The sequence below is a fragment of the Blastococcus aurantiacus genome (genome assembly GCF_900102425.1).
GTDB classification, from domain to species: Bacteria; Actinomycetota; Actinomycetes; order Mycobacteriales; family Geodermatophilaceae; genus Blastococcus; species Blastococcus aurantiacus.
This window is the reverse complement of the sequence record NZ_FNBT01000005.1, coordinates 1-55,794: the sequence shown is the minus strand read 5'-3', so window position 1 is coordinate 55,794 and position 55,794 is coordinate 1. Positions and strand designations below refer to the sequence as shown.

The 55,794-nt window shown below is 73.5% G+C and carries 60 protein-coding genes (1 of these 60 only partly in view); 40 read left to right on the top strand and 20 right to left on the bottom strand.

Annotated features, from left to right (window positions below):
• The 12 genes from dacB to BLS70_RS11140 form a co-directional block, all read left to right on the top strand.
• Positions 1-91 carry the 3' portion of a D-alanyl-D-alanine carboxypeptidase/D-alanyl-D-alanine endopeptidase gene (gene dacB / locus BLS70_RS11195; protein ID WP_255362402.1) on the top strand. It extends 1,235 nt beyond the left edge of the window, so only the last 91 of its 1,326 coding nucleotides appear in the window; the start codon falls outside the window, past its left edge; its stop codon occupies positions 89-91.
• A 92-nt stretch (positions 92-183) separates the two neighbouring features.
• A complete protein-coding gene (locus BLS70_RS11190) occupies positions 184-1,266 on the top strand; it encodes a zinc-dependent metalloprotease (RefSeq protein WP_091767502.1) in 1,083 nt (360 codons plus the stop codon).
• A gap of 2 nt (positions 1,267-1,268) precedes the next feature.
• Positions 1,269-2,327 carry a tRNA lysidine(34) synthetase TilS gene (gene tilS / locus BLS70_RS11185; protein ID WP_091767500.1) on the top strand — a complete coding sequence of 353 codons (1,059 nt, stop codon included), beginning with the start codon at positions 1,269-1,271 and terminating at the stop codon, positions 2,325-2,327.
• The gene (gene hpt / locus BLS70_RS11180) at positions 2,287-2,871 is read left to right on the top strand and encodes a hypoxanthine phosphoribosyltransferase (RefSeq protein WP_176946369.1); all 585 of its coding nucleotides are present in this window, start codon (positions 2,287-2,289) and stop codon (positions 2,869-2,871) included. Before tilS ends, hpt begins: the two co-directional genes overlap by 41 nt.
• A gap of 186 nt (positions 2,872-3,057) precedes the next feature.
• Positions 3,058-5,031, top strand: a complete 1,974-nt coding sequence (gene ftsH / locus BLS70_RS11175; protein WP_091767498.1) for an ATP-dependent zinc metalloprotease FtsH — start codon at positions 3,058-3,060, stop codon at positions 5,029-5,031.
• 25 nt (positions 5,032-5,056) lie between these two features.
• Positions 5,057-5,674, top strand: a complete 618-nt coding sequence (folE, locus tag BLS70_RS11170; protein WP_091768400.1) for a GTP cyclohydrolase I FolE — start codon at positions 5,057-5,059, stop codon at positions 5,672-5,674.
• 7 nt (positions 5,675-5,681) lie between these two features.
• Complete coding sequence (gene folP / locus BLS70_RS11165; protein ID WP_255362401.1) at positions 5,682-6,533, top strand: dihydropteroate synthase; 852 nt, start codon at positions 5,682-5,684, stop codon at positions 6,531-6,533.
• Positions 6,526-6,906, top strand: a complete 381-nt coding sequence (gene folB, locus BLS70_RS11160) for a dihydroneopterin aldolase (protein ID WP_091767496.1) — start codon at positions 6,526-6,528, stop codon at positions 6,904-6,906. Before folP ends, folB begins: the two co-directional genes overlap by 8 nt.
• The gene (folK, locus tag BLS70_RS11155; RefSeq protein ID WP_091767494.1) at positions 6,903-7,406 is read left to right on the top strand and encodes a 2-amino-4-hydroxy-6-hydroxymethyldihydropteridine diphosphokinase; all 504 of its coding nucleotides are present in this window, start codon (positions 6,903-6,905) and stop codon (positions 7,404-7,406) included. The genes folB and folK overlap by 4 nt, the downstream gene beginning before the upstream one ends.
• A gap of 4 nt (positions 7,407-7,410) precedes the next feature.
• Positions 7,411-7,926: a DUF3180 domain-containing protein gene (locus tag BLS70_RS11150; RefSeq protein WP_091767492.1), complete on the top strand. Its 516-nt coding sequence runs from the start codon at positions 7,411-7,413 to the stop codon at positions 7,924-7,926.
• Between the two features lie 67 nt (positions 7,927-7,993).
• Positions 7,994-8,920 carry a helix-turn-helix domain-containing protein gene (locus BLS70_RS11145; protein WP_091767490.1) on the top strand — a complete coding sequence of 309 codons (927 nt, stop codon included), beginning with the start codon at positions 7,994-7,996 and terminating at the stop codon, positions 8,918-8,920.
• Complete coding sequence (locus tag BLS70_RS11140; RefSeq protein ID WP_091767487.1) at positions 8,914-9,471, top strand: dihydrofolate reductase family protein; 558 nt, start codon at positions 8,914-8,916, stop codon at positions 9,469-9,471. Before BLS70_RS11145 ends, BLS70_RS11140 begins: the two co-directional genes overlap by 7 nt.
• On the opposite strand, the gene BLS70_RS11135 is transcribed toward BLS70_RS11140, so the two are convergent.
• Positions 9,468-10,655: an ABC transporter ATP-binding protein gene (locus BLS70_RS11135; protein WP_091767484.1), complete on the bottom strand. Its 1,188-nt coding sequence runs from the start codon at positions 10,653-10,655 to the stop codon at positions 9,468-9,470. The genes BLS70_RS11140 and BLS70_RS11135 overlap by 4 nt on opposite strands.
• 26 nt (positions 10,656-10,681) lie before the next feature.
• On the opposite strand from BLS70_RS11135, the gene BLS70_RS11130 reads away from it, so the two are divergent.
• The 3 genes from BLS70_RS11130 (at position 10,682) to BLS70_RS11120 (ending at position 13,255) form a co-directional block, all read left to right on the top strand.
• Complete coding sequence (locus BLS70_RS11130; RefSeq protein ID WP_091767481.1) at positions 10,682-11,380, top strand: ABC transporter permease; 699 nt, start codon at positions 10,682-10,684, stop codon at positions 11,378-11,380.
• A complete protein-coding gene (locus BLS70_RS11125) occupies positions 11,377-12,105 on the top strand; it encodes an ABC transporter permease (protein ID WP_176946368.1) in 729 nt (242 codons plus the stop codon). Before BLS70_RS11130 ends, BLS70_RS11125 begins: the two co-directional genes overlap by 4 nt.
• Positions 12,106-12,247: 142 nt before the next feature.
• Positions 12,248-13,255, top strand: coding sequence for a glycine betaine ABC transporter substrate-binding protein (locus BLS70_RS11120; RefSeq protein WP_091767475.1), 1,008 nt, complete (start codon positions 12,248-12,250; stop codon positions 13,253-13,255).
• A gap of 69 nt (positions 13,256-13,324) precedes the next feature.
• On the opposite strand, the gene BLS70_RS11115 is transcribed toward BLS70_RS11120, so the two are convergent.
• Entirely contained in the window at positions 13,325-13,933 is a 609-nt protein-coding gene (locus BLS70_RS11115; protein WP_091767472.1) for a DUF1684 domain-containing protein, read from the bottom strand.
• Positions 13,934-14,023: 90 nt separating this feature from the next.
• On the opposite strand from BLS70_RS11115, the gene BLS70_RS11110 reads away from it, so the two are divergent.
• Positions 14,024-15,544, top strand: coding sequence for a DUF6779 domain-containing protein (locus BLS70_RS11110; protein ID WP_091767469.1), 1,521 nt, complete (start codon positions 14,024-14,026; stop codon positions 15,542-15,544).
• A gap of 25 nt (positions 15,545-15,569) precedes the next feature.
• On the opposite strand, the gene BLS70_RS11105 is transcribed toward BLS70_RS11110, so the two are convergent.
• Complete coding sequence (locus tag BLS70_RS11105; RefSeq protein WP_091767466.1) at positions 15,570-16,319, bottom strand: SDR family oxidoreductase; 750 nt, start codon at positions 16,317-16,319, stop codon at positions 15,570-15,572.
• 276 nt (positions 16,320-16,595) lie between these two features.
• Here BLS70_RS11105 and BLS70_RS11100 point away from each other — a divergent pair, with 276 nt between their 5' ends.
• The 7 genes from BLS70_RS11100 (at position 16,596) to BLS70_RS11070 (ending at position 24,588) form a co-directional block, all read left to right on the top strand.
• A complete protein-coding gene (locus BLS70_RS11100; RefSeq protein ID WP_091767463.1) occupies positions 16,596-17,540 on the top strand; it encodes a Rossmann-like and DUF2520 domain-containing protein in 945 nt (314 codons plus the stop codon).
• Entirely contained in the window at positions 17,537-18,385 is an 849-nt protein-coding gene (gene panC, locus BLS70_RS11095; protein WP_091767460.1) for a pantoate--beta-alanine ligase, read from the top strand. The genes BLS70_RS11100 and panC overlap by 4 nt, the downstream gene beginning before the upstream one ends.
• Positions 18,382-18,807: an aspartate 1-decarboxylase gene (gene panD, locus BLS70_RS11090; protein WP_091767457.1), complete on the top strand. Its 426-nt coding sequence runs from the start codon at positions 18,382-18,384 to the stop codon at positions 18,805-18,807. The genes panC and panD overlap by 4 nt, the downstream gene beginning before the upstream one ends.
• The gene (locus BLS70_RS11085; protein ID WP_255362400.1) at positions 18,804-19,592 is read left to right on the top strand and encodes a type III pantothenate kinase; all 789 of its coding nucleotides are present in this window, start codon (positions 18,804-18,806) and stop codon (positions 19,590-19,592) included. Before panD ends, BLS70_RS11085 begins: the two co-directional genes overlap by 4 nt.
• 66 nt (positions 19,593-19,658) lie before the next feature.
• Entirely contained in the window at positions 19,659-21,197 is a 1,539-nt protein-coding gene (gene lysX / locus BLS70_RS11080; protein WP_091767454.1) for a bifunctional lysylphosphatidylglycerol synthetase/lysine--tRNA ligase LysX, read from the top strand.
• 152 nt (positions 21,198-21,349) lie between these two features.
• The gene (locus BLS70_RS11075) at positions 21,350-21,697 is read left to right on the top strand and encodes a histone-like nucleoid-structuring protein Lsr2 (RefSeq protein WP_091767451.1); all 348 of its coding nucleotides are present in this window, start codon (positions 21,350-21,352) and stop codon (positions 21,695-21,697) included.
• Between the two features lie 353 nt (positions 21,698-22,050).
• Positions 22,051-24,588, top strand: a complete 2,538-nt coding sequence (locus tag BLS70_RS11070) for an ATP-dependent Clp protease ATP-binding subunit (protein ID WP_091767448.1) — start codon at positions 22,051-22,053, stop codon at positions 24,586-24,588.
• A 58-nt stretch (positions 24,589-24,646) separates the two neighbouring features.
• On the opposite strand, the gene BLS70_RS11065 is transcribed toward BLS70_RS11070, so the two are convergent.
• Positions 24,647-25,549 (bottom strand): HhH-GPD family protein, encoded by a 903-nt coding sequence (locus tag BLS70_RS11065; RefSeq protein WP_091768391.1) that lies wholly within the window; start codon positions 25,547-25,549, stop codon positions 24,647-24,649.
• A 76-nt stretch (positions 25,550-25,625) separates the two neighbouring features.
• Here BLS70_RS11065 and BLS70_RS11060 point away from each other — a divergent pair, with 76 nt between their 5' ends.
• Positions 25,626-26,336 (top strand): MucR family transcriptional regulator, encoded by a 711-nt coding sequence (locus BLS70_RS11060; RefSeq protein WP_091768388.1) that lies wholly within the window; start codon positions 25,626-25,628, stop codon positions 26,334-26,336.
• Between the two features lie 262 nt (positions 26,337-26,598).
• A complete protein-coding gene (locus BLS70_RS21325) occupies positions 26,599-26,724 on the top strand; it encodes a hypothetical protein (RefSeq protein WP_255362399.1) in 126 nt (41 codons plus the stop codon).
• Here the strand turns inward: BLS70_RS21325 and disA are convergent.
• The 3 genes from disA to BLS70_RS11040 form a co-directional block, all read right to left on the bottom strand.
• Positions 26,715-27,800: a DNA integrity scanning diadenylate cyclase DisA gene (gene disA / locus BLS70_RS11050; protein ID WP_091767442.1), complete on the bottom strand. Its 1,086-nt coding sequence runs from the start codon at positions 27,798-27,800 to the stop codon at positions 26,715-26,717. The genes BLS70_RS21325 and disA overlap by 10 nt on opposite strands.
• 108 nt (positions 27,801-27,908) lie before the next feature.
• Positions 27,909-29,273: a DNA repair protein RadA gene (gene radA / locus BLS70_RS11045; RefSeq protein WP_091767439.1), complete on the bottom strand. Its 1,365-nt coding sequence runs from the start codon at positions 29,271-29,273 to the stop codon at positions 27,909-27,911.
• A 109-nt stretch (positions 29,274-29,382) separates the two neighbouring features.
• Complete coding sequence (locus tag BLS70_RS11040) at positions 29,383-30,027, bottom strand: copper chaperone PCu(A)C (RefSeq protein ID WP_091767436.1); 645 nt, start codon at positions 30,025-30,027, stop codon at positions 29,383-29,385.
• Positions 30,028-30,133: 106 nt separating this feature from the next.
• Between BLS70_RS11040 and BLS70_RS11035 the strand changes: the two genes are divergently transcribed.
• Positions 30,134-31,696, top strand: coding sequence for a cryptochrome/photolyase family protein (locus BLS70_RS11035; RefSeq protein WP_176946367.1), 1,563 nt, complete (start codon positions 30,134-30,136; stop codon positions 31,694-31,696).
• A gap of 17 nt (positions 31,697-31,713) precedes the next feature.
• Here BLS70_RS11035 and BLS70_RS11030 read toward each other — a convergent pair whose 3' ends face one another.
• Complete coding sequence (locus BLS70_RS11030; protein ID WP_091767431.1) at positions 31,714-32,568, bottom strand: UbiA family prenyltransferase; 855 nt, start codon at positions 32,566-32,568, stop codon at positions 31,714-31,716.
• A gap of 124 nt (positions 32,569-32,692) precedes the next feature.
• Between BLS70_RS11030 and BLS70_RS11025 the strand changes: the two genes are divergently transcribed.
• From BLS70_RS11025 to BLS70_RS11000, 6 genes are all read left to right on the top strand, one after another.
• The gene (locus tag BLS70_RS11025) at positions 32,693-33,175 is read left to right on the top strand and encodes a CarD family transcriptional regulator (protein WP_091767428.1); all 483 of its coding nucleotides are present in this window, start codon (positions 32,693-32,695) and stop codon (positions 33,173-33,175) included.
• 41 nt (positions 33,176-33,216) lie between these two features.
• Entirely contained in the window at positions 33,217-33,903 is a 687-nt protein-coding gene (ispD, locus tag BLS70_RS11020) for a 2-C-methyl-D-erythritol 4-phosphate cytidylyltransferase (protein ID WP_091767425.1), read from the top strand.
• Positions 33,900-34,421: a 2-C-methyl-D-erythritol 2,4-cyclodiphosphate synthase gene (gene ispF / locus BLS70_RS11015; RefSeq protein WP_091768385.1), complete on the top strand. Its 522-nt coding sequence runs from the start codon at positions 33,900-33,902 to the stop codon at positions 34,419-34,421. The genes ispD and ispF overlap by 4 nt, the downstream gene beginning before the upstream one ends.
• 10 nt (positions 34,422-34,431) lie before the next feature.
• The gene (cysS, locus tag BLS70_RS11010; RefSeq protein ID WP_091767423.1) at positions 34,432-35,832 is read left to right on the top strand and encodes a cysteine--tRNA ligase; all 1,401 of its coding nucleotides are present in this window, start codon (positions 34,432-34,434) and stop codon (positions 35,830-35,832) included.
• Positions 35,814-36,791: a 23S rRNA (guanosine(2251)-2'-O)-methyltransferase RlmB gene (gene rlmB, locus BLS70_RS11005; protein WP_255362398.1), complete on the top strand. Its 978-nt coding sequence runs from the start codon at positions 35,814-35,816 to the stop codon at positions 36,789-36,791. Before cysS ends, rlmB begins: the two co-directional genes overlap by 19 nt.
• Before the next feature lie 65 nt (positions 36,792-36,856).
• On the top strand, positions 36,857-37,288 hold the full coding sequence (locus BLS70_RS11000) for a CBS domain-containing protein (RefSeq protein ID WP_091767420.1): 432 nt from the start codon (positions 36,857-36,859) through the stop codon (positions 37,286-37,288).
• 12 nt (positions 37,289-37,300) lie between these two features.
• Here BLS70_RS11000 and BLS70_RS10995 read toward each other — a convergent pair whose 3' ends face one another.
• From BLS70_RS10995 to BLS70_RS21065, 3 genes are all read right to left on the bottom strand, one after another.
• A complete protein-coding gene (locus tag BLS70_RS10995; RefSeq protein WP_255362397.1) occupies positions 37,301-38,581 on the bottom strand; it encodes a DUF445 domain-containing protein in 1,281 nt (426 codons plus the stop codon).
• Between the two features lie 44 nt (positions 38,582-38,625).
• Positions 38,626-40,077 (bottom strand): S1C family serine protease, encoded by a 1,452-nt coding sequence (locus BLS70_RS10990; RefSeq protein ID WP_255362396.1) that lies wholly within the window; start codon positions 40,075-40,077, stop codon positions 38,626-38,628.
• 106 nt (positions 40,078-40,183) lie between these two features.
• A complete protein-coding gene (locus BLS70_RS21065) occupies positions 40,184-40,960 on the bottom strand; it encodes an ABC transporter permease (RefSeq protein ID WP_218122379.1) in 777 nt (258 codons plus the stop codon).
• 79 nt (positions 40,961-41,039) lie between these two features.
• Here BLS70_RS21065 and BLS70_RS21060 point away from each other — a divergent pair, with 79 nt between their 5' ends.
• From BLS70_RS21060 to BLS70_RS10975, 3 genes are all read left to right on the top strand, one after another.
• Positions 41,040-41,744: a hypothetical protein gene (locus tag BLS70_RS21060; RefSeq protein WP_218122378.1), complete on the top strand. Its 705-nt coding sequence runs from the start codon at positions 41,040-41,042 to the stop codon at positions 41,742-41,744.
• A 145-nt stretch (positions 41,745-41,889) separates the two neighbouring features.
• Complete coding sequence (locus tag BLS70_RS10980; protein ID WP_091767414.1) at positions 41,890-42,567, top strand: hypothetical protein; 678 nt, start codon at positions 41,890-41,892, stop codon at positions 42,565-42,567.
• 57 nt (positions 42,568-42,624) lie between these two features.
• Entirely contained in the window at positions 42,625-43,074 is a 450-nt protein-coding gene (locus BLS70_RS10975; RefSeq protein ID WP_091768371.1) for a GNAT family N-acetyltransferase, read from the top strand.
• A 3-nt stretch (positions 43,075-43,077) separates the two neighbouring features.
• Here the strand turns inward: BLS70_RS10975 and BLS70_RS10970 are convergent, their stop codons facing one another.
• Positions 43,078-43,710 (bottom strand): LysE/ArgO family amino acid transporter, encoded by a 633-nt coding sequence (locus BLS70_RS10970; protein ID WP_091767411.1) that lies wholly within the window; start codon positions 43,708-43,710, stop codon positions 43,078-43,080.
• 70 nt (positions 43,711-43,780) lie between these two features.
• Between BLS70_RS10970 and BLS70_RS10965 the strand changes: the two genes are divergently transcribed.
• The gene (locus BLS70_RS10965) at positions 43,781-44,662 is read left to right on the top strand and encodes a LysR family transcriptional regulator ArgP (protein WP_091767408.1); all 882 of its coding nucleotides are present in this window, start codon (positions 43,781-43,783) and stop codon (positions 44,660-44,662) included.
• Positions 44,663-44,956: 294 nt separating this feature from the next.
• Positions 44,957-45,394 (top strand): hypothetical protein, encoded by a 438-nt coding sequence (locus BLS70_RS10960; protein ID WP_091767405.1) that lies wholly within the window; start codon positions 44,957-44,959, stop codon positions 45,392-45,394.
• A 25-nt stretch (positions 45,395-45,419) separates the two neighbouring features.
• Here the strand turns inward: BLS70_RS10960 and BLS70_RS10955 are convergent, their stop codons facing one another.
• From BLS70_RS10955 to BLS70_RS10920, 8 genes are all read right to left on the bottom strand, one after another.
• Positions 45,420-45,863 (bottom strand): hypothetical protein, encoded by a 444-nt coding sequence (locus tag BLS70_RS10955; RefSeq protein WP_091767402.1) that lies wholly within the window; start codon positions 45,861-45,863, stop codon positions 45,420-45,422.
• 54 nt (positions 45,864-45,917) lie between these two features.
• Entirely contained in the window at positions 45,918-46,985 is a 1,068-nt protein-coding gene (locus BLS70_RS10950) for a hypothetical protein (RefSeq protein WP_091767399.1), read from the bottom strand.
• A gap of 81 nt (positions 46,986-47,066) precedes the next feature.
• A complete protein-coding gene (locus BLS70_RS10945; protein WP_091767396.1) occupies positions 47,067-48,812 on the bottom strand; it encodes a hypothetical protein in 1,746 nt (581 codons plus the stop codon).
• 137 nt (positions 48,813-48,949) lie between these two features.
• Complete coding sequence (locus BLS70_RS10940) at positions 48,950-49,276, bottom strand: hypothetical protein (RefSeq protein ID WP_091767393.1); 327 nt, start codon at positions 49,274-49,276, stop codon at positions 48,950-48,952.
• 170 nt (positions 49,277-49,446) lie between these two features.
• The gene (locus tag BLS70_RS10935; protein ID WP_091767390.1) at positions 49,447-50,274 is read right to left on the bottom strand and encodes a DUF5677 domain-containing protein; all 828 of its coding nucleotides are present in this window, start codon (positions 50,272-50,274) and stop codon (positions 49,447-49,449) included.
• A gap of 91 nt (positions 50,275-50,365) precedes the next feature.
• Positions 50,366-50,722, bottom strand: coding sequence for a hypothetical protein (locus tag BLS70_RS10930; protein ID WP_091767388.1), 357 nt, complete (start codon positions 50,720-50,722; stop codon positions 50,366-50,368).
• 28 nt (positions 50,723-50,750) lie between these two features.
• On the bottom strand, positions 50,751-52,211 hold the full coding sequence (locus tag BLS70_RS10925) for a hypothetical protein (RefSeq protein ID WP_091767385.1): 1,461 nt from the start codon (positions 52,209-52,211) through the stop codon (positions 50,751-50,753).
• Entirely contained in the window at positions 52,208-53,155 is a 948-nt protein-coding gene (locus tag BLS70_RS10920) for a site-specific integrase (protein ID WP_176946366.1), read from the bottom strand. Before BLS70_RS10920 ends, BLS70_RS10925 begins: the two co-directional genes overlap by 4 nt.
• A 312-nt stretch (positions 53,156-53,467) precedes the next feature.
• Between BLS70_RS10920 and BLS70_RS10915 the strand changes: the two genes are divergently transcribed.
• From BLS70_RS10915 to BLS70_RS10905, 3 genes are all read left to right on the top strand, one after another.
• Positions 53,468-54,268: a hypothetical protein gene (locus BLS70_RS10915; RefSeq protein ID WP_143030393.1), complete on the top strand. Its 801-nt coding sequence runs from the start codon at positions 53,468-53,470 to the stop codon at positions 54,266-54,268.
• Between the two features lie 180 nt (positions 54,269-54,448).
• Entirely contained in the window at positions 54,449-54,874 is a 426-nt protein-coding gene (locus tag BLS70_RS10910) for a type 1 periplasmic-binding domain-containing protein (protein ID WP_091767374.1), read from the top strand.
• Between the two features lie 267 nt (positions 54,875-55,141).
• Positions 55,142-55,699, top strand: coding sequence for a RusA family crossover junction endodeoxyribonuclease (locus BLS70_RS10905; protein ID WP_091767371.1), 558 nt, complete (start codon positions 55,142-55,144; stop codon positions 55,697-55,699).
• Positions 55,700-55,794 lie beyond the last annotated feature (95 nt).

The window sequence follows — 55,794 nt, the reverse complement described above, 5'->3', positions numbered from 1 at the left end:
CGTCATCGCCGACGAGTCCGGCAGCGAGGCCAGCGCCGAGGCCGCGCTCGACGGCGTCGCCGCCGCCCTCGCCGCCTGCGGCTGCTCCTGACAGAAGGACCCCGTCCCTCTCACCACTCGCAGCCTCGCGGCGAGCCTTCGGACGGGGCCGGCGGCCCCGGCTGCCGCGGGTACGGTGAGGCGATGAGCAGCGCCTCCTCGATGGTCGACTGGGACCTCGCCGGCCGCACCGCCCGCCGGCTCGCCGGCCCCGGCCCGCAGACCACCCGGGAGGACGCCGCCGCCGTGGTGCGCGAGCTGCACGAGGCCGCGGCCATCGCCGTCGCGCACGTCGAGGAGCTCACCGGGATGACCGCCGTCCCCGGTGGGCCGGTCCCGGAGGTCGCCGTCGTCGACCGCCCGGGCTGGGTCGACGCCAACGCACGCGGGATGGCCGCGCTGCTCGACCCCCTCGTCGACGCACTCGCCGAGCGGACCGGCAGCCGGCCGGGCGCGCTGGCCACGGCCATCGGCTCCCGCGCGACCGGCGTCCAGGCCGGCGGCGTCCTGGCGTTCCTCAGCTCCCGCGTCCTCGGCCAGTACGAGGTCTTCGGCACCGGCGGGCGCCTGCTGCTGGTCGCCCCGAACATCGTCGCCACCGAGCAGAAGCTGGGCGTCGACCCGTCGGACTTCCGGCTCTGGGTGTGCCTGCACGAGGTCACCCACCAGCTCCAGTTCACCGCCGTGCCCTGGCTGCGGCCCTACCTCGAGGCCCAGATTGCCGAATTCGTCGAGGCCACCGACCTGACCGCCGACGTCCTGCGCGAGCGGCTGCAGGACGTGCTCCGCAGCGTCGCCGGTGCCGTGCGCGGGGACGACGACGGGTCCGAGGGCCTCATGGCGCTGATCAAGGACCCCCGCCAGCGGGAGGTGCTGGACCGGGTGACCGCGGTGATGAGCCTGGTCGAGGGGCACGCCGAGTACGTGATGGACGGCGTCGGGCCGGACGTCGTGCCGTCGGTGCGCACCCTGCGCAAGCGGTTCGCCCAGCGCCGCAAGGGCCGCGGGCCGATCGACCGCGTCATGCGCCGCCTCCTCGGGCTGGAGCAGAAGATGAAGCAGTACGCCGACGGCCGGGTGTTCGTCGGCGGGGTGATCGACCGCGCCGGCATGGACGGCTTCAACCAGGTGTGGGCGAAGCCGGAGAACCTGCCGCTCATCGAGGAGCTCACCGCCCCGGAGCGCTGGGTCGAGCGGGTGCTCGGCCGGCCGGCCGTCCCCGCCTGAGCGTGGCCGGTCCCGATCCGGCGGTCGCGCAGGTCCGCAGCGCCGTGCGGCCGGGCCTGACCGGGGACGACCGGCCGGTGCTGGTGGCCTGCAGCGGGGGAGCGGACTCCCTCGCGCTCGCCGCAGCGGTCGCCTTCGAGGCACCGCGGGCGGGGGTCCGGGCCGGAGCCGTCACGGTGGACCACGGGCTGCAGCCGGGGTCGCCGGAGCAGGCCGAGCGGACGGCGGCGCTGCTGCGCGACCTCGGGCTCGCGCCGGTGCTCGTCGTCCAGGCGGTCGTCGGTGCCGACGGCGGACCCGAGGGCGCGGCCCGCGCAGCGCGGTACGCCGCCCTCTCCGGCGCCGCCGCCGGGCGCGGGGCGCGGATGGTCCTCGGGCACACCCTCGACGACCAGGCCGAGACGGTGCTGCTCGGCCTCGGCCGCGGGTCGGGACCGCGATCGGTGGCCGGCATGGTCGAGCACCGGCGGACCGGGAGCACCGACTGGTGGCGGCCCCTGCTGGGCGTCCGGCGGGCGACCACGCGCGCCGCCTGCGCCGCTCAGGGACTCCCCGTCTGGGACGACCCCTGGAACGACGACCCCGCCTACACGCGGGTGCGGCTGCGCACCGAGGTGCTGCCGCTGCTCGAGCAGGTGCTCGGCGGGGGAGTGGCGCCCGCGCTGGCCCGCACGGCCGCCCTGCTGCGCGCCGACCTCGACGCCCTCGACGACCTCGCCACCGGCCGGCTCGCCGCGCTGAGCTGCGACGACGGCCTGCCGGTGGCCCCGGTCGCCGAGCTCCCCGCCGCGCTGAGGACGAGGGTCCTGCGCGGATGGCTGCGCGACGCCGGGATCCCCGACCTGCAGGCGGTGCACCTGGACGCCGTCGACGCGCTGCTGGTGCGCTGGCGCGGGCAGGGCCGCGTGGACCTACCCGGCGGCGCGGGCGTCGTCCGGGCGTCTGGCACCCTGAAGCTGGTGCCCGTGCGCGACGGCGGCGGCCCTCCCCTGCACCACACGACCGCGAGGAGCCCGACGCGTGAGCGAGTCTGCGACCAGTTCCGGGGCACTGGGCCCTGACCACGGCTACGGACCCGACATCGACCACGTGCTCCTGAGCGAGGAGCAGATCCAGGCCAAGATCGGTGAGCTGGCCGCCCAGATCGCCAGCGACTACGCGGGCAAGGAAGTACTGCTGGTCGGCGTCCTCAAGGGCGCGGTGCTGTTCATGAGCGACTTCGCCCGGGCGCTGCAGCTCCCGACGCAGATGGAGTTCATGGCCGTCTCGTCCTACGGCTCGGCGACCAGCTCCTCCGGTGTCGTCCGCATCCTCAAGGACCTCGACCGCGACATCACCGACAAGCACGTGCTGGTGCTCGAGGACATCATCGACTCCGGCCTGACCCTGTCCTGGCTGCTGAAGAACCTCGGCGGCCGCCAGCCGGCCTCGCTCGAGGTGTGCGCCCTGCTGCGCAAGCCCGACGCGGTCAAGGTCGAGGTGCCCGTGAAGTACATCGGCTTCGACATCCCGAACGAGTTCGTCGTCGGCTACGGCCTCGACTACGCCGAGCGCTACCGCGACCTCCCCTACATCGCCACGCTCAAGCCCGAGGTGTACCAGTAGCGGTCGCCCTCCGGGCGCCACTCGTCAGGGCGGAAGCCCAGGGGATCCACAGGTGCCCCGGTGTACCGTCGGGTCCGACGACGCTGCGTAGAGCGCCGGGGGCCCTGCCCGGGTCGCAGGCAGTGTCACCGGACGATCAGGAGGGTCGACGGGCAGACCGGCTCCGCCGGTGCCCGGCATCGGTGTATGGAACGTAAGAAGTTCTACCGCTCCGTGTGGTTCTGGGTCGTCATCGTCGTCCTCCTGGCCCTCACGCTCTCCTCCCTGTTCCGCGGCGGCGGCAACCTCCAGGAGGTCTCCACCGCCACGGCGCTGACGCAGATCGAGGGCGGCAACGTCGAGTCGGCGACGCTCAACACCAAGGAGCAGACGCTCGATCTCGTCCTGCGCGACGAGGTCGACGACAGCTCCGAGGTGCAGGCCTCCTACCCGCTCGCGGTCGAGGACGACATCGTCGACCTGCTGCGCGAGAACGACACCGAGGACTTCGACACCAACGTCACCCAGGACAGCCTGCTGGTCAGCCTCCTGGTGAGCTTCCTCCCGTTCCTCATCCTGCTGCTGCTGCTGTTCTGGCTGTTCAACTCCATGCAGGGCGGCGGCCGCGGAGTCATGGCCTTCGGCAAGTCCAAGGCCAAGCAGGTCACCAAGGACACCCCGAAGACGACGTTCGCCGACGTCGCCGGCGCGGACGAGGCGATCGAGGAACTGCACGAGATCAAGGACTTCCTGCAGAACCCGGTCAAGTTCCAGGCCGTCGGCGCCAAGATCCCCAAGGGCGTGCTGCTGTTCGGCCCGCCCGGGACCGGCAAGACGCTGCTGGCCCGCGCCGTGGCCGGCGAGGCCGGCGTCCCGTTCTTCTCGATCTCCGGCTCGGACTTCGTCGAGATGTTCGTCGGTGTGGGTGCCAGCCGGGTCCGCGACCTGTTCAACCAGGCCAAGGAGAACGCCCCGGCGATCATCTTCGTCGACGAGATCGACGCCGTCGGCCGGCACCGCGGCGCCGGCATGGGCGGCGGCCACGACGAGCGCGAGCAGACCCTCAACCAGATGCTGGTCGAGATGGACGGCTTCGACGTCAAGGGCGGCGTCATCATGATCGCCGCGACGAACCGGCCCGACATCCTCGACCCGGCGCTGCTGCGCCCCGGCCGCTTCGACCGGCAGATCGCCGTCGACCGGCCCGACCTCCTCGGCCGCAAGGCGATCCTCTCGGTGCACGCCAAGGGCAAGCCGCTCGCACCCGACGTCGACCTGGAGACCGTCGCCCGCCGCACCCCCGGCTTCACCGGCGCGGATCTGGCGAACGTGCTCAACGAGGGCGCCCTGCTCACCGCGCGCAACAACGGCTCGCTGATCACCGACGCCGTGCTCGAGGAGGCGATCGACCGGGTCATCGCCGGCCCCGAGCGCAAGACGCGGGCGATGAGCGAGAAGGAGAAGAAGGTGACCGCCTACCACGAGGGCGGGCACGCTCTCGTGGCGCACGCGCTGCCGAACCTCGACCCGGTGCACAAGGTGACGATCCTGCCGCGTGGCCGGTCGCTCGGGCACACGCTCGTGCTGCCGACCGAGGACAAGTACACCCAGACCCGCTCCGAGATGATCGACACCCTCGCCTACGCCCTCGGTGGGCGCGCGGCCGAGGAGCTGGTCTTCCACGAGCCGACCACGGGTGCGGGCAACGACATCGAGAAGGCCACCTCCATGGCCCGGGCGATGGTCACCCAGTACGGGATGAGCGCCAAGCTCGGTGCGGTGAAGTACGGCAGCACCGACGCCGAGCCGTTCCTGGGCCGCGACATGGGCTCCCGGCCCGACTACTCCGAGGCCGTGGCCGCCGACATCGACGCGGAGATCCGCGCCCTGATCGAGGCCGCCCACGACGAGGCCTGGGAGATCCTGGTCGAGTACCGGCACGTCCTGGACCAGCTGGTCCTCGAGTTGATGGAGAAGGAGACGCTGTCCAAGGAGGACATGGCGCGGATCTGCGCGCCGGTCACCAAGCGTCCCTCCCTGGCGCCGTACAACGGCTTCGGCAAGCGCACGCCGTCGGACCAGCCGCCGGTCCTCACGCCCTCGGAGCGGGCCGGCCAGAACGGATCGGCCGGTGCCGACCCGACGCCGGTCGGGGACGTCGGCGCACCGGTCCAGCGGTGAGCCCGGTGGCGGTCGGGAGGCCCGCATGAGCGAGATCCCGATCGAGTCGGAGGACCGCGTCGAGCCCGCGTTCGACCGGATAGACCCCGCCCGCGCGGAGGCGGCCGTCCGGGAGCTGCTGCTCGCCGTGGGGGAGGACCCCGACCGCCCGGGTCTGCAGGAGACCCCGGCGCGGGTGGCCCGCGCCTACGCAGAGACCTTCGCCGGGCTCTGGCAGGACCCGTACGAGATCCTGGCGACGACGTTCGACGAGAACCACGACGAGCTCGTGCTGGTCAAGGACATCGCGATGTACTCGACCTGCGAGCACCACCTGGTGCCCTTCCACGGGGTCGCGCACGTGGGGTACATCCCGGGCGCCGACGGCCGGGTGACCGGGCTGTCGAAGGTGGCCCGCCTGGTCGAGGTCTACGCCCGCCGTCCGCAGGTGCAGGAGCGGCTGACCCGCCAGATCGCCGATGCGCTCAACGACGTCCTGAAGCCGCAGGGCGTGATCGTGGTGATCCAGGCCGAGCACCTGTGCATGGCCATGCGCGGGATCCGCAAGCCCGGCACGACCACGGTCACCTCCGCGGTGCGGGGGATCTTCCGGGAGAACCCCGCCACCCGCAGCGAGGCGATGAGCCTCGTCCTCGGCAGGTGACGGAGCGGTGAGCACCGCCCTCCCGCGGCCGGCCCACTGCGTGGTGATGGGCGTCCTCAACGTCACGCCCGACTCGTTCTCCGACGGCGGCTGCTTCTCCGACCCGGCGACGGCGATCGCGCACGGCCTGGCGATGCACGCGGCCGGCGCGGACTACGTCGACGTCGGCGGCGAATCCACCCGGCCCGGTGCAGACCGCGTCGACGCCGGCGAGGAGTGCACCCGGGTGGTCCCGGTCATCCGCGAGCTGGCAGCCGCCGGGGTGCGCACCAGCGTGGACACCACGCGAGCCGAGGTCGCCGAGGCGGCGCTGGAGGCCGGCGCCGAGCTGGTCAACGACGTCAGCGGCGGGCTGGCGGACAAGAACATGGCCGACCTCGTCGCCGAGGCCGGCGTGCCCTGGGTGCTCATGCACTGGCGGGGCCACAGCCGCGAGATGTACGCCGCCGCCCAGTACGGCGACGTGGTCACCGAGGTCTGCGCCGAGCTCACCGCCCGCGTGGAGGACGTCGTCGCCGCCGGGGTGGCCCCCGAGCAGCTCGTCCTGGACCCCGGTCTGGGGTTCGCCAAGCGCGCCGAGCACAACTGGGCGCTGCTGGCCGGGCTCGAGCGGCTGACCGCGCTGGGCCTGCCGGTGCTGGTGGGCGCCTCCCGCAAGACCTTCCTGGGGCGACTGCTCGCCGGCGCCGACGGCGTCCCGCGGCCGGCCGAGGAGCGCGACGCCGCCACGCTCGCGACGACGGTGCTGGCCGCCCAGGCCGGTGCCTGGGGGGTGCGGGTGCACGACGCCGCCGCGTCGGTCGACGCGCTGCGCACGCTGGACGCCGTCCGCGCGGTGCGGGGGGCGCGTCGTGGCTGAGCCCCGCCGGGTACCCGACCGCATCGCGTTGCGCGGGGTGCGGGCCCACGCACACCACGGCGTCTACGCCTTCGAGCGCGAGCGCGGCCAGCTCTTCACCGTCGACGCCGTCCTCGAGCTGGACACCGCGCCGGCCGCGGCCGGTGACGACCTCGCGCTGACGGTGAACTACGCCGAGCTGGCCCACCGGCTGCACGACGTCCTGGGCGGCGAGCCGGTCGACCTGCTGGAGACCCTCTGCCAGCGGCTGGCCGACGTCTGCCTGGCCGATCCGCTGGTCGAGGCCGTCGAGATCACCGTGCACAAGCCGCAGGCCGAGCTCGGGGTGCCCTTCGACGACGTCACCGTGAGCATCCGGCGCGAACGCGCATGACCCGCGTCGTCCTCTCGCTGGGCGCCAACCTCGGCGACCGGGCCGCCACCCTGCGCGCCGCCCTCGACGCGCTGGCCGCCGACGGCGCGCTCGCGCACTCCGGCCTGTACGAGACCCCGCCCTGGGGACCGGTGGAGCAGCCGCCGTACCTGAACGCCGTCGCCGTGCTGGACGGCGACCACGACGCCCGCGGCTGGCTGGCCAGGGCGCACGAGCTGGAACAGGACGCCGGGCGCACCCGCGAGGTCCGCTGGGGAGCGCGGACCCTCGACGTCGACGTCGTGACCGTCACCGCTGCCGACGGCCAGCCCGTGGTCTCCGCCGATCCGGAGCTGACGCTGCCCCATCCGCGGGCGCACGAGCGGGCCTTCGTGCTGGTGCCGTGGCTGGCCGTCGACGCCGCCGCGGAGCTCCCCGGGCACGGGCCGGTCGGGGCCCTCGTCGCGGCCCTGGACCTTGCCGAGGTCGCCGCCGTCGTGCCGTGGATCCCGGTGGCGTGACCCGATGACCCCGGTGCGCCGTCGCGACCTCGTCGTCCTCGCCGCGGGGCTGGCCGTGGCCGCCTGGCTGCTCGTGCGGTCCTGGTACGGCGAGCTTCCCTCGCTGGACTGGTGGCTGCCGGCGCCGCTCGCGCTGCTGGCCGTCGCCGAGGCGCTCGCCGCGCGCACCCTGCGGGGCCGGCTGGCCGACCAGCGTGCGGCCCGCGCGGGACGTGCGCCCCGGGCGGGGGAGGCCGCGGCCCGGCCGGTGCGCCTGGTCGAGCCGCTGCTCGTCGCGCGGCTGGCGGTGCTCGCCCAGGCCAGCGCCTACGTCGGCGCGGTGTTCGCCGGCACCTGGACCGGGGTCCTGGTGCACGTCGGGCCGGCCGCCGACCGGGTGCAGGCCGCCGGCAGCGACACGGTCACGGCGGTGATCGGCGTCGTCTGCTCGCTCGGCCTCGTGGCCGCCGCGCTCTGGCTCGAGTCGGTCTGCCGCGTCCCCCCGGACGAGGACCAGCCGTCCGGGGGCGTCGCGGCCTAGGCGACCGCCCGGGAGACGAGCAAGAACGGTCAAGCTCCGTCGGGTCCCGGCGCATCAGACTGGCCGCATGACCGGACGGGATCGGCTGCGCGAGCTCCTGGACGCGGTCCTCGACGAGGACAACCGCACCCTGGAGGAGATGGCCGGCGACGCGTACGCCTCGCCCCACCACTTCAGCCGGCTGCTCTCCCGCCACGCCGGCGAGGCACCCGTCGCCATGCGACGACGGGTGATGCTCGAGCGCGCTGCGTGGCAGCTGCGGCAGGGCAGCAGCGTCACCGACGTCGCCTGGGCGGCGGGCTACGAGTCCCTCGAGGGCTTCAGCCGCGCCTTCACCCGCGCCTACGGGCGGGCCCCGAGCACGGTCGACGCCACGACCGGGCACTGGCTGCCGGCCCCCAACGGGATCCACTTCCACCCGCCGATGTCGCTCTGGGTGCACAGCACGGAGCACGTCATGGATCCGCTGACCGAGCAGCTGGTCGCCCACCACCTGGACGACACCCGGTACCTGCTCGAGGCGGCGAAGGGGCTGACCGCCGAGCAGTTCCGGGCGTCGCTCCTGCCCGGGCTCGTGGTCCTGCCTTGGGACGGACCCGAGGAGTCGCTCCAGGCCGTGCTGGACCACCTGGTCCACACGCTGGAGATCTGGCTGGCCTCGATCGAGGGACGGGACGTGCCGACGCGGGACGACGACCCCGGCCCGGCCCGGTTGCTGGAGCGCCACGACGAGGTGGCCCCGCGCTGGCTGGCCGCCGTCCGGGACATCGACCGCCGGGGCGGCTGGGACGACCGGTTGATCGACGCGCTGTGCGAGCCGCCGGAGAGCTTCGTGCTCAGCAGCGTGGTCGCCCACGTGCTGACCTACTCCGCCCACCGCCGGCACCTGGCCCGCCACCTGCTCCGGGCGACCGGCCGCGAGGTGGACACCGGCGACCCCATCGACTGGCTCCGCGCGCGGCGCGGCGAGACCCGAGGAGGACCCCCGTGCTGACCTACTACACGGCCACCACGCTCGACGGCTTCATCGCCGATCCCGACGACTCGCTGGACTGGCTGCTCCGCCAGAAGGGCGGCGAGGGCGGCTCCTTCGGCTTCGACGCGTTCCTGTCCGGTGTCGGGGCGACCGTCATGGGGTCGACGACGTACGAGTGGGTGCGCGCGCACCTGGCCCGGTCCGGGGAGTCGTGGCCCTACGCGATGCCGTCCTGGGTGATGACCAGTCGCGCGCTGACCCCCGTCGACGGCGCGGACATCCGCTTCGCATCGGGGAACGTGCGCGCCGTGCACGAGGCGATGACCGCGGCCGCCGGGGGCAAGGACCTCTGGGTGGTCGGCGGCGGGGACCTGGCCGGGCAGTTCGCGCAAGCCGACCTGCTCGACGAGGTCGTCGTCTCGGTGGCCCCGGTGACGCTCGGCGCCGGCCGCCCGCTGCTGCCACGGCGGCTGGACCTCGAGCTGGTGGAGACCGGGCGCAGCGGCGCCTTCGTGAACGCGCGCTACCGGGTGGCCGGTCCGCTCCTGGAGGACCGCGTGGCGGGCTAGACCAGCGAGGCGCCCGCCGTCTCCGGCACGGTGCCCTCCACCGACCGGCGGAGGGCGGCGTGCAGCGACTCCGGGGTCAGCACCCCGAGGAACCGGTCGCCGTCGAGCACCGCGACCCAGCCGGCCTCGTGCTGCAGCATCGTGGCGAACGCGCTCTTGAGGCTCGCGTCCGATGGCACCCAGGCCTCCATGCGCCTGGCCGCGGACCCGACCGTCCCGGCGCCGGCGGCCCGCTCCACCGACAGCCAGCCGTGCAGGGCCTCGTCGTCGTCGAGCACCACGGCCCAGCGCGCGCCGGAGAGCTGCATCGCGCTGCGGGCGTCGGCCAGTCCGTCCTCCACGTGCACCACCGGCGGGTGCTCGAGGTCGGCGGCGTCGACGCCGGTGACGGCCAGCCGCTTGAGCCCCCGGTCGGCGCCCACGAAGTCGGCGACGAAGGGGTTGGCCGGCCGGCCGAGGAGGTCGGCGGGGGAGGCGAACTGCTCGACCCGGCCGCCGGTGCTCATGACGGCGATGCGATCGCCGAGCCGCACGGCCTCCTCGATGTCGTGGGTGACGAAGACGATCGTCTTGCGCACCTGCTCCTGGAGGCGGAGGAACTCCGACTGCAGCCGCTCGCGGACGACCGGGTCGACAGCGGAGAAGGGCTCGTCCATGAGCAGGACCGGAGGATCGGCGGCCAGGGCCCGGGCGACCCCGGCGCGCTGCCGCTGGCCCCCGGAGAGCTGGTGGGGGTAGCGGTCGGCGTGGACGGCGGGATCGAGACCGACGAGGGCGAGCAGCTCCTCGACCCGGTCACGGGTGCGCGACCGGTCCCAGCCCAGCAGCCGCGGCACCGTGCCGATGTTGGCCCGGATGGTCTGGTGCGGGAAGAGCCCGACGTTCTGGATCACGTAGCCGATCCGGCGGCGCAGCTTGACCGCGTCGACCCCGGTCACGTCCTCGCCGCCGATCATGATCCGCCCGGTGGTCGGCTCGATGATGCGGTTGATCATCTTCATGGTCGTCGTCTTGCCGCAGCCGGACGGCCCGACCAGGACGGTCAGCTCGCCCGCCGCGAAGGTGAGGTCGAGCTCGGCGACGCCGACGGTGCCGTCGGCGTAGACCTTGCTGAGGCCCTCGAGCCGGATCTCCTGCGCGCCTCCGGACGGTGCGAGCGGCGGGTTCGGAGCAGTAGCGTCCACGACGTGGCCTCCCTGGTGCGCGCTCGATGCTGAACGCGGTGGACGGTGCGGTGCTGGCGGTCGACGCAGCCCCGAACCCGTGGTTCGACCTTTCCTACGTGATCGACAACCGTGAGTCCATCCTGCGCCTCCTCGGCGAGCACGTCCGGTTGACGGTGGCCGCCGTCGTCCTCGGTGCGCTGATCGCCCTGCCGCTGGCCGTGCTGGCGCGCCGCAGCCGGTGGCTGGCCGGCCCGGTCCTGGTGACCTCCACCCTCATCTACACGATCCCGTCCCTGGCCATGTTCGCCTTCGTCGCACCGGTCACCGGCCTGACGACGACGACGGTGCTGATCGGCCTGGTGCTCTACTCGCTGGTGATCCTGGTGCGGAACTTCCTCGCCGGCCTGCAGGCGGTGCCCGACGACGTCCGCGAGGCCGCTCGCGGGATGGGCTACGGCCCGACGCGGTTGTTCTGGCAGGTCGACCTGCCGCTGTCCCTGCCGGCGTTCATCGCCGGCATCCGCGTCGCCACCGTGTCGACCGTCGCCCTGGTCACCGTGGGCGTGATCGTCGGCCACGGCGGGCTGGGCCAGCTCATCACCGGCGGGTTCGCCGCGAACTTCTACCGGGCGCAGATCGTCACCGGGGCGCTGGGCTGCGTCCTGCTGGCGCTGCTCGCCGACCTCCTCCTCGCGGGGGCCGAGCGGCTGCTGACCCCGTGGGCGCGGGGGGTGCGGGCGTGAACCGGTTCGGCGACGCGATCCGCTACCTCAACGACCCGTTCAACTGGACGAAGCGGGACGGCATCCTCGACCTGCTCGTCGAGCACCTGCGGATCTCCGCCCTCGCGGTGCTGGCCGCCCTGGTGGTGGCGGTGCCGGTGGGCATGCTGCTCGGGCACACCGGCCGGGGCGGTGGCTTCACGGTGGCGCTGTCGAACGTCTCGCGCGCCGTGCCGACGCTGGCGCTGCTCACCGTCTTCGCCGTCACCCCGATCGGCTTCGGGCCGACGGCGACGACGATCGCGCTGGCCGTCTTCGCCGTCCCCCCGATGCTGACCAACACCTACGTCGGGTTCCGCGGCGTGGACCGGGACGTCGTCGAGGCCGCCCGGGCCATGGGCTTCTCCGAGCGGCAGGTGGCCACGCGGGTGGAGCTGCCGCTGGCCATGCCGCTGCTGATGACCGGCGTGCGGACGGCGGCGGTGCAGGTGGTCGCCACGGCCACGCTCGCCGCGCTGGTGGCCGGCGGAGGGCTCGGCCGGATCATCACGCTCGGCTTCCGCCAGCAGGACTACGGCGCCGTCGTCGCCGGGGCGATCCTGGTCGCCGCCCTCGCCGTGCTCACCGAGCTGCTCCTCGTGGCCGTGTCCTGGGCGCTCACCCCGGGGGAGAAGCGGCTGCCCTTCCTCACCGCCCGGAGGAACTCCCCGGTGCCCGAGCCCACGGCGGCGGGCGTCCCGCTCTGACCCACGGGGTCACGTCTCGCTAACGGGCCCCGAAATGCATTGCGCCCCACCGACCTGCCGAGTTCGATGGGGAGCGCGGGAGTCCTCCCGCCAGACACGCGTGGTCCAAGACGGGGCCACGGGACACAGAAGGCGGGCAAGCATGCGCGCGCGTACCCGGTACATCCTCCCCCTGGCCCTCACCGCCCTGGTGACGGCGGCATGCGGGGAGTCCGGCTCCTCCGGCACCGGTGGGGGCGACGAGGGCGGCAGCAACCAGGCGTCGGGCGAGGCGTGCGCCCCCGTCGCCGGTGACCAGCTGGTCGTCCTCGAGGACGACCAGCAGCTGCAGAACGCGGACAACATCATCCCGGCGGTGAACGCGGCGGCCGCCGCGGCCAACCCGGCGCTGCTGGAGACGCTGAACGCGGTCTCCGCGGTGCTCACCACCGAGGACCTCATCGAGATGAACGCCGCCGTCGACGTCGAGCGCCAGGCGGTCGAGGAGGTCGCTGCGGGCTACGTCGAGGAGCAGGACCTGGGCTCCGGTGCTACCGGCGGCAGCGGCGCCGTCGTGGTGGGTGCGGCCGGGTTCACCGAGTCCCAGATCCTGGCCACGATCTACGCCGACGTCCTCGACGCGGCCGGGTTCGACGCCTCGGTGCAGACCGTCGGCAACCGGGAGCTGTACCTGCCCGCCCTCCAGCGCGGCGAGATCCAGGCCTTCCCCGAGTACCTGGCCACGGTCACCGACATCATCAACCGGCAGCTCAACGGTGCCGACGCCGAGGGGGTGGCCTCCGGCGACGTCGACGCCACGCTCGAGGAGCTCACCCCGCTGGCCGAACAGGCCGGGCTGGTCTTCGGGGAGCCGGCCGAGGCCGCCGACCAGAACGCCTTCGCGGTCACGCAGGAGTTCGCCGACGAGCTGGGGGTCACGACCCTCTCGGAGCTCGCCGACGCGTGCGGTGACGGCTCGCTGAGCCTCGGTGGGCCCGGCGAGTGCCCGACCCGCCCGCAGTGCCAGCTCGGCCTCGAGGAGACCTACGGCCTGGAGTTCGACTCCTTCCAGGAGTACGACGAGGGCGGCCCGCTGACCAAGGCGGCCATCACGCAGGGCGAGGTGTCCATCGGCCTGGTCTTCAGCTCCGACGGCGCCCTCGCTCAGTAAGAGGACCCCCGTGCCCCCCACCGCTCGCAGGCTCGCGGCGGGGCCCTGCACGGGAGCCGTTCCAGTACGTCACGAGTACCAGCCGCCGGGGGGCAACTGCTCCCCGGCGGCGACCGGCGCCTCGATCCGATTCCCCTCGGGTGCCAGCGGGCACGACCAGCGCGGGTCGTAGGCGCAGGACGGGTGGTAGGCGAAGTTGAGGTCGACCACCAGCCGTCCGTTCGCGCTGCCGAGGTCGGCGCCCTTGACGGTGTCGAGCAGGTAGCGGCCACCGCCGTAGGTCCCCTGCCCGGCCGTGCCGTCGCGCAGGGGCACGAAGACGCCGCCGCCGTACAGGGCGACCCACCACACGTCGAGCCGGCCCAGTCGCGGCAGGGTCACCGCGCCGATCCGCTCCAGCGGGACGTTCCCGTCGGCGGCGGTGGGGACCTCCAGCCGGGCGGTCCCGGCCGGCTCCAGCGCGGGCTCGAACCGCAGTGCCGGGTCGTAGGGCAGGAACGGCAGCCCGTCGAACGTCTCCCGTCTGGCGGCGTCCAGCGGGGAGTCGGGATGGCCGGCGAACAGCTCGTCCCGCCCGTCCCGCCACGTCCGCCAGCCCGCCTCGGGGTCGGCCGCCGCGCGGGCGGCGGAGTACAGCGCGGCGGTGCGGCGGCGCCAGTCCAGCAGCGTCAGGGTCACCGGCCCACTGTGGCAGCCGCGCGCCACGAGTCATGACCGGACCACTGACGGAGAGTGGGACGGAGGGTCGCGCGCCGCTACGCTAGGTGCATGCCCCGCCGCCCGGACGACGACGTCGCCACCGGCGGCCCCGACGTCCCCGGCCGGCGCTCCCTGATGGCGGGGGCGGGCTTCCTGCTGGCGGCCGGCGCCACCCTGGCGGTCTTCCTCACCGACAACCCGCAGTACCTGCGCATCGCCGTCGTCGCCGTGGCCTGGGCCTTCGTCCTCGCGACCTTCGCCGCCGGCCGTCGCGGTGGTGATCGCGCGGCGGCCGCGGCCCGCGAGGCGCAGCTGCGCCGCGCCTACGAGCACGAGCTCGACCTCGAGGTGGCCGCCCGGCGCGAGTACGAGCTGGAGCTGGAGAACGAACTCCGCCGGGAGTCCGAGCAGGGGATGCGCGAGGAGCTCGACGCCCTCCGCTCCGAGCTCACGGCGCTCGCGGACCTGCGCGACCAGGTGGCGGGCGTGGCGGCCCTGGGCTCGGAGATCGCGGGGCTCGCCGCCCTGCGCGACGAGGTGGCCCGCGTTGCCGCGATGCGCGACGACATCCTGGCGTTGGGCTCGCTGCGGCAGGAACTGGGCCAGCTGCACGAGCTGCGCGACGACATGGGCCGCCTGCGCGCGGAGCTGACCGAGCAGCTGTCGTCGGAGATGCTGATCGAGCGGATCGTCATGCGCACCCAGGCCAGCCGGCTGCCGGGGGAGCCCACCCGCACGCTGGACGCCGTCTGGAACGAGGAGACACCGCGCGAGCTGACCGGCGGCTGGCCGGCCGTGCGTCTGGACGAGCCCCGCGAGACCCGTCACGTCGAGCAGGTGCGGGTGGAGCGGACCGACGTCCGCCCGCCTTCCGAGCCGCGCCCCCGCGAGACACACACCGCCGCGGCGTGGACCCCGCCGGCACCCCCCACGACGACGTTCGCGGGGCCGCAGCCCTCGCGCCTGGGGCCGCCTCCCTCGGCGGCCGGCGCGCCGCCGAGCCCTGCTCCCGCGCGGTCCGCGCCGGTGGACCCGGTCGCCGCCGCTCCGTCGACGATGTCCTTCCCGCTGCTGCCGCAGGCGGCGCACGCGGAACCGCCGCCGCCGCCGGCTCCGGTCGAGCCGCCGCCTCCTGTCGACCCGCCGCCCTCCCCGTTGGACTGGCTGGTCGCCCGCGAGCTGCTCGACACCCCGGCCGAATCACCCGCCTGGCAGCCGTCCCCGACGCCCCCGCAGCCCACACCGCGGCGGCGGCGCGGGGACGACGTGGAGCTGCCCCCGGTGCCCGAGGCGGAGGCGCGGACGGCGGAGCGGCCGAGCCCGACGCCCCGCAGACGGATCGAGGACCGTGGCGGCTACCGCGTCGCGATGCCGGAACCGTCAGCGTCCGCCGTCGCACCAGCGGCACCGGTCGTCCAGCCCCCGGTGCCCGCCGCCGGGCCGACGACGTCCCCGGGCAGCGGCAACCGGCTGGCGGAGATCCTGGCCGAGAACGGGGTGAGCCCGGCGACTGGCGGCCGCCGGCGCCGGCGCTACCGGGACGACGACGACGCCGACGACGTGCTCTCCCGCGTCCTCGGCCGGGAGTAGGCGGGCGGGACCCGGCGGTCGGGGACTAGCGGCCGCGCGAGCCGGAACCGCCGTCGAGGACCAGTGTCTGGCCGGTGACCCAGCCGGCGCCGTCGCCCAGCAGGTAGGCCGCGGCCTCGCCGATGTCCTCCGGGACGCCGAGCCGGCCCACCGGGTAGCCGGCGGCGACCTCCTCCTCGCGGCCCTCGTACAGCGCCTCGGCGAAGCGGGTCTTCACGACGGCGGGGGCCACGGCGTTGACCCGGACCTTCGGGCCCATCTCCACCGCGAGCTGCGTGGTCAGGTTGATGAGGGCCGCCTTGCTCACGCCGTAGCCGCCGATCATCGGCGACGACCGCAGGCCGGCCACCGAGGCCACGAAGAGCACCGAGCCGCCGTGCTCGGACATCCACGCCCGCCAGGCCTGCTGGACCAGGTCCAGGGCCGACACCACGTTCGTGTCGAGGATCTTGCGGAAGGCGCCGAGGTCGAGGTCCATCATCGGGCCGTAGACCGGGTTGATGCCCACGTTGCCGACCAGCATGTCCAGGCTGCCGAAGGTCTCCACGGCGGTGCGCACCGCCGTGGCGCGGTGCTCGGCGTCGCCGGCGTTGCCCGCCACCGCGACCGCGACGTCGGAGCCGCCCAGCGACTCCACCGCCTCGGCGAGCGCCTCGGGCTTCCGCGCCGTCAGCACGACCTTGGCCCCCCGCTTCACCAGGCTCTCGGCGATGCCGAGACCGATCCCACGGCTGCCGCCGGTCACCAGTGCGGTCCGTCCCTCGAAGCTGTCCACGCCGTCTCCAGTCGATGTAGGGGTGTTCGCGGTCACGTTAGGGGCGGCCCTCTCCCGGCCGGAACCCACCTCGGGTGAGGCATGCCACACCCCTCGCGCGTTGCACGGCGGACGGGGGAGTTCCACACTCGCCTGCGACGTTCCCCTGCGCGACACACCACGGTTGCAGCAGGGACACGTCGCACCGCCCGCACGACCAGCACGACCCGGTTCCCGACCAGGGAACCGTGAACCGACGTCCGGTACCCGCTCGGGACTGGAACGAGAGGTGCCCCGATGCCTGCTGTCCGCAGGACCGTCCGCGCTGCCGGACTCCCCGCAGCGGCCGATGCGCCCGCGCGCCTGCGCGTGGGGATCATCGGCGCCGGCCGCGTCGGTGCCGTCATCGGCGCCGCGCTCTCCGCCGCAGGTCACGACGTCGTCGCCGCCTCCGGCCTCTCCACGGCCTCCGCCGAGCGCGCGGCCCGCCTGCTGCCCGGCGTTCCCCTGCTGCCCGCCGACCAGGTCGTCGCCGCGGCGGACCTCGTGGTGCTCGCCGTCCCGGACGACACGCTCTCCGGGCTGGTCGCGGGCCTCGCCGAGACCGGCGCCTGGCGGGCCGGCCAGCTGGCCTTCCACACCTCCGGTGCGCACGGCCTGGCCGTGCTGGCGCCGGCCGAGCGGGCCGGTGTCCTGCCGCTCGCGCTGCACCCGGCCATGACCTTTACCGGCGCGGCCGAGGACGCCGACCGGCTGATCGGATGCCCCTTCGGGGTGACCAGCCACCGCGCGTACCGGCCGGTCGCGGAGACCCTGGTCCTGGAGATGGGCGGCGAGCCCTTCTTCGTCGCCGAGGCCGACCGGACGCTGTACCACGCAGCGCTGGTCACCGGCGCCAACCACCTGGTCACCCTCGTCGCCGAGGCTGCGGACCTGCTCCGCACCGCCGGCGTCGCGGAGCCGGGCCGGATCCTCGCCCCGCTGCTGACCGCCGCCCTGGACAACGGCCTGCGCCGCGGCGACCGCGGCCTCACCGGGCCGGTGAGCCGGGGCGACGTCGGCACGGTCGGCCGTCATCTCGAGACGCTCGCCGAGCGGGCGCCGGAATCGGTCGCCGCCTACGTCGCGATGGCCCGCCGGACGACCGAGCGCGCCCTGGCCGCCGGGCGGCTCAAGCGGCACGAGGGCGCTCCGCTGCTCGACCTGCTCGCCACCAGCCACGACGAGGCGGGCTCGCGGTGACCGGCGGCCCCGTCGTCGCTGAAACGGTCGCCGACCTCCGCAAGCTCCTCGCCGACCTGCCCGGGCCGGTCGCGCTGGTGCCGACCATGGGCGCGCTGCACGAGGGCCACCGGACACTGGTCCGCGCCGCTCGCGAGCGCGCGGCCACCGTCGTCGTCTCCGTCTTCGTGAATCCGACCCAGTTCGGCCCCGGCGAGGACTTCGACCGCTACCCGCGCACCTGGGACGCCGACCTCGCCGCGGTGGCCGAGGAGGGTGCCGACGTGGTCTTCCACCCGCCGGTCGAGGAGGTCTACCCACCCGGCGCGGTGGGCGTCACCGTCGAGCCCGGACCGCTCGGCTCGGTGCTCGAGGGCGCGGTGCGCCCCGGCCACTTCGCCGGCGTGCTGACCGTCGTGGCCAAGCTGTTCGGGCTGGTGCGGCCGGACCTCGCCTACTTCGGCGAGAAGGACTACCAGCAGCTCACCCTGGTCCGTGCCCTGGCGCGGGAGCTGGCGCTCCCCGTCGAGGTGGTGGGCGTCCCCACGGTCCGGGAGGACGACGGCCTGGCCCTGTCCAGCCGCAACCGCTACCTCGACCCGCAGCAGCGGGCCGCGGCCGCCACCATCTCGGCCGCGCTGCGCGCCGGTGCGGCGGCCGGTCCGCAGGGGGCCGACGCCGTGCTGGCCGCGGCCCGCGCCGTCCTGGACGGCCGCCCCGACCTGCTCCAGGACTACCTCGAACTCACCGATACCGATCTGGGGCCGCCGCCCGCCGCCGGACCCGCCCGCCTGCTGGTCGCCGTCCGCGCCGGCAGCACCCGGCTCCTCGACAACGCCGACGTCACCCTGGGAGAGACCCGATGATGCGCATGATGCTCAAGTCCAAGATCCACCGCGCGACGGTCACCCAGGCCGACCTGCACTACGTGGGCTCCGTGACCGTCGACGAGGATCTCCTCGACGCCGCCGACCTGCTCCCCGGCGAGCAGGTCGCGATCGTCGACATCACCAACGGCGCCCGGCTGGAGACCTACGTCATCCCCGGCGAGCGCGGCACCGGCGTCATCGGCATCAACGGCGCGGCCGCGCACCTGGTGCACCCCGGCGACATGGTCATCCTGATCAGCTACGGCCTCATGGACGAGACCGAGGCCAAGAGCTACATCCCGACGGTCGTGCACGTGGACGCCGACAACCGGATCGTGGAGCTCGGCGGCGACCCCTCGGCCCCCGTGCCCGGCGCGACCGACCAGCGGCGCAGCGACCTCGGCGTGCCCGTCCGGTGACCCTGCTGACGGTCGACGTCGGCAACAGCCAGACCGTTCTCGCCACCTTCGACGGCCCGCGGCGCCTGGACTGCTGGCGGGTCACCACCGCACCCAGGGCGACCGCCGACGAGCTCCGCATGCTCTGGCGCGGCCTGCTCCGGGACACGACGGTCACCGGCGTGGCCGTCTGCTCCGCCGTGCCGGCGCTGCTGCCGGCACTGCGCCAGCTGCTGGACTCCCTCGAGGTGCCGGTCGTCCTCATCGGACCGGGCGTGCGCACCGGCGTTCCCCTGCACGTCGACAACCCCCGCGAGGTCGGCGCCGACCGCGTGGTCACCGCACTCGCCGCGCACGAGATGTTCGGACGGCGGCCCGACGGCTCGGGCCGCCCGGTGGTGGTGGTCGACTTCGGCACGTCGACCAACGTCGACGCCGTGGGCCCCGACGGTCAGTTCCTGGGCGGTGCGCTCGCCCCGGGGGTGGAGGTCAGCCACGACGCGCTGGCCTCCCGTGCGGCGCAGCTCCGCTCGGTGGAGCTCGCCGTCCCCGCGCACGCCATCGGCAAGAACACCGTGGCCGCGCTGCAGTCCGGTCTGGTGCTCGGCTTCGCCGGCCTGGTCGACGGCCTCGTCGGCCGCATCGCCGCCGAGCTCGTCGCCCAGTTCGGCACCGCGCCGGTCGTCGTCGCCACCGGGGGGCTGGCCCCGCTGATGGCCGACAGCTGCCGGACGATCTCCGAGCGGGAGCCGGACCTGACCGTCCACGGGCTGCGCCTCGCCTTCGAACGGCAGCACACCCGGTAGCTCCCTGCCGGGGTCGATCCCCGCCCACCCGCCCCCCCCGACGGCCTCCCCGTAGGCTCGGACCCCGTGAACGACGGACCGAACGGCCCCTCCGACGGCCTGCCCGACGAAACGGACGGCGGCGTCGACGAGCTGCCCGAGCAGATGCGGGTCCGCCGGGCCAAGCTCGACCGCCTCCGTGAGTCCGGGATCGACCCCTACCCGGTCACCGTCCCGCGGACGACGACGTTGGCCGCGGTCCGCGCCGCCCACCCCGACCTCGAGCCCGACTCGATGACCGGCGAGCAGGTCGGCGTCACCGGGCGGGTCATCTTCTTCCGCAACACCGGCAAGCTCTGCTTCGCGACGCTGCGCGAGGGCGACGCCGAGCTGCAGGTGATGCTCTCCCGCGACCGCGTCGGCGAGGAGTCCCTGGCGGCGTGGAAGGCCGACGTCGACCTCGGGGACCACGTGCTGGTCACCGGTGAGGTGGGGACGTCGCGTCGCGGCGAGCTGTCGGTCTTCGCCGACTCCTGGCAGCTGACCGCCAAGGCGCTGCGCCCGCTGCCGGTCGCGCACAAGCCGATGAGCGAGGAGCTGCGGGTCCGCCGTCGCTACGTGGACCTCATCGTGCGCGACGAGGCCCGCCGCACGGTGCGCCAGCGGGCCACCGTCATGTCGTCGCTCAGGGCCGGGCTCACCGCGCGCGGCTACCTCGAGGTCGAGACGCCGATGCTGCAGACCGTGCACGGGGGTGCGGCGGCCCGGCCGTTCCGCACCCACATGAACGCCTTCGACCTCGACCTGTACCTGCGCATCGCGCCCGAGCTGTTCCTGAAGCGGTGCATCGTCGGCGGCCTGGACCGGGTGTTCGAGATCAACCGGAACTTCCGCAACGAGGGCGCGGACAGCTCGCACTCGCCGGAGTTCGCGATGCTGGAGGCGTACCAGGCCTACGCCGACTACCAGGAGATGGCCACGGTCACCCGCGAGCTGATCCAGGACGCCTCGGTCGCCCTGTTCGGCGACCACACCGCCCGGCACCACGACGGCACCGAGGTCGACCTGTCGGGGGAGTGGCCGCAGGTCCCGCTGTACACCGCGGTGTCCGAGGCCGTCGGCGAGGAGATCACCCCGGAGACGCCGATCGACGCGCTGCGCGCCGTCGCGGAGCGGCACGACGTCGGCGTCGACCCCCACTGGCTGCCCGGCAAGGTGGTCGAGGAGATCTTCGAGGCACTGGTGCAGGACTCCCTCCAGGCCCCGACGTTCGTCATCGACTACCCGGTGGACACCTCGCCGCTCACCCGGGCCCACCGGTCGACTCCGGGCCTGGCGGAGAAGTGGGACCTGTACATCGGGGGGATCGAGCGGGCGACCGCCTACTCCGAGCTGGTCGACCCGGTGGTCCAGCGCGAGCGCTTCACCGCCCAGGCCGTCCTCGCCGCCGCCGGCGATCCCGAGGCCATGGCGCTGGACGAGGACTTCCTCGAGGCGCTCGAGTACGGAATGCCGCCCACCGGCGGTATGGGCATGGGTATGGACCGACTCATGATGACCCTCACCGGACTGGGCATTCGCGAGACCATCCTGTTCCCACTCGTCCGACCGCTCTCTCCGTCCTAATTCCGAGAACGCGCGTTCCTGTAGGCCCCCCTTTCGAGCCCGCTGTGCATTTGTAGCGGCGAATGGTCCTGCGATGTGATGTAATGGCTTCGTCGCCGACGGTGACGCACCCATCCGATCACGGGGCTGGGAAAACAGAAGTGAGGAACGGAATGGCGCGCAAGGTACAGGTCATCCTCAGTGACGACCTCGACGAGAACCTCCCCGCCGACGAGACCGTGAGCTTCTCGCTCGACGGCACGTCGTACGAGATCGATCTCGCGGACAAGAACGCCAAGGAACTGCGCGACACGTTCGCGCGCTACGTCTCGGCCGCGCGCAAGGTGGGTCGCGGTAGCCGCGGCGCCTCCGGTGGGGGCCGCTCCCGCGCCACGGGCGGCCGCATGGACCGCGAGCAGGCCGGCGCTATCCGCGACTGGGCCCGCAAGAACGGCCACCAGGTCAGCGACCGCGGCCGCATCCCGGCCAGCGTCGTCGAGGCCTACGAAGGCGCCCACTGAAAGTAGAAGGACCCCCTCGCCCCCCGGCACTCGCTCCGCTCGCGCCGGGACCCTGCGAGGCGGCCGTCCCAGACGGTCACCAGGCCCGGCTCCCCCTCGGGGGGCCGGGCCTTCGTCGTCCCCGGGGCGGCACGCCGACGTCCGCTGACGGCGTAACGGCGGCGGAACAGCGCAGGGCGGGCACCCGTTGGACCGGACAGCCATCCACCGCGCCCGTCGGACACCGACGGGGCGGCGTGGTTCGCGACTACAGTGGAATGACCGGTGCCCCCAGCGCCGACGGATGTCGGGTGCTCCTTCCCCAGACCAGGGAGGGACAGTGCCGGACCAGCCGGTCGAAGGAGAAACAGCAGATGTTCGAACGGTTCACCGACCGAGCCCGCCGTGTCGTCGTCCTGGCCCAAGAAGAGGCCCGGATGCTCAACCACAACTACATCGGCACCGAGCACATCCTCCTGGGCCTGATCCACGAGGGTGAAGGCGTCGCTGCCAAGGCACTGGAGTCCCTGGGCATCTCGCTCGAGGGCGTCCGCCAGCAGGTCGAGGAGATCATCGGGCAGGGCCAGCAGGCGCCGTCCGGTCACATCCCCTTCACCCCGCGGGCGAAGAAGGTCCTGGAGCTCTCGCTCCGCGAGGCCCTGCAGCTCGGCCACAACTACATCGGCACCGAGCACATCCTGCTCGGCCTGATCCGCGAGGGCGAGGGCGTCGCCGCCCAGGTCCTCGTGAAGCTGGGTGCCGACCTCAACCGCGTCCGCCAGCAGGTCATCCAGCTGCTCTCGGGCTACCAGGGCAAGGAGCCGGCCGCGGCCGGCGGCCCCGCCGAGGGCACCCCGTCGACCTCGCTGGTCCTCGACCAGTTCGGCCGCAACCTGACCCAGGCCGCGCGCGACCAGAAGCTCGACCCGGTCATCGGCCGGGCCAAGGAGATCGAGCGGGTCATGCAGGTGCTGTCCCGCCGCACCAAGAACAACCCCGTCCTCATCGGCGAGCCCGGCGTCGGCAAGACCGCCGCGGTCGAGGGCCTGGCCCAGGCCATCGTCAAGGGCGAGGTGCCCGAGACGCTGAAGGACAAGCAGCTCTACACCCTGGACCTCGGCGCCCTCGTCGCCGGTTCCCGCTACCGCGGTGACTTCGAGGAGCGGCTCAAGAAGGTCCTCAAGGAGATCCGCACCCGCGGCGACATCATCCTGTTCATCGACGAGATCCACACCCTCGTCGGTGCGGGTGCCGCCGAGGGCGCGATCGACGCCGCCAGCATCCTCAAGCCGATGCTGGCCCGGGGCGAGCTGCAGACCATCGGTGCCACCACGCTGGACGAGTACCGCAAGCACCTGGAGAAGGACGCCGCTCTCGAGCGCCGCTTCCAGCCCATCCAGGTCAGCGAGCCGACCCTCGCCCACACCGTGGAGATCCTGAAGGGCCTGCGCGACCGCTACGAGGCGCACCACCGGATCAGCATCACCGACGCCGCCCTCGTGGCCGCCGCGACGCTGGCCGACCGGTACATCTCCGACCGCTTCCTGCCCGACAAGGCGATCGACCTGATCGACGAGGCCGGCGCCCGGATGCGGATCAAGCGGATGACGGCCCCGCCGGACCTGCGCGAGTTCGACGACAAGATCGCGGCCGTGCGCCGCGAGAAGGAGTCGGCGATCGACGCGCAGGACTTCGAGAAGGCCGCGGCGCTGCGCGACACCGAGAAGCAGCTGCTGGGCGAGAAGGCCGAGCGCGAGAAGCAGTGGAAGGCCGGCGACATGGACGTCGTCGCCGAGGTGGACGAGGAGCAGATCGCCGAGGTCCTGGCGAACTGGACCGGCATCCCCGTCTTCAAGCTGACCGAGGAGGAGACCTCGCGGCTGCTCCGCATGGAGGACGAGCTCCACAAGCGGATCATCGGCCAGGAAGAGGCCATCAAGAGCGTCAGCCAGGCGATCCGGCGCACGCGGGCGGGTCTCAAGGACCCGCGCCGCCCCGGCGGTTCGTTCATCTTCGCCGGCCCTTCGGGTGTCGGAAAGACGGAGCTGGCGAAGGCGCTCGCGCAGTTCCTCTTCGGCGAGGACGACGCGCTGATCCAGATCGACATGGGCGAGTTCCACGACAAGTTCACCGTGTCGCGTCTGGTCGGGGCCCCTCCCGGTTACGTCGGTTACGACGAGGGCGGACAGCTCACCGAGAAGGTGCGGCGCAAGCCGTTCTCGGTGGTCCTCTTCGACGAGATCGAGAAGGCGCACGCAGATGTGTTCAACACGCTGCTGCAGGTTCTCGAGGACGGCCGGCTCACCGATGGTCAGGGCCGTATCGTGGACTTCAAGAACACGATCCTGATTCTCACGACCAACCTCGGAACGCGGGACATCTCGAAGGCGGTCGGTCTCGGATTCCAGGCCGGTAACGACTCGACGAGCAACTACGAGCGGATGAAGCTGAAGGTCAACGAAGAGCTCAAGCAGCACTTCCGGCCGGAGTTCCTCAACCGCATCGACGACATCGTCGTGTTCCACCAGCTGACCGAGAACGAGATCATCCAGATCGTCGACCTCATGGTCGCCCGCGTGGAGACGCAGCTGGCGAACAAGGACATGGCGCTGGAGATCACGCCTGCGGCCAAGCAGCTGCTGGCCTCCCGTGGCTTCGACCCCGTCCTGGGCGCCCGGCCGCTGCGCCGGACCATCCAGCGCGAGATCGAGGACACGCTGAGCGAGAAGATCCTCTACGGCGAGCTGACCGGCGGTCAGATCATCGTGGTGGACGTCGATGACGCGGAGGGCCCGCTGCAGAAGTTCACCTTCCGCGGCGAGGCCAAGCCGGTCGACCTGCCCGACACCCCGCCGGTTGCCCTCTCGGGCGCCGACGGGGACGAGAACGGGCCGGCCGCAGCCGCCGAGTAGCGCCTGCACGACCACGAAGGGCCGCTCCCACCGCGAGGTGGGGGCGGCCCTTCGCCGTTCAGGCCGGCAGGCGGAAGAGACCGTCCTCGGTCTGCTCGACCAGCCCGTCGGTCAGGAGCGAGTCCAGGCAGCGGGACCGCTGCACGGCGTCGTCCCAGGCCGGCTCGAGGGCGGCGGCGTCCACCGGCTCGTGCGCCGCGCGGAGGACGTCGAGCAGCCGCCCGCGCACCTGCCGGTCCGTGCCGGCGAACTTCTGCACCCGCCGGGCCGGCCCGGCGTGCGCCGGGGACCCGGCCAGCCGCCAGGCGCACCGGTCGCGCACCGGGCAGGCGCCGCACCGCGGCGTGCCCGCCACGCACACCAGCGCTCCCAGCTCCATGATCGCGACGGAGAACCGGACCGCCCGGTCGTCGTCCTCCGGGGTCAGCGCCGCGATGTCGGCGAGGTCCGAGGCGCGGGCGTTCCCGCCCTCCGCGCGACCGTGGACGAGCCGGGCGACCACCCGCCGGACGTTGGTGTCGACGACGGGCTGCCGCTGGCCGTAGCCGAAGCACGCCACCGCCCGGGCGGTGTAGGTCCCGATGCCCGGCAGCGCCTCCAGCTCGGGCACGGAGGCGGGAACGACGTCGCCGTGCCGCTCCGCGATCGCGGTGGCCGCGTCCCGGAGCCGCAGCGCGCGGCGGGGGTAGCCGAGTTTGCCCCAGGCGCGGATCACCTCCGCGGGGGTGGCGGCGGCGAGTGACGACGGCGTGGGCCAGCGGGCCAGCCAGTCGCGCCAGACCGGCTCCACGCGGGCCACGGGCGTCTGCTGCAGCATCACCTCGCTGACCAGCACCGCCCAGGCGTCCACACGCGGACGGCGCCAGGGGAGGTCACGGGCGGCGGTCGCGAACCAGTCGACGATCACGTCGCCGGTGCCCGGTCCCGGCGCCTGCGCGGGACTGGTGGGAAGGCTGGTCACGAGGGTCCAGTGTGCCGTCCCGGGGGAGCGGCGTGCCGGGTCGGGCTCCACGGGGGCCGGGGCTAGCGTCGTGCCCGTGCTGCACCCGGTCGGACCGCTGCGGGCCCGCGTCTACTGGCGCCGCCGGCTGGTCGTGCTGGCGGTGCTCCTCGCCGTCCTGGGCGCCGGCGCCTGGGGGACCGTGCTGCTGTTCCGCGGCGGCACGGACAGCGCGGACGGGGCCGTGGCGGAGCGCGCCGGAGCCGCGCCGCGCACACCGGCCCTGGCGCAGGTGGTGCCGTCGCTGAGCGCGGTGCGGACTCCCGTGCCGCCGCCGGCCGCGCAGGAGATGGCGGCAGCCGCGGAGAGCGCCGCGGCGCAGACGCCGGCCCCGGCAGCACCGCCCGAGCCGGCGCCCGGCGGACCGTGCACCGACGACATGCTGGCGATCGAGGTGCGCACGCCCGGCTCCGCCGTCGTGGGCAGCAAGCCGGTGTTCGAGCTGGTGGTGACCAACGCTTCGGCCGTGCCGTGCGTGCGCGACCTGGACAAGGGCCTGCAGGAGCTGATCCTGCTCGACGGCGGCGGCGCCCGGGTGTGGGGCAGCAACGACTGCTTCCCGGAGTCCGGCGCCGACGTGCGCACCCTGGCGCCCGGCGAGGTCGTCGTCTTCCCGGTGACCTGGGGTGGGCTCAGCAGCACGCCGGGGTGCGCCGCCGAGCGGACACCGCCGCCTCGCGGCGACTACGCCGTGCGCGGGCGACTGGACACCAAGAGCTCTCCGGACGCGCCGCTCACCCTCACCTGATCGGCGGAGCCGGCCCGCGCGCGCCCGCACGGCGCCGCCGGCTGCGGTCAGGGTCGCGCCGACATGAGCGCCGAATCGGCGGGCGCGGGCCCGCAGCGGGGACCACTGTGCGCGGCGTCCCCGGCTGGCGACGCCGGGCGCAGGGGTCCTGCTGCTCGCCGCCGTCGCAGGCCTGCTGGCCCCGGTGTTCCTCCGCCGGGCCTGGTCGGTACCGGGCGTGTCGGGCGACCCGGCGGCCGTGCGGGCTCGCCGGTGGTCCGACGTGGCCATCGCCGCCTGGTCCGCGGCCGTGCTCCTCGGGTTCGTGCTCGGGCGGCTGCTCGGCGTGGGCGGCACCTGGCTGGACGTGGTGCGCGGCGTCCTCGGCGCGCCGGCGGATCAGCTGTAGCGGTCGAGGATCGAGGTCTCGGCGAGGCGGCTGAGCCCCTCGCGGATGCCGCGGGCGCGGGCCTCGCCCACGCCCTCGACGGCCAGCAGGTCCTCGATGGTGGCCGCCAGCAACTTTTGCAGGCCGCCGAAGTGGTCGACCAGCCGGTCGATGATCCCGGACGGCAGCCGGGGGACCCGGTTGAGCAGCCGGTACCCGCGCGGGCTGACCGGGGAGTCGAGCGCGTCGGGCGACGTGGGCAGCCCGTAGCAGCGGGCCACCGCCGACAGGTCGAGCAGCTCGGTCGCGGTCAGCGCGCGCAGGTCGGTGAGCACCTGGTCGATGGTGCGCACCCGCCGGCCGCCGTCGGGCAGGTAGTCGCGGACGAGCAGGCCGCGGTCCTCCTCGACACCGGCCAGCATCTCGTCCAGCTGCAGGGCGAGCAGGCGGCCGTCGGTGCCGAGCTCGACGACGAAGCCCTCGATCTCGTCGGCGATGCGGCGGACCATCTCCAGGCGCTGGCTGACGCTCATCGCGTCGCGCACCGTGACCAGGTCCTCGATCTCCAGCGCCGAGAGCGTGCTGGCCACCTCGTCCAGCCGCAGCTTGTAGCGCTCCAGCGCCGCGAGCGCTTGGTTGGCGCGGGCCAGGATCGTGGTCGGGTGCTCGAGGGTGTAGCGGCGACCGGCCACGTAGACGCTGATGATGTGCATCGACTGGCTGACCGAAATCACCGGGAAGCCGGTCTGGATGGCGACCCGCTCGGCGGTGCGGTGCCGGGTGCCCGACTCCTCGGTGGGGACGGTCGGGTCGGGCATCAGGTGCACGCCGGCGCGCACGATCCGGGTGCCGTCGTAGGAGACGATGACCGCGCCGTCCATCTTGGCCAGCTCGCGGAGGCGGGTGGCCGACAGGGCGACGTCCAGCGCGAACCCGCCGGTGCACAGCCCCTCGACCACGCGGTCGTAGCCGAGGACGATCAGCGCCCCGGTGCGCCCGGCCAGGATCCGCTCCAGACCGTCGCGCAGCGCGGTACCCGGAGCGATCCGGCCGAGGAGTTCGCGCAAGGCGACCTCGGGGTCCTCAACGGCGGGCACGAGCGCTCCTGACGGTCGAGTGGTACGGATGCCGAGTCTACGTGTCCGCTCCCCGGGGCACCGTGGTCCGGCTGTCGGCCAGCATGGCAGATGCGGAACCAGACGGGATCAGAAGAGTCGCTGGAAGGCCGAGCCGAGGTCGGGCACCTCCACCAGGCGCATCCCGGGCGGCGGCGGGCCGGCGTCCTCGGGCACGAGCGCGACCTTGTAGCCCTGCCGTGCGGCCTCCGCCAGCCGCCGGCCGGTGCCGCCCACCCGGCGGATTTCGCCGGACAGCCCGACCTCGCCCAGGGCGATCATCCCGGCCGGGAGCGCGCGGTCGTGCGCGGCCGAGGCAATGGCCAGCGCCAGGGCGAGGTCCGCCGCGGGCTCGGCGATGCGGACGCCTCCGACCGAGGCCGCGAACACGTCGGCGTCGGCGAGCTTCACCCCGCCGCGCCGCTCGACGACGGCGTTGACCATCGCCACCCGCTGGCCGTCGAGACCGCTCACCGCCCGGCGCGGGGAGCCGCCTCCGGACGAGCTCGCGACCAGCGCCTGAACCTCCGCCAGCAGGGCGCGGCTGCCCTCCATCGTGACCGTGACGCAGCTGCCCGGCACCGGGGCGGCGCGGCGGGACACGAACAGCGCCGAGGGGTCGGGGACGCCGACGACGCCGTTGTCGCCGATCTCGAAGCAGCCGATCTCGTCGGCGGGGCCGAAGCGGTTCTTCGTGGCGCGGACCAGCCGGAGGGTGGAGTGGCGCTCGCCGTCGAAGGAGATGACCACGTCGACGAGGTGCTCGAGGGTGCGGGGCCCTGCGATGGCGCCGTCCTTGGTGACGTGACCGACCAGGATCGTGGTCATGCCACGGCTCTTGGCCACGGCGGTCAGCGCGCTGGCCACCGCTCGCACCTGCGTCGCGCCGCCGTCCGTGCCGTCGCCCGGGGAGCGCACCGTCTGGACGCTGTCGAGGACCAGCAGCGTGGGGTTCACCTGCTCGACGTGGGACAGCACGGCCGACAGCTCCGTCTCGGCGGCGAGGTAGAGCCGCTCGTGCAGCGCGCCGATGCGTTCGGCCCGCAGCCGGACCTGACCGGCCGACTCCTCGCCGGAGACCACCAGCGCCGGCCCGTTGTTCGCCGCCACGCGGTGCGCCACCTCGAGCAGCAGGGTGGACTTCCCCACGCCCGGCTCGCCGGCCACCAGCAGCACGGCACCGGGCACCAGCCCGCCGCCGAGCACCCGGTCGAACTCACCGATGCCGGTGGGCACCGCGCGGGCGCCGGCCAGCTCCACCTCGGCGATCGGGCGGGCAGGGGCGGTGACGGGACCTGCAGAGACGGCGCGCAGACCGGGGCCGGTCGAGCCGATCTCGGCGATGGTGCCCCAGGCCTGGCACTCGGGGCAGCGCCCGACCCACTTGGCCGAGGCGTAGCCGCACTCGGTGCAGCGGTGGGCGGGACGGGCGGACTTCACTCCAGCGGGCGGCACGCCGCGACGCTAACCCCGGCCACCGACAAGTTCCGGGACGTGCGGCGACGGCCGCCCTTCAGCGACCCGCGCCGAGCGTGCGAGGCGTGCGGGGAGGGGTGGTCCTTCCTCAGTCCTCGTCGCCGACCTCGGACTCCCGCTCGCGCGCGATGTCCTCCGAGCCCTCTCCGCCCTCTTCCTCCGAGTGGTGGAAGTCGAAGCCCTCGCCGCGCTCCTCCTCGCGGGACGGCGTGGACACCGTGGCGGAGATCTCGACCTCGCCGGCGTTCTCGAAAGTGAGCACGAGGGGGATGTGCTGCCCGACGGTGAGGCCGTCGTCCAGGCCGGTCAGGGTCACCGAGAGGTCGCCGGAGCCGACGAAGACGGTGGTGTCCGGGGCGATCTCGATCTCGTCGGCGGTCGCCACCGGGGTGCTGCCGGCGGGGGCGCCGGCGGTGTTGACCTCGGCCGAGGAGCCGGTGATCTCGGCGGAGGAGAAGCCCTCGCCCTCGACGGAGACGAGGGTGTCCGCCTCCTCGCCGGTGTTCACGATGGCCATGGTGAGCTCGGCGTCGTCGCCCGCGTCGTAGCTCCCGCCGCGCGGGTAGGCGAGCTCGACCTGGCGCAGGGTGATGTCGCCCACCTGGGCCATGGCCCCGACCTTGTCCCGCTCCTGCGTGGCGGTCTGCGTCACCTGGCCGGCGCTGCACGCGGAGAGGGCGACGGGGGAGAACAGAGCAACGCCCACGATGGCGGCGCGCAGAGCGCGGGTCACGGCCGTCGACCTCCACACAGGTTCGGGGTAGCGGTTCCGGGGGATCGGGACCGAGTCGCGTCCAGGGTATCGGTCACCCCACGATGTTCGCCGGGAGGTGAGGTCGGTGGCGTCGAGCGCGGCCGGGGCGGGTCCACGACCCGACCCCGCACTCGCGGAGTTCCCGGACCGCGCGCCGGGAACGCGCCGGTGGTGCTTCGCCGACCAGTTGGGCCCGCACTTCCTCGACCGGCCCGACCAGCCGGTGCTGCTGATCGAGTCCAGAGCCGTCTTCGCCCGCCGTCGCTTCCACCGCCAGAAGGCGCACCTGGTCCTCTCCGCCCTCCGGCACCGCGCCGCCGAGCTGGGCGAGCAGGCCGAGTTCCACCAGGTCGGCACCTACGCCGAGGCGCTCGACCTGGTCCGCGAGCCGCTGAGCGTCTGCGCGCCGACGTCCTGGGGCAGCCGCGACCTGGTCCTGCGCCGTCCGGGTGTCGAGGTGCTGGCCGCGCGCGGCTTCGTGACCACCCAGGAGGAGTTCGCCTCGTGGGCCGACGGCAGGGGGAGGCGCCGCCTGCTCATGGAGGACTTCTACCGGGACTCCCGTCGGCGGCACGACGTCCTCATGAACGGCGCCGAACCGGTGGGCGGGCGGTGGAACCTGGACGAGGAGAACCGGGAGCCCGCACCTGTCGACGGCCGGATCGGCGTGCCCGAGCCGTGGTGGCCCGAGGAGGACGAGACCGACGCCGGGGTGCGCGCGGACCTCGACCGGTGGGAGGCCGAGGGACTGGTCTCCTTCGTCGGCGACGACGGTCCGCGGCTGTTCCCGGCGACCCGGGCGGAGGCGTTGCACCGGCTGGAGGACTTTCTCGAGCACCGCCTCGGCGCCTTCGGCCCGCACGAGGACGCGATGCTGGCCGGCGACCGCTGGCTGGCCCACTCGCTGCTCTCGCCGGCGCTCAACCTCGGTCTGCTCGATCCGCTCGAGGTGGTCGTCGCGACGGAGCAGAGCGCCCGGGACCGCGCGGCGGCCGGAGACCTGCTGCCGCTCAACAGCGTCGAGGGCTTCGTCCGGCAGGTGATGGGCTGGCGCGACTACATCTGGCACATGTACTGGCACCTGGGCCGGGACTTCCGCAGGCGCAACCACCTCGCTGCGCACGCCGAGGTGCCCGGGTGGCTGACCGACCTCGACGCCGGCGCGGTGGACGCCGCCTGCCTGTCCGACGTCCTCGGTGACCTCCGCCGCGACGGCTGGGTGCACCACATCCCGCGGCTGATGGTGCTGGGGAACTACGCGCTGCAGCGCGGCATCGACCCCTCGGCGATGACCGACTGGTTCCACGAGAGCTTCGTCGACGGCTACGAGTGGGTCATGGTCGCCAACGTCGTCGGCATGAGCCAGCACGCCGACGGCGGGGTGCTGGCCACCAAGCCCTACGCCTCGGGCGGCGCCTACATCGACCGGATGAGCGACTACTGCGGCGGCTGCCGGTACGACCCGCGCAAGCGGCTCGGGGACGACGCCTGCCCCTACACCGCGGGGTACTGGAGCTTCCTCGACCGCACCCGTGAGCGGCTGGCCGCCAACCACCGCATGCGCCGGCCGCTCCAGGGGCTCGACCGGCTGAAGGACCTGCCCGCGGTGGTCGAGCAGGAGCAGTTGCGCGGCACCGACCCGCCCTGACCGCGTGACGTCCTCTTTCAGGTGAGGCCGGCGCCGCCCGTGAGCAGCAGGACGACGTCGAGCACGGTCAGCAGCATCACGGCGGGGAAGGCCAGCCGGCGGGCGCGGGAGGTGCCGGCCAGCGCGGCGACGACGGCGGCGGGGACCGCGACGACGAGCCCGGCCCACCCCGCGGGGGTCGGCGGCCCGTCCGGGCCGAGGACCAGCACGAGGGAGGCGCCCAGCAGGAGCACCGCGCAGGTGATGGCCGAGGGGACCGGGCCGAGGCGGTGCGGCAGACCGCGGACCCCCGTCGCCAGGTCGTCCTCGATGTCCGGCGCGACGTTGGCCAGGTGGGCCGCCGCGCCCAGGGCGCCCCCGGCGGCGACCAGCCACCACGGTGCCGCGGGCGTGCCCGGTGCCGCGGCGACCACGCCGGCCGGCAGCGCCCCGAAACCGGTCACGTAGGGCAATCCGGAGGCCGCGGTGCGCTTCAGGCCGCCGTTGTAGGCCCATCCGCTGGCCACCAGGACCAGTAGCAGCAGCCCGGGCACCACCCCGAGGAGCAGCGAGAGGACGACGGCGGCGACGAGGCTCGAGAGCGCCGCGGTGCGCAGCAGCCGGGGCTCGACCGCACCCTGCACCACGGGCTTGTCCGCCCGCGCGACGGCGCGGTCCCGATCGGCGTCCAGCCAGTCGTTGCTCCACCCGATGGACAGCTGACCTGCGAATACAGCCGCGCAGACGAGTGCGGTGCGGCCGGGGCCGGTGCCCGCCGCGACCGCCAGCAGCGTCCCGACGAGGGTCACCGCGACCGCCGGGCCGGGGTGCGTGGCGCGCGCCAGGGCCGGCCCGAGACCCGCCCGCGGGCCCCGTGCACGCACATCAGCCATGCCTGTGTCAACCCCTCGCCGGAGGACGGACCTGCCTTCTGACCTGCGCCTTTGCGACACCGGCCGGGTCCGGTGGGTCAGTCTGCCGTGGTAGTCTGGGAACAGCGAAAGGGGTCACATTCACATGGGCTTCACTGTCGGCGAGACCGTCGTCTATCCGCATCACGGTGCCGCACTGATCGAGGCGATCGAGCAGCGCACCATCAAGGGCGTCGAGAAGGCATACCTCGTGCTCAAGGTCGCCCAGGGCGACCTCACCGTCCGCGTCCCCGCGGACAACGCAGAGATCGTCGGTGTTCGCGACGTCGTGGGCCAGGAAGGCCTCAACAAGGTGTTCGAGGTGCTCCGCGCCCCGCACACCGAGGAGCCGACCAACTGGTCGCGCCGCTACAAGGCCAACCTCGAGAAGCTGGCCTCGGGTGACGTGAACAAGGTGGCCGAGGTCGTCCGCGACCTCTGGCGCCGGGACAAGGACCGTGGCCTGTCGGCGGGGGAGAAGCGCATGCTCTCCAAGGCCCGGCAGATCCTCGTCAGCGAGCTCGCGCTCGCCGAGGGCACCAACGAGGACAAGGCCGAGATCCTGCTCGACGAGGTCCTCGCCAGCTGAACAGGGCCGCCCTGAGCGCTCGAGACATCCGGACCACTCCCGTGCACGCTGCAGCGATCGTCGCAGCGGCCGGGAGTGGTTCGCGTCTGGGGGCCGATCTGCCGAAGGCGCTGGTGCCCCTCGCGGGCCGCCCGCTGGTGTGCCGGGCGGTCGACGCCCTGCTCGACGGCGGCGTCGCCGAGGTGGTGGTCGTGGTGCCGCCTGCGCAGCGAGCCGAGTTCGAGGCCGCGCTGCCCGCCGGGGTCGTCGTCGTGGACGGCGGCGCCACCCGCACCGCCTCCGTGCGCGCGGGCCTGGCCGCGGTGGGCCCGGCGGCCACCGCGGTGCTGGTGCACGACGCCGCGCGCCCGCTGACCCCGCCCGCGGTCATCGCGCGGGTGCTGGACGCGCTCGCCGCCGGCGCTCCCGCGGTGGTCCCGGTCCTTCCCGTCGTCGACACCACGGTGCTGGTCGACGCCGACGGCCTGGTCACCGACACCGTGCCGCGCGCCCCGCTGCGCAGGGTCCAGACCCCGCAGGGCTTCGACCGCGCGACGCTCGAGGCGGCCTACGCCGGGCTCGAGGCCGACGCCGAGCTCACCGACGACGCCGCGGTCGTGCGCAGGGCGGGCGTGCCGGTGGCCACCGTGGCCGGCGACGACCTGTGCGCGAAGGTCACCGTCGCCCACGACCTCACCCTGGCCGAGCTCGTCCTGCGTGCCGGTGACGCCCGGGAGCCCGTGTGGTGAGCGCCCTGCCCCGCGTCGGCACCGGCACCGACGTCCACCCCGTCCAGGCCGGCCGCACCTGCTGGCTCGCCGGACTCGAGTGGCCGGGGGTCGACGGCTGCGCCGGGCACTCCGACGGCGACGTCGTCGCGCACGCGCTGACCGACGCCGTCCTCTCCGCGGCCGGGCTGGGTGACATCGGCGGGCTGCTCGGCACGGACGACCCGCGCTGGGCCGGCGCCCGGGGCGCCGACGTCCTCGCACACGTCCGCGACGTGCTGGCCGCCGCAGGCTGGCAGGTCGGCAACGCGTCGGTGCAGCTGATCGGCAACAGCCCCAAGGTCGGACCGCGCCGGGCCGAGGCCGAGGCGGTGCTGTCGGCCGCGCTGGGCGCCCCGGTGAGCGTCACCGCCACCACCACCGACGGGCTGGGCCTGACCGGCCGCGGGGAGGGCCGGGCCGCGATCGCCACCGCGCTGGTGGTCCGGACGGGGGAGACGGGCTCTCCGCAGGCGGAAGCGGCTCCTCGCACTCCGTAGACTCCCAGCAGTGAGCCTCCGCCTGTACGACACGGCCGCCCGTGCGGTCCGCGACTTCACGCCCCTGCGTGCCGGTGAGGCGTCCGTCTACGTCTGCGGTCTCACCGTGCAGGGCCGCCCGCACATCGGCCACATCCGCGCCGCGCTCGCCTTCGACGTGCTGCGACGGTGGCTGATGCAGGGCGGGCTCGACGTCACCTACGTCCGGAACGTCACCGACATCGACGACAAGATCCTCGCCAAGTCGGCCGAGCACGGCGTCCCGTGGTGGGCCTGGGCGTACGACAACGAGCTCGCCGCCACCCGGGCACTGGCCGTCCTGGGCGTCCTGCCCCCCACGTACGAGCCGCGGGCCACCGGGCACATCCCCGAGATGATCGTGCTGATGCAGCGGCTGATCGACGCCGGGCACGCCTACGCCGTGGACGGCGACGTCTACTTCGACGTCCGTTCCTTCCCCGAGTACGGGGCGCTCACCGGCCAGCGGCTCGACGACCTGCAGTCCGCGGGCGACACCGACACCGACGACCGCAAGCGCGACCCCCGCGACTTCGCGCTGTGGAAGGGGCACAAGCAGGGCGAGCCCGAGACCGCGTCGTGGGACACGCCCTGGGGTCGCGGCCGCCCGGGCTGGCACCTCGAGTGCTCCGCGATGGTCGGCAAGTACCTGGGGTCCGAGTTCGACATCCACGGCGGCGGTCTGGACCTGCGCTTCCCGCACCACGAGAACGAGCTGGCCCAGTCCTGCGCTGCCGGCGACGGCTTCGCCCGCTACTGGATGCACAACGGCTGGGTCACCCTCGGCGGCGAGAAGATGAGCAAGTCGCTGGGCAACACCGCGCTGGTCGACGAGGTCGTGCAGCGCGTCCGCCCGGTCGAGCTGCGCTACTACCTCGTGGCCCCCCACTACCGGTCGATGATCGAGTTCACCGACGCCGCGCTCGACGAGGCGGCCGCCGGGTACCGGCGGATCGAGTCGTTCGTGAAGCGCGCAGCCGATCGGGTGGGTCCCGACGCGGGTGCCGCCGTGCTCTGTGCGGACTTCACCAACGCACTGGACGACGACCTCGGCACGCCCGCCGCCGTTGCCGCGATCCACGAGATGGTGCGCGAAGGCAACACCGCCCTGGCGGACGGGAACGACCGCGCCGTCGCAGGCACGCTCGGCTCGGTCCGCGCCATGCTCGGCGTCCTCGGGCTGGACCCGCTCGACCCGCAGTGGGCCTCCGGCTCCGACGAACGGCTCGCGCAGGCGACCGACGGACTGGTGGCGCTCGCGCTCGAGCAGCGCCAGGCCGCCCGGGCGCGCAAGGACTTCGCCGCCGCCGACGCGATCCGCGACCAGCTCACCACCCTCGGCGTCTCCGTCGAGGACACCCCGCACGGACCCCGATGGGAGCTGACCCGCTGATGGCCGGCAACAGCCAGCGCCGCGGCCGCACGACCGGCGCAGGCAAGAAGACGGCCTCGGCCGGCACCGGCGGCAAGAACCGCCGGTCGCTGGCCGGCCGCGGGGCGACCCCGCCCGCCGCCGAGCGCTACGGCCACCCCGCCCAGCGCAAGGCGCAGGCCGCGGAGCGGCAGCGCGCCGAGCGGACCCGCGCCCGCCAGCGCGCCGAGGAGGCACCCGAGCTCCTGCTCGGCCGCAACCCGGTGGTGGAGGCGCTGCGCGCGCGGATCCCCGCGACGGCGCTGTACGTCGTCACCGGCGACACCGCCCGGGCCACCGACGAGCGGATCACCGAGGCGCTGGGCCTGGCCGCCGACCGAGGGCTGCCGCTGCTCGAGGTGGGCAAGGCCGAGTTCGACCGGATGTCCCAGGGGGCCCTGCACCAAGGCATCGGCCTGCAGGTGCCGCCCTACGACTACGCGCACCCGGACGACCTGATCGACCTGGCCCGCAACTCCGGGCGCCCGCCGCTGCTGGTCGCGCTCGACGGCGTGACCGATCCGCGCAACCTCGGTGCCGTGGTGCGCTCCGCGGCCGCCTTCGACGCCCACGGCGTCGTCGTCCCCCAGCGCCGCGCCGTCGGCATGACGGCATCGGCCTGGCGCACCAGCGCCGGAGCAGCGGCCCGGATCCCGGTGGCCCGCGCGGTCAACCTGGCCCGCACGCTGGGGTCCTACCAGGACGCCGGGCTGCAGACCGTGGGCCTGGCCGGCGACGGCGACGTCGACCTGCACGAGTACGACGGCTTCGCCGACCCGGTGGCGCTGGTCGTGGGCGCCGAGGGCACCGGCCTGTCGCGGCTGGTCCGGGAGAAGTGCGACATCGTGGTGCGCATCCCCATCGACCGCGACACCGAGTCCCTCAACGTCAGCGTCGCCGCCGGCATCGCCCTCTACGCCGCGGCGGCCGCACGCCGCTGAGCGGGGCATTGCCCTCGGGGCGTAAGGAGGAGCACACTCCCGGCCACCGCCCCGAGGAGGACCTCGTGCAGATCAGCCAACTGCTCCGCCACAAGGATCCCGAGGTGGCCACCGTGGACGGGTCGGCCAGCGTCCGGTCCGCCCTCGCGCTGCTGGCGGCGAAGGGCATCGGTGCGCTGGTCGTCTCCTCCGACGGCCGCCGGGTCGACGGCATCGTCTCCGAGCGGGACGTCGCCCGCGGCCTGCACGCGCGCGGCGCCGACCTGCTCGCCGCCCCCGTGTCCAGCGTGATGACCGCGGACGTGCACGTCTGCCCGCCGGACGCCAACGTGGAGGCCCTCGCGCGGACGATGACCGACCACCGCGTGCGGCACGTCCCCGTCGTCGCCGACGGCGCGCTGGTCGGCATCGTCTCGATCGGCGACGTCGTCAAGGCGCGGCTCGACGAGCTGGAGGAGGAGCGCCGCCAGCTCGTCGACTACATCCAGACGCCTTGAGGGCCGCCGCGTTCAGCCGATCAGCTGGGCCACGGTGTAGATGACCAGGCCCGCCAGCCCGCCGACGACGGTGCCGTTGACGCGGATCCACTGGAGGTCGCGGCCGACCTGCAGCTCGATCCGGCGGCTGGTCTCGTCGGTGTCCCACCGGGCGACCGTGCTGCTCACCAGGTCGGCGAGGTCGCCGGAGAACCGTTCCACCAGGTAACCGGCGATCGTGCGCGAGTGCCGCTGCACCAGCTCGCGCACGGTCGGGTCGGACTCCAGGAGCCGGGCACCGTGCAGGACCAGCTCGGTGACCCGGGCGCGCAGCTCCGATCCGGGGTCGGCGGCGGCGGTGAGGACGGCGGTCTTCGCGTTCGACCACAGCGACCCCGACCAGGTGCGCACCGCGGGGTGCTCGAGCAGCTCCTTCTTGAGGGCCTCGACACGGGTCGCCGTCCCCGGGTCGGTGCGCAGCGCCTCGACGTAGGCCCGCAGGCGGACGTCGTAGGACCGGCGCAGCTCGTGCCGGGGGTCGGCACCCACCTCGTCGAAGAACCGCTGGATGCCGGCGAACGCGCGGTCGAACACCCGGTCGTCGACCCAGTCGGGCACCCAGGCGGGGGAGGCGTCGCCGAGCTGGGCGCGGAAGACCAGCCGGTTCTCCTCGAGGAACCGGGACAGCAGCCGCATCGCCGCCGAGAGCACCTCCTGGTGCCGGTCGCCGTCGACGACGAGCTCCAGGACCCGGGCCAGGGCCGGTGCGGCGGGGGTGTCGTGCAGCTTGCGCTGCACCAGCGCGGCGACGGCGGGCTCGAGGTCCTCGTCGCGGAGCAGCTCGGTGACCGCGCTCAGGGCCGCGGCGGCGTCCCCGGAGAGGCGCTCGGCCCGGCCCGGTGAGGCCAGGAAGGCGCCGAGCCGGCCGGGGACGTCGATGGTGCCGAGCTTCTCCTCGACCACCGCGCGGGTCAGGAAGTTCTCCTGGACGAAGGTGCCCAGGCTCTCGCCGATCTGGTCCTTCTTGCGCGGGATGATCGCGGTGTGCGGGATCGGCAGCCCCAGGGGGTGCCGGAAGAGGGCGGTGACGGCGAACCAGTCGGCCAGGGCGCCCACCATGGACGCCTCCGCGGTGGCCCGGACGTACCCGACCCAGGCGCCGCGCTCGGGCCCGAGCAGCACGCAGACGACGAAGACGGCCGCCGCGAGCAGGAAGAGCCCGGTGGCCAGCCGCTTCATCCGGGCCAGGTCGCGGGCCCGCTGCGGGTCGTCGAGCGAGCCGACCAGCGGGAGGGACGGTCGAGGTTCCGGCACGTCGCCGAGCCTAGGGACCCTCGCCCGCCCTTCCCGCCTGGGCGTCAGCCGGTGGAACCGAGGGTGACCTCGACCGTGCGCTCGTCGCCGCCCCGCCGGACGGTGAGCTCGATCGTCGCGCCCGGGGCCTCGCTGCGCACCGCGGCGGTCAGCTCGGTGGAGGTGGTGATCGGTCGGTCGCCCACCGCGACGACGACGTCGTCCACCGCGAGGCCGGCGTCCTCGGCGGCGCTGTCGGGCTCCACCGAGACGACCTCCGCGCCCGTGCCGACCTCGGTGTTCTGGCCCTGGGCGGCGGTGCGGGAGCTGACGCCCAGGAAGGCGCGGCTCGCCTTGCCCGTCTCCCGGATCTCGTCGCCGATCCGCTTGGCGGTGTTGCTCGGGATCGCGAAGCCGACGCCGATGTTGCCGCTCTGCGCCTCGCCGCCGAAGCTGCCCGACGCGACCGTCGCGATCGCGGTGTTGATGCCGATCACCTCGCCGGCGCCGTTGACCAGGGCGCCGCCGGAGTTGCCCGGGTTGATCGCCGCGTCGGTCTGGATGGCGTCGATGACGGTCGCCTCGTCCTGCGAGGAACCGGTCTGCACGGCCCGCCCGGTGGCGCTGATGATGCCGTCGGTGACGGTGTTGGACAGGCCCAGTGGAGCACCGATGGCGACCGCGACGTCGCCGACCTGGACGTCGTCGGAGTCGGCGAAGGTGGCCGGGGTGAGGTTCGAGGCGTCCGCGAGCTTGACCACGGCGATGTCGGCGGACGGGTCGGTGCCCACCACCTCGGCGTCGTACAGCGTGCCGTCGGCCGTGCGGACCTGGACCGTCCCGGCGTTGCCGTCCTCGCCGGCGACCACGTGGTTGTTGGTGAGCACGTAGCCGTCCTCGGTGAGGACGACGCCGGAGCCGCTGCCCGCGCTGGACCGGCTGGTCACGTAGACGGTGACCACGCTCGGCGCGGCCTTGGCGGCGGCCGCGGTGGCCGTCGTCGCCGACTCGGGGTTCTCGATGACCACGCTCTGCGCGGCGACCGGCGAGGAGCCCGACCGGCCGCCGTCGTCGTCCAGGGTGGCGACGCCCGCGCCGGCGGCACCGCCGATGAGCGCGCCGGCGACGAGCCCGGCCAGCCCCGTCCTGAGCCGGCCGCTGCGGCGGGCCGGCGCGGCGAACGCGCCCGGATCGGCCGGCGCGGCGCCGGGCGGCAGCCCGCCGGAGGGGTTCGGGACGGGGGTGGTCGGCATGCGTGGCGGGCCCCAGTAGGGCTGCCCGGGAGGCGGGGATCCGGGCGGGGGCGGCGCGTAGGGGGACCGGCCGTAGGGCTGTCCGTACGGCGTCCCGCTGTAGGGCTGCTGCCCGGCCGGAGGCCCGTAGGGCTGGTTGGTGCTCGGCTGCCCGTAGGACGGCTGCGGAGCGGTCGGCGTGCGGTCGGGGCCTCCCGGCTGCTGGCCGGAGCCCTCCGCGGGCCCGACCGGTCCGGTGTGACCCGGCGATCCGGTTTCGCTCACTGGTCCTCTCCTCCCTCCGCGCGGCCATCCGGCCGGCGCGACGGTCCCACTGTCCTGCCGCGCACTGGCGCCCGGCTGGAGGATCTCTGTGAGATGTCTGGACGGCTCAACGCGGGACGTCCTCCAGCAATGCCCCGCGCCCGACGAGTTCAGTGACGGCCCAGACCGCCAGCATCTCGGTGGCCAGGAGCCCCAGGAGCACCAGCAGCTGGGCGGCGCCGGCCTCGAGCGGGGTCCCGCCGCCCAGGAGCACGCCGACGAAGGCGCCGGGCAGGGTCACCAGACCGACGGTGCGCGTCTGGTCCAGGGGCGGGATCAGGGCGGAGGTCGCCGCGGGCCGGAGCACGAACAGGACGGCGTCGCGGGGGAGCAGCCCGAGGGCCAGCGCGGCCTCCACCTCGCCGCGCCGGGAGTCCAGCTCCTCGTGCAGCCGCCGTCCGGCCAGCGAGGTCGCCGTCATGGCGCCCCCGATGAGGATGCCGGCGATCGGGATGACCGCCTCACCCCGGAAGGGGACCGTCCCGCTGGCCAGCACCAGCAGGACGACCGGTGCGGCACCGACGGTGATCGGCAGCGCGGTCGCCAGCAGCCGGTCGCGGGCACCGGGGGCGCGCAGCGTCCGGCCGCTGACCCGTCCGGCCGCGGTGACCGACGCGATGGCGGTCATGAGGAGGACGAAGGCCGCGGAGAGCAGCAGCGACTCGACCACGGCGAGCAGCACCGCGGAGACGACGGCCAGCTGCACCGTGGCCCGGACCGCGGCGACCAGGACCGGGCGCTGCTCGCCGAGACCGGAGAACCGGCCGGCCGCTGCGGCGAGCGCGGTGAGGGCGAGCAGGACGAGGGCCAGCCGGAGATCCGGGTCGACGACGGAGGAGCCCACGGACGTGAATACTGGCGGGTGACGCGGACGGCCAGGCGGCCGGCCGTCGACGTCGCCCGAGCCCAGCAGGAGGACGCCCGTGCCCGGTCTCCCCGGACGGCCCGCACTGGTTCTCGCTGCACCGTTCGCGGCCGTGCTGGCGGTCGTCGGCGGGCTCGGCCTGGACGGCTCGGCGGTCTTCGGCCTGGCGGTCGCCACCGCCCTGGTGGGTGCTGCCTGGGCAGGAGCGGCCTGGGAGGAGTCACGGGTGGGCGAGGTGGCCCTGGTCGCGGGGGCGGGGGCGGCGGCACGGACCGCCGGTGGGCTGCTGGTCGTCTGCGGTGCCGCGCTGCTCGTCGGGACGGCGGCGACCCTGCTCGCCGGTGCGCTGCTCGCCGCGGCCGCCGTGGTGCTCCGCCGGTCCGACCCGAGCCGCGCCGCACGGGCCGGAGCGCCGCTGCCGGACGAGCCGGAGAGCCCTGTCGTCCTCTCCCCGCTGCACCCCGCGGCTCCGACGTTCCGCATCGGAGGGGCCGTCAGCGCGAGGACGGTCCTCCCGCCGGTCCGCATCCTCAGCAGCCGGTCGCTCGGCGAGGAGTGGCTGCGCACGACGGCACTCCTGGACGCCGCACCGGAGCCGCTCACCCGTGAGGCGGTCGCAGCGCGCAGGGCGTCGGTCCTCGACGAGCTGGAGCGGCGCGATCCGGAGGGGTTCGCGCGCTGGTTGGCGCACGGGACGGATCGAGGCAGCAACCCGGCGGAGTTCCTGCGCGAGGAGCCCCGGTCCGGCGGCGGCGCCGGCTGACCGACGGCGCGTCCGGCGGGGCGCGCCGGTCCAAGCGCGACACACCGGGGACGCGTGCATGGTTCGCGATCCAGGGGTAGTGCGGCCGCACCGGGCGCCCGGCAGGCCGCCCGGGTCGTCCCCTGCCGTCTCCCGGAGGCCGTCCGTGCCCGTTCCGCTCGTCCGGTCAGCTCAGTTCCTCGCCCTCCTCGCCGCGGCCGCGCTGGCGGTGGTCGGCGCCCTGGCGCTCCGGGGCCCGGGGCTGGTCACCGTGCTCGTCACCGCGGCGGTCGTGGGCGCCGTCTCCGCGGGCATGGCGTCCGAGATGCCCGGCGGTGGACGGGGCCGGGCCCTCGACACCGGCGGACGGGTGGCGGGGTGGACCGCCGGCGTGCTCCTGCTGCTCGCCGGGCTGGCCGCGGTGGCGGGCGCGGTGGTGACCCTGCTCGTGACCGTCGTCGTCGCGGCCGTCGCCGTCGGCCTGCACCTCCGCCGCGCCGGTGCACGGTCCCGTTCCGCGGTCCGGCCGGCTCCGCGGCCGTCCCCCTCGGTGCCACCGCGCCCGGTCCGGCTGGAGGGGCCGGTGCTGCCGCGGCCCTCGGTCGGCGGGCTGAGCGCGCGGGCTCTCGGTGAGGAGTGGCTGCGCACCGCGGCCCTGCTGGAGGCCCGCATCGGGCCCGGCCTGCGCAGGTCGGTGGTCGACCGCCGGGAGGCGATCCTCGACGAGCTGGAGCGCCGGGACGGGACCGGCTTCGCGCGCTGGCTGGCCGACGGCCCGTCGCTCAGCAGCAACCCCGCCGACCACGTGCGCGACCTCCCGGCAGCGGGGACCGGCGCCGCCTGAGCGCGCCGGCCGGTAAACCGGTCGTGCGGCCCGGCCCGGCCTGGCAGCGTGGCCGCCGTGGCCGATCCGGTGGTGCTCCGCCCGGCCCGGGCGGACGATGGCGCGGCCGTCGCCGAGGTGTGGCTGCGCTCGTTCGACGCCGCCCTCCCGACGGTCCGGCGCGCGCACCCGGACGACGAGGTGCGCCGCTGGGTGCGCGAGGAGCTGGTGGTCCGCGCCGGCACCTGGGTGGCCGAGACCGCCGGTGACGTCGTCGGTGTCCTCGCCCTGTCCCCGGGGTGGATCGACCAGCTCTACCTCGACCCGGACGCGCGCGGGCAGGGGATCGGCGACCGCTTCGTCGCGCTCGCCCAGCAGCGCGAGCCCTCCGGGCTGCAGCTGTGGACGTTCCAGGTCAACGGACCGGCCCGGCGCTTCTACGAGCGGCACGGGTTCGTCGCCGTCGAGCGCACCGACGGGGCCGGCAACCAGGAACGCGAGCCCGACGTGCGCTACCGGTGGCCCTGACGGTCAGCGGGCGTCCAGCCCCCGGACGACGAGCGAGACGGCCAGCGCCGTCATGACGACGGCGATGACGGCGTCGAGCACTCGCCAGGCCGCCGGCCGGGCGAAGACCGGCCGCAGCAGGCGTGCGCCATAGCCGAGCGCGGAGAACCACAGCACGCTGCCCACGCACGCTCCGACGCCGAACTGCCACCGGTGCTCTCCGTACGTGGAAGCCATCGAGCCCAGCAGGACGACGGTGTCCAGGTAGACGTGCGGGTTGAGCCAGGTGAGCGCCAGGCACGTGGCGACGGCCGCCGCCAGACCGGCGCCGGCCCCGCCGGCCTCGGTCACCAGCACCCCCGGCCGCAGGGCGCGCCGGCCGGCCAGCGCCCCGTAGCCGAGGAGGAAGGCCGCACCGGCGAAGCACACGACGGGGATGAGCAGCGGCGCCCGGGAGACCGCGGCACCGGCGCCCAGGACCCCGGCGGCGATCAACGCGACGTCGGACAGCGCGCACACCACGACCACCGGCGCCACGTGCTCCAGGCGGAGCCCCTGCCGGAGGACGAAGGCGTTCTGCGCGCCGATGGCGACGATGAGACCGAGGCCGAGCGCGAAGCCCGACGCGAGGGCGACCAGAGCGGGACCGGCGAGCACGGGCGGAACGGTAGGAATCGGGCGGGCCCTGGTCCAGCTCAGGATTCTACAGCTGCATTAGCGTCGCTTCATGGACCTGGATCTGGCGCAGCTCCGTGCGCTCGACGCGACGGTGCGTGGAGGGACCCTCGAGGCCGCCGCACGCGCACTGCACATCACGCCGTCGGCGGTCAGCCAGCGGCTCCGTGCGCTCGAGGTGGCGACCGGCCGCATCCTGCTGGTGCGGAGCAAGCCGGTGCAGGTCACGGACTCCGGACGGGCGGTGCTGGGTCTCGCGCGGCAGATCGAGCTGCTCGCCGCAGAGGTCGCCCGGGAGCTCGGCGACGACGAACCGGATCGGACGCCGACCCTGCCGATCGCGGTCAACGCCGACTCGATGGCCACCTGGGTGCTGCCCGCCCTGGCTCCGCTCGCCGGTGACGTCTGCGTGGACCTGCACCGGGAGGACCAGGTGAACACCAGTGCCCTGCTGCGCGCCGGCACGGTCATGGCCGCGGTGACGGCCGAGGCGGCTCCGGTGGCGGGCTGCACCTCCACGCCGCTGGGGACCATGCGCTACCGGCCGATGGCGTCCCCGGGCTTCGTCCGGCGCTGGTTTCCCGACGGCGCGGCCCGCGAGGCGCTCGCCCGGGCCCCGGTGGTCGTCTTCGACCGCGACGACGACCTCCAGCACCGCTACCTGCGGGCTCGGGTGGGGGAGGTCGCCCCGCCGGCGCACCACGTCCCGGCGTCGGCGGAATTCGTGACCGCCGTCGGCCTCGGGCTCGGGTGGGGGATGGTCCCGGACCTGCAGCGGCGGGCGACGACGGCGGACCTGGTCGCGTTCGACCCGCCGGCCGTCGAGGACGTCGCGCTGCACTGGCAGCAGTGGAGGCTGCGCTCAGCCACGCTGGACCGGGTGCGCGACGCCGTCCTGACCGCGGCCCACCGGGAGCTCGCCCCGGCCGGCTAGTCCCTATCCTGGGCCCGCACCTGGTTCTCGTGTTCCGCCGACGTGGGGTATGGGAACAACTCCGGTGACCTGCGCTTTCGTGTCCGCCGCTGCTTGAGGGCCTGCGCCGTCTCGGGACGCCATGTGGCCGATCCTGGAGCGCAGGTCAGCGCCCCGTGGAACGCCTGCTTCGAGATCTAGCAGTAGTCATGAGCGCGTCGCGCTGGAAGCGGGTGAGCGGTGCTCGGACAGGTTGGGGTGCCCGCCTGCTTTACTTCCAGGCTCCGTGACGACGGCTCCAGATGTGGAGCGAGAGTGTTGGCCTTCAGGGAGATGCGGGTGGCGCGCCACACGTTCAACGAAGAACAGGTCGACGCTGGCATCGACGCGATCATCGAGCGGGCGAAGGACCGCGGTCAGACGATTCGCTACTCAGCAGTGTTCGCGGCCGCCGGCCTTCCAGAGCCACAGCAGCTCCATCAAGGCGCAGAGTCCCAGCTCGTCACCGACTTCATGAAGGCCATCCACGACCGGTGCATCCAGCGCGGGCTCCCGCCGTTGGACTCCCTGGTCGTTCATGTCGCCGGACCTCGGCAGAGCTGGCCGGGCGGTGGCTACTTCAAGGTCAACGGTCTTGTCGACCCACTGAAGGATCGGGTTTCGGCTGCGGACCAGGTGACGGCAACACGCTTCTGGGAGGACCAGAAGAAGGAGTGCATGGAGTGGGGAGTCCGAGCGCGCCGTACAAGCTGACCGCGCCGGCCTTCGCGGGGGGTGCTCACGCAGCCTCGAGTTGGTCAGCGAGGCGGCTCAGCCGGTCGTAGTCCTCGTCAGCTCCACACGTGGAGTCGTAGTGGGCCAGGCCGCCACTGTGGGTGCTGGGCTGTCGCACCTCCCAGCCGTCGTGCCAGTCGGAGCGCCGAGTCGCGATGACCGGCTCCGAGACGTCCTCGAACTGGTCAGCTGTGATGTCGATGAGCCAGCCGTCCTGCTCCAGCCATGCGTGCGTGCGCGACATGCCGTCGCGCCAAGCGGTCACGATGGTCCACTCTCCGAAGCCGCGATCGCGTAGGTACTGGGCCAGCAGCCGGCTGGCGTCGCCGCACGCTGCTTTCGGGAACGACCTGAGCCCGAGTAGCCGCGGGCTCTCTGCCGTCTCGAGTGCCGTCCGAAAGCGGCGGGCGGCATCGCCGGCGTTGCCCCCGGCCGGGGAACTGGTCATGCCTGCGAGGGTAGGTGGGGGGCCTCTCCGGATGGTCTTGAGGGAGATGGAGGGTCAGCTGCTGCCCGGTCCCGGTGCGCCGCTGCGGGTGACCCGCCGGTGCAGGGTGAACGGGTCGATGCCGGTGATGTTGGCACCGGTGATGAGGGTGGCGAACTCCGTGACGTGGCGGGCGGCGGCCCAGAGTCGGAGTGACCCGGCGGAGAGCCCGAGTTCGCGGCCGAGGTCGGCGATCGTGAACGCCTTGCGGACTTGCTGGTCAACGGCCGCGTGCGCGCTGTTGCTGTCGAGGGCCTGCGCGCCCGTGTAGAGGACCGAGGTCGCAGAGGCGGCCCGCGAGGTCTTGCCGGGCTTGTCCTTCGCCGATACCTCGGTGTGCCAGTCGGTGAGGGCTTCGGCCTCCCAGCGGTCGAGGGTGACGATGCGGGCGTCGATGCGTGCCTCGTCGTCGTTGGTGGCGCTCGGGCTGCCGGCGAGGGTGAGCTGCGGGACGTCGCCGGTCAGGCCCGCGTGCCCCCACAGCACCTGCGGCGCCTCGGTGGTGGTTGCCGACGCCGAGCAGATGGCGACGGCTGCGGCGGACAGGTGCGCGGCACGGGAGGAGACGGCCAGGCGGGTGGCCAGCCGCAGGATCAGCATCTCGTCGTGGGTGGCGGTGCGGATCGGGCCGCGGTCGTCGTTGCGAACCTGCTCCGGGACGGGGTCGACGCCTGCAGCGGGGCTGACGTCGTCGAACAGGCCCGCGTCGTACAGCGCGAGGTACGCGCCGTGGACAGCGTTCTTGCGCAGCCGGCACACATCTCCGGCGCTGGGACCGGGGGCGTGGATGAACGAGGCGATGTCGTCGACGGCCACGTCGTGCCACGTGGTCGCGCCGGCGGCGATCGCGCTGGCTGTGAAGGCGGTGAGGACGCGGAGCATCTGGCCGGTGGTGTCGGCGTCGGGGCTGACCTGCTGCCAGATGGCAGCGATGGCGGGCAGTGTCGCGGTGAGGTCACCGGTCATCTCGGCGGCCACGTCGACCGTCTGGTCAGCAATGGGGAGGGACAGCGGCGAGCTGGCCGGGTCGGTGCGGCGCAGGATGCGGCTGTAGTCGTAGGGGGCAGCGGTCTGGGCACGCACGAGGGCTCCGAAGGTGAGGCGCGTCTGGGTGGACGCGGGTCACCGTTCGGAGCCCCTGGGTGCTGGTCAGTCACCCTGTTGTCAGGCGGCGACCTCGCTGTCGAGGTTCGTGTCGTCGGCCTGCGGGACCGGGTGGTCGGGGAGCTGGGCGAGGGTGCGCGCGAGGTCGGCGGCTGCCTGGGGGTGTCGGTAGGCCAGGTGCGCCCACGTCTCGGTGTTGTGCAGGAGCGCGGCGAAGACGAGGTCGAGCAGCTGGGCCTCCCGGCCCCAGCTGGCGTGCCGGTCCTTGACGTAGAAGCGCTTCTCCAGCCAGAAGAAGAAGCTCTCGATTTGGTTGCGCTTGCCGAAGGTGAGGGCGTACTTGTCGACCAGCGCCTCGGGGATGACCCGCACGTTGGCGACCATCGACCGCCACTGCACCCGTCCATCTCTGCCTGGCTTTGTCCACCGCAGCTCGAGCGTGGTGGTGAACTTCCCGCCGTGTGAGCAGCTGCGGGTGAGGGTGAGCAGCAGGTAGTACCTGCCGTCGGAGTCGCGGCGCCGCTCGACGCTGCTCGGCTCGAGCATGCCGAGCTTGCGGACGCGGCTGCCCCGGGTGTGCGGGCGGTCGGTCTCGTACACAGCACCGTCGTCTGCCATCAGGTGGTGCTGGTGCGCCACGCCGTCGATGTCGTGGTCGGCCGCGCCCAGCGGGGTGTCGTAGCTGAGCTTGACCTGGTCCTTCTTGACTCCGTAGCGCCGGATGGTGGTGCCCGTGAGGTGTGAGTTGGCCGGGTCGGCCTCCGACTCCTTCTTCGCCCGCTGGCGGGCGTTCTGGGAGTTCACGACGTAGATGCCGGACTCGGCCATCAGGTCTTGGTACATGCCGGGCTTGCCGATGCCGTCGATGGTCAGCACCGGGAAGCGGTGGCCTGCGCGGCGGTACAGGGCTCGGAGGACGCGCATGGCGACGGGGTCCTCGCCCTCGCGGGGGTAGCCGATGTCCAGGCCCAGCACGACCCGGGTGTAGGTGTCGAGGCCCTTCGTGGTGGCGACGACGTTGTACAGGCCCTTCTGGGCGCCGTGCTCCTTGCCGCTGGCGTCGGTCACGTCGTGGTGCACGCGCGGCTTGCCCTTCTTGGCGCGGCTGCCGGTGACCCGCAGGACGACCTCGCCGTTGTCGTTGACGATCTCCTCCTCGCGGACGTCGGAGGGGGCGTTGAGGACGGTGCCGTCGATGGCGACGATGTCCCACACCGCGGGGTCGATGAGGGCCCGCGGGACGTTGCCGCCCTCGGCGGTGCGTACTGCGAGGGCGAGCGGGATGGAGATGTCGGTGAGCCGGCCGACGAGGTCCGGCAGCGGGCTGGGCTTCTTCTCGGGGGCGAGGATGCGCCGGGTGCGCCACTTGCGGTAGCTGTAGCTGCCACCGGCAATCTTGCCGCTGGGCGAAGCGTCGGGCAGCAGGATGCCGTGCTCGAACCAGAACTCCTTGCGGATCTCGGTCCAGACCTGCGGCAGCTCCTGGTCGAGCAGCTCGTTGCTGGCCAGCTCGCGCATCGCGCAGCCGTAGAACACCCAGTACAGGTCGGACAGTGGAGTGGGTCGGCCGCCACGGGCCTGGGGCAGCGCGGCGGTGAACGCCGGCAGCAGCGGGCTCCGGATGATCGTGCGGAAGACGACCAGGTTGGCGGTGGCGCCGCCGCGGCCCTCCTTCTTGCGGCGTGGGCCGGCCAGTGGCAGGTCAGTGAGCGCGGGTCGGTCGTCGATCAGGAACCGGGTGGCGAGGCTGTTCGCGGTGAACTGCGCCTGGTAGCCGGCGGCCGTGCGCTGCGAGTGGCGGTGCATCGGGGTGGTCCTTCGGACGTCGGGGTGAGACGTCGGCGGACGGTCCGAAGGACTTGGGGGTGCGCAGTCGCCCGCGGTGGTGCATGGGCGACGAGCCCCGGCGTGTGCCGGGGCTCGTCGAGGTCGGGGTGGTGCGGTCAGGCCGCGGTGGGCGGTGCGAGATCAGTGCGGACGACCGCCCGGGCCGCGGTGCGGCAGATCCGGCAGGTGTCGGTGCGAGGTGTGTCGGCGTTGTGCAGCCGGTCGGCGTCGCGGCTGATCCAGTCGGGGTAGTGCGCTTGCCAGGTGTCGGGGTACTCGGCGCTGATCAGCTGCTCGACGAGGTGGATGGCGCGGAAGAGGACGTCGGCGCCGGGCAGGTCGTGGCCGAGGTGTTCGATCGCGGCTGTGGCGAGCTCTTCGCGGTGGGCGAGCAGCTGATGGCGACGCAGCCGGTTGGGGGAGTCGAGCTGCGGGTGGATCATGGGTGCCTCCGTTGGACGGCGCAGGGACCGGCAGGAGTGCCGGGCTGCGCGGAGCGGATCTCCGCTCGCGCTGCACCGTTGGGGCGCTCCACGGGGGCACAAGGCGGCGTGCGGTGCGGAGGTGAACCCATACCGGGTGGTGTCCCAGCCCGCCGGTGATGGGCTGTGAGTCAGTCTTTGGCCGTGCGCCGACGTGGTCGTCCGGCCTCATACCGATCCGCGTACGCCTTGGCCGCGGCTTCCTTGGTCAACTTGAGGGTGTAGCCGGGCATGCCCGCTTCGCGCGCCATGCCCTTGAGGAAGTGCCGCGCGGGACTGGCGTCGGTGAGGGAGTCCAGTGCACCCCGAGACCACACGAGGGCCCACACGGTCGTCCAGGCCCACGTGCCGGCGTCATGCACCTCCGCCTCGCGCCGCAGGCTCACGTTGCCCGCAGCGTCCATGTGGGCGTAGGCGTCGACCAGCGTGATTCCGGGGTGGGAGAGGCCGGACAGATACCGGTAGACCGCGTACATCAGACGACCGCTCCCGAAGTCGCCGAGGATCTTCTCGAAGTGCTTGGCCTGTGCCGCCAACTCACCCTCCTCTGGGATGCCGTTCTCGAGACGCTGCACGATCTCGTCAGTCATGCCCGTCCAGCTGGCCTCGTGCATGGTCTTCGCGAGGTAGAACCGCTGACGCGCTCCCACCTTCAGGAAGCCGGGCAGCGCCTTGGGGCCCCGCTGAACGAGCCACTGGGCCATCAGTGCGTTCTCGTACAACGACCGGATCATCGGCGCGAGCTCGATGCCACCGTGGGACTCGATGAGGGGGCGGACCAGGCGGGTCTGCTCGTACACGTGGCACGTCAAGCCCCACAGGGCGAGTCCGTGGGCCGGTTCTACGTGTCCCCGGATGCGGAGTGCGACGTCGTCCTGCTGGGCCCTTTCCCAGTGCCGCAGTAAGCGGTCGACGCGGTCGAGGGAGGCACTGGTGCTCACGTCGGCGATGTCGGCCACGGGGCCATCCTTACGTGAGCCGAGGACAGGTTCAGCCCGCCGGCCGGGAAGCACGAGCACCGCCTTCACCGGCCGGCATCTCGCTCACTGGTCAGTCCCAGCGGCTGGTGGTGCCGGTGGTGATGAGGTCGGCGAGCCGGCGGGCGGCCCGGTCGGCCTGGTTCTGGGCTCGTGCGGCCAGTGCGCCGTGCTCGGCGGCGCAGTGCAAGGCGGCGTCGAGGTCGGTGCTGCAGGCCGGGCAGGCGAACGGGCTGGTGTCGAAGGCGAGCAGGAGGAGCAGGTAGCGGACCCGGGTTAGCGCGGCCGCGGTGACGACGCCAGGGCGCTGGTGCAGGCCGTGGACGGTGTCGGCGGCGGTGGAGGAGAGCCGGGCAGCGAGCAGCTGCAGGACGCTGGCGTCAGGCAGATCGAGGACCTGCTCGGCGGTGCGGGGGGCGTGGGCGGACATGAGCACGTCCTTCCAGTGGGCCGGTCGCTCAGGCGGCGCGGCGCAGGGGCACCACGGCCGCGGCTGCGGCGTGGTGGGCGGTGATGGCGTTGGTGAGCAGCCCGTAGCTGAGGAAGTCGAGGAGCTGGCGGCGGCCGCCGAGGCTCTGGGCGCGGTCGACCAGGAGCGTGCGCTTGAAGCCGCTGTTGTGGCTCTCGCTGTCGCTGCGCAGCGTGTAGACGTCGAAGTCCGGCTCGCCCTCGGCGATCAACCGGATCGCGTCGGGGCGGCCGACGTCCCCGGGGTGCTGCGGGTGCGGGCTGATCCAGGCGAGGAACTCCCCGTCCGGGCAGGGGACGGTGTAGCCGGCGGTGAAGTGGTAGCGCCCGTTCTTGCGCTTCGGCCGCTTCACCTGTCGCCGCAGCAGGCGGGCGAGCACCACCGGGCCGCCCTCGGCATCGAGGCCGACTTCGCTGACCGCACCGTCGACGGCGGCCAGGGTGTGCGTGCACTGCCCGCGTTCGGTGTCGTGCTCCCAGGTGCCCAGGGCGTACCAGCGGGGGTGGCCCTCAGCCGGGGTGGTGCGGCGCCGGCCGGGGGAGCGGGAGGTGGAGTGCACCTTGTTGATGACCACCACGCCGCAGGTGCTCATCAGGTCGTCGATGTGCTTGCCGCGCAGAGCGCCGTCGTAGACGACGGCCTGGATCCCGGCGCCGGCGACTGCATGCAGCTGCTTCAGCAGTTCGACCGCAGTCTCGGCTTCCGCGCCGGGGCGAGGAACCCGGTCGACGGCCAGCACGATCCGCTGGTGCGGGCCGTCGCCGCGCACGTAGAGGCCGACGAAGTTCTGCCCGTGCACCGGGCCGGTGTGGCCGTGGTGCTCGGCGCTGTCCGGGTCGTACCGCTTCCGCGGGGCGTCGATCGGGTTGCCCGCAGCGTCGAGGTAGACGGTGTGGGCGACGCCGTCGTCGTCTTTGACGCGCTTGGCGGCCGGCGGGCGGTACATGGGCGAGACGACGGTCCCGTCACCGTAGACGACGCGGCTGCGGTCCGGGTGGCACAGCGATCCGGGGCCGTCCGGGCGCAGCAGCCCTGCTTCCTGGGCCTGCGCGACGGCGAGCTCGGTGAACTCCTCACACAGCTCCTCGAGGACGTCCTCGGCTGTGAACCGCCGGTTGCGGGCGTACCGGTAGGCGTCCCAGCCCGGCGCCTGCCGCGGCGGTGCGGCGATCTCCAGGTCCGGCCGCTGCCGGCGCATCTGCTCGACGCTCTGCACGATCACCGACCACGTCGCCGGCTGCGCCAGTTCGATCTCCACGCGGGCGCCGGAGCGGAACACCCGGGCCAGCACCCCGTAGCCCAGGAGTAGGTACGGCGGGAACTCCGCGGGCCGGCCCACCGGTCGGCGCTCGACCAGGGCGCCGAGCTGGTATAGGGCCGGCAGCCGGAAGACCGCCCGCACCTGCTCGATCGTCGTCAGCCCGGTGCTGCGAGCCCTGCGCCGGCTCATCGGGTGCCTCGCCAGTCCAGGCCGATGTGTGCGGCGGTGATGTCCAGGCTGCGGTGCCCGAGGACTCGGGCGACCTGTTCGATCCGGGCGCCCCGGTCGTGGAGGCGCCGGCCGGCCCAGTGCCTCAGCGAGGCCGGGCGTACGTCCGGCTCGGCGCCGAGGCCAGCGGCGGCCAGCACGTTGCGCAGTGCGTTGCACGCGGCGGCCTGCGCCTTCGAGCCACCCGGCGGTTCCGATCCGGAGTAGCACAGCAGCGTGTCTCTGGTCGCGCCGTTCTCCAGCAGGGTGGCGACCCGCCGGTGCAGCACTCGCCGACCCCAGGCCGACAGGACACCCGGCCGATCGTCGAGATCGCGTGTGCCCGGGAGCAGCACGGCGCTGGGCTGGTGCGGGTCGTCGAGATCCCGGATGCGGACCATCGTGACCTCGCTGGACAGTGCGGTGGCCTCGCCCAGCGCCCACGCCACTGCCCGCATCTGCGACCGCGCCCCGGCGCCCATCTGCGCGCTGGCCCGGCACAGCCCGACCTCGTCGTCGGTTAGGGGCCGTGCGGCCAGCTGGCCACGCGGCGGAAGAACCAGGTCGAGCGTGGGATCTGAGTCGTGCAGACCCAGTGCGCGCAGTGTGCGGAAAAGCGTGCGCAGTGCGGTTCGGCGTGCGTGCCGGGTCGCCAGCTCAGGTACCGCCCCGTGCCGGGTGTGGGCCGACAGGAACGCTGCGGCGTGTGCCGGGGACACTCCGGTGTAGGACGCGACGCCCTGCGCGTTCAGTCGCCGCGTGAAGGCAGCGGTGTTCTCCAGCAGCCGTGCCAGCGAGCCATCGGTGTGCGTACCGGCGGTGTGCCAGTGCGCGACCGCGCGGGCCAGTTCGTCGTCCAGCTTGCCGGCCGGATCCAGAACAGCCAGGTGCTGGCCGTTCGGGAGGCCGGTGATCCTGCGTGCCACAGATCGCCTCCGGACCGGGGCTCGAACGTCCCCGGACGGCCGGCAGGGTGCTGGCACCACACCTTGCTGCATTCGCCTTCGCAGGTGTCGTTGCTCCCCTGTGACTGGGGGGAGACAAGAACGTGTGCCCACCGATTGCTGCAGCGCACGATCGAGTCCATGCGGATGACCGCAGTGATCCACTTCGGGCACTATGGCGCGATGCTGGTCCGGGGGTCGTGGGTTCGCTCATCCGTCATCTGCACGGCTTTGCTGGTGGCCGCGGCGGGGTGCAGCGGGAGCGGTCCGGATCGGGAGGCGGCGGGGTCCCGCATGGACTCCGTGCTTGAGGTCCCGGAAGGAGCGGAGCTGCTCGGGGCGGTCTTCCCCGGCGCGCAGAACGGCTGGCCCGGCTCTCAGGAGGAGACCTGGGACGCAGTCCTTGTCATCACCGGCGAGGACCCCGTCGCGGTCCTGAAAGACTTGGTGGCACAGGCCGAGGAGTCCGGCTTCGCCCTGCGCTCCTTCAGCCCGGAATCCGCTGCCTGCGGCGTCCTCCACGAGAGCGTGCTCCAGTGCCAGGCGCTCACGGTGCGGGACGACGGGTCCGGCAGCTACGAGTTCAACCTTCAGTGGGGCACCTTCCAGGGCGCCGGCTTCAGTCATGTGCTCGTCCGTCGGCAGAGCCGGGCCTACGACGTCCCATCGGGTTCCGTCAGCTTCGAGACAGACCTCCCACCGGCGCCTCCGTCGATCGACGAGTGGGAGGGACCGGAGGCCGGCGAGCCGGTGGCGGCGCCCACGGATGCCTTCGACACCGGCGGGGCAGTCGCGATCCTCGAACCGGGCGGACGCGTCGTCGGACCGCCGGCCCACTCGTGGAGCCTGAGCGGCGGGTACGGCGTCGTGGTGGCCCTCGACGACGGGGCCGATGCCGACCAGGTGGTCGCCGCCTACGCAGCACAGTTCGAGAGGTTCGGCTTCGAGGGCACGGTCACCGGGACCACCTTCGAGGGGAACCGGGCCGTGGCAGCTCGCTACAACGGAGCCGGCGCCGGGGACCTTGAGGCAGTCGTCGTCGAGGACGCGAACTCCGGCCGGTCATTCCTCCGCCTGTCCCGAGCCAACGACTAGGTGTCGTTGCCAGCCCAGCAGCACCGGCCAGCATGTCCGCTCGCTCGATTTGCCACAGCCCAGAGACTCGACGCGCCGACGTTCTCGGCCGCGAGTTGGCGTCTGAAGGCGGAAATGAGGGTGCGGCATGCCCGTCATGCCGGCCATGGCGGATCGTCGGTGCTTGGCCGTAGCTTGCGCATGGTGAACGGAACCAGTCCGACGGAGCCGCAGGTCGAGCGGCTGGCCGCCTTCCGTGCACGCCTCTCAGCCGACGGGCTGACGCTGGCGCAGCTCGCGATCCGCCGAGGCGATAGCGGCCTCAACGCCACCGCCGGCTGGGTGGCCGCGCGGCGCCGAGAGCGTTCACTCCTCGCGTGCACCTTTCCGGACGGGTCGTTGGAAGTTCCGGCGTTCCAGCTCACCGACGCCGGTGAGGTGCGCTCGGAGCTGCGTCCGTTGCTCGAGCGGCTTCTCGGCGCCGGCGCCGGCGACTGGACGGCCTGGACGTGGCTGACGCAACCGTCCAGCCTGCTGTCCGGCGAAGTGCCGGAGCTGGTGGCCGTCGCCGACCCAGAGCGGGCGCTGCGGGCGGCAGCCCGCTACGCCACGGAATCGGGCGGCTGACCACTCCCGGCACGGTGTCAAGCGGATCTGAGATCAGCGGTCAGTCGAGGCCGTCAGGGACACCAATCAACAGCCGGTGATCCTGCGTGCCACAGATTGCCCCCGGTCTGGGGCTCCAACGTCCCCGGACGGCGGGCCAGGTGCGGCGCCGCACCTGGCTGCATGCAGCCTTCGCGGTGTCGCTGGCCATGTTCGTGACGCCACCAAGCCGCTGGTGGAGACTGAGTACTGGCCTGTCATGGAGCTGTTGCTCCGTAGTGTCCAGCCGTGCGATTCACGCTCACCTACGACGGGCCGCTGCCCGGCAGCAAACGCAATGCACGGTCGCTGCAAGCGATCCGCGATGCACTGCACCCGCAGTTGGTGGAGCTGTGGCAGCACGAGCCGCTGCGCGATCGGCACGACCTCCTAAAGCCCGCGGGAACCACGGAGATCTCCGTCCTGGTCGAGCGGAGCGGACAGTTCTACGGGGCCTTGGTCCACGACAACCTGCACCTGACCGCAGAGCTCGACTTGCTCCTCCTGCGCCCCGAGTCGGCGGCCGGGCCGATCGTCCGGGGTGACATCGACAACCGGCTGAAGACGTTGCTGGATGCACTCAGTGCGCCTGCGCACGCGCAGCAGGTGCCGGAGGGTGCGCGGCCGACGAGTGCGGACGATCCGCTGTACACGCTGCTGCAGGACGACCGGCTGATCACCCGCGTCACCGTGGAGACCGACCGGCTGCTCGCGCCTGTACAGGACCCGGACTGGAACAGCGTGGTCATCCGCGTGACGGTCAAGGCGCGGCGCCTGATCCTCGGCAACATGGACTTGAGCTCCTAGCGCGATCGGCACTGCGTCGCGATCGGCACTGCGTCGCGATCGGCACTGCGTCGCGATCGGCACTGCGTCGCGATCGGCACTGCGTCGCGATCGGC

Coding starts and splice junctions, on each gene's coding strand:
- BLS70_RS11150 (WP_091767492.1), top strand. CDS start 7,411: ATGACCCCGGTGCGCCGTCGCGACCTCGTCGTCCTCGCCGCGGGGCTG.
- BLS70_RS11120 (WP_091767475.1), top strand. CDS start 12,248: ATGCGCGCGCGTACCCGGTACATCCTCCCCCTGGCCCTCACCGCCCTG.
- BLS70_RS11025 (WP_091767428.1), top strand. CDS start 32,693: ATGGGCTTCACTGTCGGCGAGACCGTCGTCTATCCGCATCACGGTGCC.
- BLS70_RS11110 (WP_091767469.1), top strand. CDS start 14,024: ATGCCCCGCCGCCCGGACGACGACGTCGCCACCGGCGGCCCCGACGTC.
- BLS70_RS10915 (WP_143030393.1), top strand. CDS start 53,468: ATGGACTCCGTGCTTGAGGTCCCGGAAGGAGCGGAGCTGCTCGGGGCG.
- panD (WP_091767457.1), top strand. CDS start 18,382: ATGATGCGCATGATGCTCAAGTCCAAGATCCACCGCGCGACGGTCACC.
- BLS70_RS11100 (WP_091767463.1), top strand. CDS start 16,596: ATGCCTGCTGTCCGCAGGACCGTCCGCGCTGCCGGACTCCCCGCAGCG.
- BLS70_RS11190 (WP_091767502.1), top strand. CDS start 184: ATGAGCAGCGCCTCCTCGATGGTCGACTGGGACCTCGCCGGCCGCACC.
- BLS70_RS10940 (WP_091767393.1), bottom strand. CDS start 49,276: ATGATCCACCCGCAGCTCGACTCCCCCAACCGGCTGCGTCGCCATCAG.
- folK (WP_091767494.1), top strand. CDS start 6,903: ATGACCCGCGTCGTCCTCTCGCTGGGCGCCAACCTCGGCGACCGGGCC.
- BLS70_RS11145 (WP_091767490.1), top strand. CDS start 7,994: ATGACCGGACGGGATCGGCTGCGCGAGCTCCTGGACGCGGTCCTCGAC.
- BLS70_RS11130 (WP_091767481.1), top strand. CDS start 10,682: ATGCTGAACGCGGTGGACGGTGCGGTGCTGGCGGTCGACGCAGCCCCG.
- folE (WP_091768400.1), top strand. CDS start 5,057: ATGAGCGAGATCCCGATCGAGTCGGAGGACCGCGTCGAGCCCGCGTTC.
- BLS70_RS11070 (WP_091767448.1), top strand. CDS start 22,051: ATGTTCGAACGGTTCACCGACCGAGCCCGCCGTGTCGTCGTCCTGGCC.
- BLS70_RS11075 (WP_091767451.1), top strand. CDS start 21,350: ATGGCGCGCAAGGTACAGGTCATCCTCAGTGACGACCTCGACGAGAAC.
- BLS70_RS10910 (WP_091767374.1), top strand. CDS start 54,449: ATGGTGAACGGAACCAGTCCGACGGAGCCGCAGGTCGAGCGGCTGGCC.
- rlmB (WP_255362398.1), top strand. CDS start 35,814: ATGGGAGCTGACCCGCTGATGGCCGGCAACAGCCAGCGCCGCGGCCGC.
- BLS70_RS10955 (WP_091767402.1), bottom strand. CDS start 45,863: ATGACCAGTTCCCCGGCCGGGGGCAACGCCGGCGATGCCGCCCGCCGC.
- ftsH (WP_091767498.1), top strand. CDS start 3,058: ATGGAACGTAAGAAGTTCTACCGCTCCGTGTGGTTCTGGGTCGTCATC.
- BLS70_RS11030 (WP_091767431.1), bottom strand. CDS start 32,568: ATGGCTGATGTGCGTGCACGGGGCCCGCGGGCGGGTCTCGGGCCGGCC.
- BLS70_RS10965 (WP_091767408.1), top strand. CDS start 43,781: ATGGACCTGGATCTGGCGCAGCTCCGTGCGCTCGACGCGACGGTGCGT.
- BLS70_RS10930 (WP_091767388.1), bottom strand. CDS start 50,722: ATGTCCGCCCACGCCCCCCGCACCGCCGAGCAGGTCCTCGATCTGCCT.
- BLS70_RS10925 (WP_091767385.1), bottom strand. CDS start 52,211: ATGAGCCGGCGCAGGGCTCGCAGCACCGGGCTGACGACGATCGAGCAG.
- BLS70_RS10945 (WP_091767396.1), bottom strand. CDS start 48,812: ATGCACCGCCACTCGCAGCGCACGGCCGCCGGCTACCAGGCGCAGTTC.